Annotated in this window: 47 protein-coding genes; 22 read left to right on the forward strand and 25 right to left on the reverse strand. The window is 67.1% G+C overall.

Features of this window, described 5'->3' with window-relative positions; all coding sequences use genetic code 11:
- A partial coding sequence (locus CJZ78_RS10785) for an IS1595 family transposase (protein WP_143592912.1) occupies positions 1–423 on the forward strand: 423 nt, incomplete at its 5' end.
- On the opposite strand, the gene CJZ78_RS10790 is transcribed toward CJZ78_RS10785, so the two are convergent.
- The 3 genes from CJZ78_RS10790 to groES form a co-directional block, all read right to left on the reverse strand.
- Entirely contained in the window at positions 398–616 is a 219-nt protein-coding gene (locus CJZ78_RS10790) for a hypothetical protein (RefSeq protein ID WP_094561333.1), read from the reverse strand. The genes CJZ78_RS10785 and CJZ78_RS10790 overlap by 26 nt on opposite strands.
- A gap of 614 nt (positions 617–1,230) precedes the next feature.
- Positions 1,231–2,865, reverse strand: a complete 1,635-nt coding sequence (gene groL, locus CJZ78_RS10795) for a chaperonin GroEL (protein WP_094561334.1) — start codon at positions 2,863–2,865, stop codon at positions 1,231–1,233.
- 68 nt (positions 2,866–2,933) lie between these two features.
- Positions 2,934–3,245, reverse strand: a complete 312-nt coding sequence (groES, locus tag CJZ78_RS10800) for a co-chaperone GroES (protein WP_094561335.1) — start codon at positions 3,243–3,245, stop codon at positions 2,934–2,936.
- A 245-nt stretch (positions 3,246–3,490) separates the two neighbouring features.
- On the opposite strand from groES, the gene atpD reads away from it, so the two are divergent.
- Entirely contained in the window at positions 3,491–4,951 is a 1,461-nt protein-coding gene (gene atpD, locus CJZ78_RS10805) for a F0F1 ATP synthase subunit beta (protein ID WP_094561336.1), read from the forward strand.
- Positions 4,952–4,980: 29 nt separating this feature from the next.
- Complete coding sequence (gene atpC / locus CJZ78_RS10810) at positions 4,981–5,388, forward strand: ATP synthase F1 subunit epsilon (protein ID WP_094561337.1); 408 nt, start codon at positions 4,981–4,983, stop codon at positions 5,386–5,388.
- Positions 5,389–5,578: 190 nt separating this feature from the next.
- Here the strand turns inward: atpC and CJZ78_RS10815 are convergent, their stop codons facing one another.
- Positions 5,579–6,055 carry a 30S ribosomal protein PSRP-3 gene (locus CJZ78_RS10815; protein WP_369802055.1) on the reverse strand — a complete coding sequence of 159 codons (477 nt, stop codon included), beginning with the start codon at positions 6,053–6,055 and terminating at the stop codon, positions 5,579–5,581.
- 77 nt (positions 6,056–6,132) lie between these two features.
- Between CJZ78_RS10815 and CJZ78_RS10820 the strand changes: the two genes are divergently transcribed.
- Genes CJZ78_RS10820 through CJZ78_RS10835 form a run of 4 tightly spaced genes read left to right on the forward strand, consistent with a single transcriptional unit; the run spans position 6,133 to position 8,284 of the window.
- Positions 6,133–6,792: a transaldolase family protein gene (locus CJZ78_RS10820; RefSeq protein WP_094561339.1), complete on the forward strand. Its 660-nt coding sequence runs from the start codon at positions 6,133–6,135 to the stop codon at positions 6,790–6,792.
- Between the two features lie 17 nt (positions 6,793–6,809).
- Positions 6,810–7,598 (forward strand): TIGR01548 family HAD-type hydrolase, encoded by a 789-nt coding sequence (locus CJZ78_RS10825; protein WP_094561340.1) that lies wholly within the window; start codon positions 6,810–6,812, stop codon positions 7,596–7,598.
- Positions 7,599–7,624: 26 nt separating this feature from the next.
- Positions 7,625–7,870, forward strand: a complete 246-nt coding sequence (locus CJZ78_RS10830) for a hypothetical protein (protein WP_094561341.1) — start codon at positions 7,625–7,627, stop codon at positions 7,868–7,870.
- 3 nt (positions 7,871–7,873) lie between these two features.
- Positions 7,874–8,284 (forward strand): type II toxin-antitoxin system VapC family toxin, encoded by a 411-nt coding sequence (locus CJZ78_RS10835; RefSeq protein WP_094561342.1) that lies wholly within the window; start codon positions 7,874–7,876, stop codon positions 8,282–8,284.
- 3 nt (positions 8,285–8,287) lie between these two features.
- Here CJZ78_RS10835 and CJZ78_RS10840 read toward each other — a convergent pair whose 3' ends face one another.
- Entirely contained in the window at positions 8,288–9,607 is a 1,320-nt protein-coding gene (locus tag CJZ78_RS10840) for an aminopeptidase P N-terminal domain-containing protein (protein ID WP_094561343.1), read from the reverse strand.
- Positions 9,608–9,726: 119 nt separating this feature from the next.
- Between CJZ78_RS10840 and CJZ78_RS10845 the strand changes: the two genes are divergently transcribed.
- The 5 genes from CJZ78_RS10845 to ald are packed head-to-tail and all read left to right on the forward strand — an operon-like array spanning position 9,727 to position 15,729.
- On the forward strand, positions 9,727–10,743 hold the full coding sequence (locus CJZ78_RS10845) for a CNNM domain-containing protein (protein WP_094561344.1): 1,017 nt from the start codon (positions 9,727–9,729) through the stop codon (positions 10,741–10,743).
- Positions 10,740–12,065: a GTP-binding protein gene (locus CJZ78_RS10850; RefSeq protein WP_094561345.1), complete on the forward strand. Its 1,326-nt coding sequence runs from the start codon at positions 10,740–10,742 to the stop codon at positions 12,063–12,065. Before CJZ78_RS10845 ends, CJZ78_RS10850 begins: the two co-directional genes overlap by 4 nt.
- On the forward strand, positions 12,062–12,712 hold the full coding sequence (locus CJZ78_RS10855) for a nicotinate-nucleotide adenylyltransferase (RefSeq protein ID WP_094561346.1): 651 nt from the start codon (positions 12,062–12,064) through the stop codon (positions 12,710–12,712). The genes CJZ78_RS10850 and CJZ78_RS10855 overlap by 4 nt, the downstream gene beginning before the upstream one ends.
- Positions 12,712–14,574 (forward strand): NAD+ synthase, encoded by a 1,863-nt coding sequence (locus CJZ78_RS10860; protein WP_094561347.1) that lies wholly within the window; start codon positions 12,712–12,714, stop codon positions 14,572–14,574. The genes CJZ78_RS10855 and CJZ78_RS10860 overlap by 1 nt, the downstream gene beginning before the upstream one ends.
- A 3-nt stretch (positions 14,575–14,577) precedes the next feature.
- Complete coding sequence (gene ald / locus CJZ78_RS10865; RefSeq protein ID WP_094561348.1) at positions 14,578–15,729, forward strand: alanine dehydrogenase; 1,152 nt, start codon at positions 14,578–14,580, stop codon at positions 15,727–15,729.
- Here ald and CJZ78_RS10870 read toward each other — a convergent pair whose 3' ends face one another.
- From CJZ78_RS10870 to CJZ78_RS10930, 13 genes are all read right to left on the reverse strand, one after another.
- Positions 15,730–16,794, reverse strand: a complete 1,065-nt coding sequence (locus tag CJZ78_RS10870) for a DUF3326 domain-containing protein (protein WP_094561349.1) — start codon at positions 16,792–16,794, stop codon at positions 15,730–15,732.
- Positions 16,791–16,958: a hypothetical protein gene (locus CJZ78_RS10875; protein ID WP_198953887.1), complete on the reverse strand. Its 168-nt coding sequence runs from the start codon at positions 16,956–16,958 to the stop codon at positions 16,791–16,793. The genes CJZ78_RS10870 and CJZ78_RS10875 overlap by 4 nt, the downstream gene beginning before the upstream one ends.
- Before the next feature lie 32 nt (positions 16,959–16,990).
- Positions 16,991–17,353 (reverse strand): 2Fe-2S iron-sulfur cluster binding domain-containing protein, encoded by a 363-nt coding sequence (locus CJZ78_RS10880; protein ID WP_198953888.1) that lies wholly within the window; start codon positions 17,351–17,353, stop codon positions 16,991–16,993.
- A gap of 36 nt (positions 17,354–17,389) precedes the next feature.
- Positions 17,390–18,112: a TIGR02466 family protein gene (locus CJZ78_RS10885; protein ID WP_094561373.1), complete on the reverse strand. Its 723-nt coding sequence runs from the start codon at positions 18,110–18,112 to the stop codon at positions 17,390–17,392.
- A 131-nt stretch (positions 18,113–18,243) separates the two neighbouring features.
- Entirely contained in the window at positions 18,244–19,197 is a 954-nt protein-coding gene (locus CJZ78_RS10890) for a F0F1 ATP synthase subunit gamma (protein WP_094561351.1), read from the reverse strand.
- A gap of 15 nt (positions 19,198–19,212) precedes the next feature.
- The gene (gene atpA, locus CJZ78_RS10895) at positions 19,213–20,730 is read right to left on the reverse strand and encodes a F0F1 ATP synthase subunit alpha (RefSeq protein WP_094561352.1); all 1,518 of its coding nucleotides are present in this window, start codon (positions 20,728–20,730) and stop codon (positions 19,213–19,215) included.
- Positions 20,731–20,818: 88 nt separating this feature from the next.
- Positions 20,819–21,367, reverse strand: coding sequence for an ATP synthase F1 subunit delta (gene atpH, locus CJZ78_RS10900; protein ID WP_094561353.1), 549 nt, complete (start codon positions 21,365–21,367; stop codon positions 20,819–20,821).
- Positions 21,367–21,891 carry a F0F1 ATP synthase subunit B gene (locus CJZ78_RS10905; RefSeq protein ID WP_094561354.1) on the reverse strand — a complete coding sequence of 175 codons (525 nt, stop codon included), beginning with the start codon at positions 21,889–21,891 and terminating at the stop codon, positions 21,367–21,369. The genes atpH and CJZ78_RS10905 overlap by 1 nt, the downstream gene beginning before the upstream one ends.
- Positions 21,888–22,358: a F0F1 ATP synthase subunit B' gene (locus tag CJZ78_RS10910; RefSeq protein ID WP_094561355.1), complete on the reverse strand. Its 471-nt coding sequence runs from the start codon at positions 22,356–22,358 to the stop codon at positions 21,888–21,890. The genes CJZ78_RS10905 and CJZ78_RS10910 overlap by 4 nt, the downstream gene beginning before the upstream one ends.
- A 97-nt stretch (positions 22,359–22,455) precedes the next feature.
- Positions 22,456–22,704, reverse strand: coding sequence for an ATP synthase F0 subunit C (gene atpE / locus CJZ78_RS10915; RefSeq protein WP_010315318.1), 249 nt, complete (start codon positions 22,702–22,704; stop codon positions 22,456–22,458).
- 159 nt (positions 22,705–22,863) lie between these two features.
- Entirely contained in the window at positions 22,864–23,583 is a 720-nt protein-coding gene (gene atpB, locus CJZ78_RS10920; protein WP_094561356.1) for a F0F1 ATP synthase subunit A, read from the reverse strand.
- Between the two features lie 54 nt (positions 23,584–23,637).
- On the reverse strand, positions 23,638–24,090 hold the full coding sequence (locus CJZ78_RS10925) for an ATP synthase (RefSeq protein WP_233128706.1): 453 nt from the start codon (positions 24,088–24,090) through the stop codon (positions 23,638–23,640).
- Between the two features lie 118 nt (positions 24,091–24,208).
- Positions 24,209–25,408 carry a class I SAM-dependent methyltransferase gene (locus CJZ78_RS10930; RefSeq protein ID WP_094561375.1) on the reverse strand — a complete coding sequence of 400 codons (1,200 nt, stop codon included), beginning with the start codon at positions 25,406–25,408 and terminating at the stop codon, positions 24,209–24,211.
- Positions 25,409–25,571: 163 nt separating this feature from the next.
- Here CJZ78_RS10930 and CJZ78_RS10935 point away from each other — a divergent pair, with 163 nt between their 5' ends.
- The 7 genes from CJZ78_RS10935 (at position 25,572) to CJZ78_RS10965 (ending at position 33,656) form a co-directional block, all read left to right on the forward strand.
- Positions 25,572–28,595 (forward strand): phycobilisome rod-core linker polypeptide, encoded by a 3,024-nt coding sequence (locus tag CJZ78_RS10935; protein WP_094561357.1) that lies wholly within the window; start codon positions 25,572–25,574, stop codon positions 28,593–28,595.
- A gap of 372 nt (positions 28,596–28,967) precedes the next feature.
- Positions 28,968–29,453, forward strand: a complete 486-nt coding sequence (locus tag CJZ78_RS10940) for an allophycocyanin (RefSeq protein ID WP_094561358.1) — start codon at positions 28,968–28,970, stop codon at positions 29,451–29,453.
- Between the two features lie 42 nt (positions 29,454–29,495).
- Positions 29,496–29,984, forward strand: coding sequence for an allophycocyanin subunit beta (gene apcB / locus CJZ78_RS10945; RefSeq protein ID WP_094561359.1), 489 nt, complete (start codon positions 29,496–29,498; stop codon positions 29,982–29,984).
- A 35-nt stretch (positions 29,985–30,019) separates the two neighbouring features.
- Positions 30,020–30,220, forward strand: coding sequence for a phycobilisome linker polypeptide (locus tag CJZ78_RS10950; protein WP_094561360.1), 201 nt, complete (start codon positions 30,020–30,022; stop codon positions 30,218–30,220).
- Positions 30,221–30,441: 221 nt separating this feature from the next.
- Positions 30,442–31,593, forward strand: a complete 1,152-nt coding sequence (locus tag CJZ78_RS10955) for an FtsW/RodA/SpoVE family cell cycle protein (protein ID WP_233128712.1) — start codon at positions 30,442–30,444, stop codon at positions 31,591–31,593.
- 9 nt (positions 31,594–31,602) lie between these two features.
- A complete protein-coding gene (locus CJZ78_RS10960) occupies positions 31,603–32,349 on the forward strand; it encodes a cytochrome c biogenesis protein CcdA (protein WP_094561362.1) in 747 nt (248 codons plus the stop codon).
- Positions 32,346–33,656: a cytochrome c biogenesis protein ResB gene (locus tag CJZ78_RS10965; protein WP_094561363.1), complete on the forward strand. Its 1,311-nt coding sequence runs from the start codon at positions 32,346–32,348 to the stop codon at positions 33,654–33,656. The genes CJZ78_RS10960 and CJZ78_RS10965 overlap by 4 nt, the downstream gene beginning before the upstream one ends.
- Positions 33,657–33,665: 9 nt before the next feature.
- Here the strand turns inward: CJZ78_RS10965 and queF are convergent, their stop codons facing one another.
- Positions 33,666–34,091, reverse strand: a complete 426-nt coding sequence (gene queF, locus CJZ78_RS10970) for a preQ(1) synthase (RefSeq protein ID WP_094561364.1) — start codon at positions 34,089–34,091, stop codon at positions 33,666–33,668.
- Between the two features lie 203 nt (positions 34,092–34,294).
- On the opposite strand from queF, the gene CJZ78_RS10975 reads away from it, so the two are divergent.
- Positions 34,295–34,633: a P-II family nitrogen regulator gene (locus tag CJZ78_RS10975; RefSeq protein WP_094561365.1), complete on the forward strand. Its 339-nt coding sequence runs from the start codon at positions 34,295–34,297 to the stop codon at positions 34,631–34,633.
- A gap of 31 nt (positions 34,634–34,664) precedes the next feature.
- On the opposite strand, the gene CJZ78_RS10980 is transcribed toward CJZ78_RS10975, so the two are convergent.
- Complete coding sequence (locus CJZ78_RS10980) at positions 34,665–35,588, reverse strand: TlyA family RNA methyltransferase (RefSeq protein ID WP_094561366.1); 924 nt, start codon at positions 35,586–35,588, stop codon at positions 34,665–34,667.
- 112 nt (positions 35,589–35,700) lie between these two features.
- Between CJZ78_RS10980 and CJZ78_RS10985 the strand changes: the two genes are divergently transcribed.
- The gene (locus tag CJZ78_RS10985) at positions 35,701–35,913 is read left to right on the forward strand and encodes a hypothetical protein (RefSeq protein WP_094561367.1); all 213 of its coding nucleotides are present in this window, start codon (positions 35,701–35,703) and stop codon (positions 35,911–35,913) included.
- 69 nt (positions 35,914–35,982) lie between these two features.
- Positions 35,983–37,278 (forward strand): adenylosuccinate lyase, encoded by a 1,296-nt coding sequence (gene purB, locus CJZ78_RS10990; protein ID WP_094561368.1) that lies wholly within the window; start codon positions 35,983–35,985, stop codon positions 37,276–37,278.
- Positions 37,279–37,313: 35 nt separating this feature from the next.
- Here the strand turns inward: purB and CJZ78_RS10995 are convergent, their stop codons facing one another.
- The 5 genes from CJZ78_RS10995 to CJZ78_RS11015 form a co-directional block, all read right to left on the reverse strand.
- Positions 37,314–37,802, reverse strand: a complete 489-nt coding sequence (locus CJZ78_RS10995) for a YbhB/YbcL family Raf kinase inhibitor-like protein (protein ID WP_094561369.1) — start codon at positions 37,800–37,802, stop codon at positions 37,314–37,316.
- A gap of 129 nt (positions 37,803–37,931) precedes the next feature.
- Positions 37,932–38,366 carry a 23S rRNA (pseudouridine(1915)-N(3))-methyltransferase RlmH gene (locus CJZ78_RS11000; protein ID WP_094561376.1) on the reverse strand — a complete coding sequence of 145 codons (435 nt, stop codon included), beginning with the start codon at positions 38,364–38,366 and terminating at the stop codon, positions 37,932–37,934.
- A gap of 22 nt (positions 38,367–38,388) precedes the next feature.
- On the reverse strand, positions 38,389–41,151 hold the full coding sequence (locus CJZ78_RS11005; RefSeq protein ID WP_094561370.1) for an RNA helicase: 2,763 nt from the start codon (positions 41,149–41,151) through the stop codon (positions 38,389–38,391).
- 79 nt (positions 41,152–41,230) lie between these two features.
- Positions 41,231–41,608, reverse strand: coding sequence for a type II toxin-antitoxin system PemK/MazF family toxin (locus tag CJZ78_RS11010; RefSeq protein WP_233128708.1), 378 nt, complete (start codon positions 41,606–41,608; stop codon positions 41,231–41,233).
- Complete coding sequence (locus CJZ78_RS11015) at positions 41,605–41,874, reverse strand: ribbon-helix-helix protein, CopG family (protein ID WP_094561371.1); 270 nt, start codon at positions 41,872–41,874, stop codon at positions 41,605–41,607. The genes CJZ78_RS11010 and CJZ78_RS11015 overlap by 4 nt, the downstream gene beginning before the upstream one ends.
- Positions 41,875–41,912: the final 38 nt, after the last annotated feature.

The following is a 41,912-nucleotide window of genomic DNA, read 5'->3' on the forward strand; positions in this document are numbered from 1 at the left end:
GGCCATCCAATTCACGTCAGGATCACCGCCGTAAGTGGCTTCAGCTCAGAAGCGATCTCTGACTGGGCCAAACACCATCTGGCACCAGGCAGCCAGGTGCTCTCCGATGGCCTGGCCTGCTTCCGCGCCGTGACCACGGCCAACTGCCACCACAAGGCGGTTGTTACCGGTGGCAAGCACCCCAACGAGCTACCGCAGTTCCGTTGGATCAACACTGTGCTGGGCAACCTCAAGACCGGCTTCAACGGCACCTTCCATGCCTTCAACTTTGACAAGTACGCTCGGCGCTACCTGGGCGGCTTCTGCTTCCGCTTCAACCGACGCTTTGCAATGGCTGCGATGACAGAACGCATTGCCAATGCTGTTTGCTGCTGCAAGCCAGTCACAGAGGGGGCTCTCAGGGTTGCGGAGGCTTATGGGTAATCAGGTCGCCCGAAGCAAAGGGCAACTGCAGGGGCAAGCGACAGAGCGAGTCGCCGCTCACCGCCAAGCTGAGCGCGGTGCCATAGCCCACCACCAGCTCCTGCTCGGCCCGTCCTTCCCAGAGATCGCGGCGGTAGCGGGCCATGCGCACGCCGTCGTTCCAGAGGCCCAGGCTGCGCAAGGCCTGCTCCACCAGGGGGTAGGAGCCCTCCGGCAGAGCCAGGGAGGGAAACTCGGCAATCGCTTCGATGCTGATCAGGGTTGCGGTTGGTGGGCAGATCGGGCAATCCCGTGATCAGGGCATCAACGACGCGCTCGTCCACCAGCTGTAAGGTGCGCCGCACCCCCACGATGTTTGACGCCCCCAACAGCCATCCCTCCGGGGCTGGGCTGCTGAGCAACGGCGCCGACCAGTAGGTGGCTTCCAGGCGCAGCGGCCTGTAGCCGCGCCAACGGGCCTCCTGATGCACGTGCCGCTCCCGCAGCAACAGGCTGGTGTCACCGATCAGCTCCCATTCGCCGTGGCGACGCTCCATCGCCAGCCCAAACAACTGCAGACAGCGTTTGCGGTAACGGCTCGTGGTGGTTTCGGTGGTGCCATAGCGCCGCTCCACCTGCTCAGCCGACCGCAACCAGAGCAGAGCGTCGAGCGCCTCCAAAACATGCAGCTCAATCAAAACACCCCCACGATTCAGCGAATGCCACAAAAAAGGGAGAGGAGGGTAAACCCTCACTCTCCCCATTCCTCAGTGACAGTGATCAGAAGACAGGAGGCTGGCCTGAAGTGATCAGGCTGGCCTGCTTCGATCAATAGTCGAAGTCACCGCCGCCCATGCCGCCGCCGGCAGGAGCTGCTTCCTTCTTGTCGGGCAGGTCGGCCACGATGCACTCGGTGGTCAGCACCATGCCAGCGATCGAGGCGGCGTTCTGCAGGCCAGAGCGGGTCACCTTGGCGGGATCGACGATGCCGGCAGCCAGCATGTCGACATACTCGCCGGTGGCGGCGTTGTAGCCCTCGTTGAAGGGCTTGTTGCGCACGTTTTCAGCCACCACGGCGCCGTTGACGCCAGCGTTCTGGGCGATGCGCATCAGCGGAGCGGTGAGGGAGGACGCCACGATCGTGGCACCGATCAGCTCTTCGCCAGAGAGATTGGCCTTGGCCCATTCCTCGAGGGCGGGAGCCAGGTGGGCCAGGGTGGTGCCACCACCAGGAACGATGCCTTCCTCAACGGCCGCCTTGGTGGCGTTGATGGCGTCTTCCAGGCGCAGCTTCTTGTCTTTCATCTCGGTTTCGGTGGCAGCGCCCACCTTGACCACGGCCACACCGCCGCTCAGCTTGGCCAGACGCTCCTGCAGCTTCTCCTTGTCATAGGAGGAGTCGGTTTCGTCCATCTGCTTGCGGATCTGCTCGCAGCGGGCCTTCACGGCCACCTCGTTGCCCTCGGCCACGATGGTGGTGGTGTCCTTGTTGATGGTGATGCGGCGGGCTGTGCCCAGCATCTCCAGTTTTGCGTTTTCCAGCTTGAGGCCGGCGTCCTCGGTGATCAGCTGACCGTTGGTAAGAACGGCGATGTCCTCGAGCATGGCCTTGCGGCGATCGCCAAAACCAGGCGCCTTCACAGCCGCCACGTTCAGCACACCGCGCAGACGGTTCACCACCAGGGTGGCGAGGGCTTCCTTCTCGATGTCCTCAGCGATGATCAGCAGAGGCTTGCCGGTGCGGGCGATCTGCTCCAGCACGGGCACCAGGTCTTGCACCAGGCCGATCTTCTTGTCGGTGAGCAGGATGTAGGGCTCTTCGAGCACCGCTTCCATGCGCTCGGTGTCGGTTGCGAAGTAGGGCGAGATGTAGCCCTTGTCGAAACGCATGCCCTCGGTGACCTCCAGCTCGGTGGTCATCGACTTCCCTTCTTCCAGGGAGATCACGCCTTCCTTGCCAACCTTGTCCATGGCATCGGCGATCATGCGCCCCACCTCTTCGTCGTTGCCGGCGGAGATGGTGCCCACCTGGGCGATGGCGCTGGAGTCGGAGATCGGCTTGGCGTGCTCTTCGATCTTCTTGACGAGGAAGTCGGAAGCCTTGTCGATGCCGCGCTTGAGGCTGATGGCATTGGCGCCGGCGGCCACGTTGCGCAGGCCGGCCTTGACCATGGCGTGGGCCAGGACCGTGGCGGTGGTGGTGCCGTCACCGGCGGCGTCGTTGGTCTTGGAGGCGGCCTGACGGATCAGGGCCACACCGGTGTTCTCGATGTGGTCCTCGAGTTCAATCTCCTTGGCGATGGTGACGCCGTCGTTGACGATCTGGGGGGCGCCGAACTTCTTCTCCAGCACCACGTTGCGGCCCTTGGGGCCGAGGGTGACAGCAACGGCTTCGGCCAGGATGTCAATGCCTTTTTCGAGAGCCCGGCGGGCGTTCTCGTTATAGATGATGCGCTTAGCCATGGAAGGCGATGTCCTTATAGGGTTGAATCTGAATGGACAGGATCTAAGTCAGCCCAAGCCGTTAGGGCTCAGTTGACGATCGCGAGAATGTCCTTCTCGGAGAGCAGCACGAATTCGTCGCTGCCGAGCTTGATGTCGGTACCGGCATACTTGCTGTACAGCACCTTGTCGCCCACGCTGACTTCGGGAGCCTGACGGCTGCCGTCATCGTTGCGCTTGCCGGGGCCGATCTGCACCACCTCACCCACCTGGGGCTTTTCCTTGGCGGTGTCGGGCAACAGGATGCCGCCGGCGGTTTTCTCCTCCGATTCGGACACCTTGATGAAAATGCGATCTCCGAGGGGCTTAACCGTGGAGACGCTGAGAGAAACAGCAGCCATGGATGAATTGCGAAAGCAACGGCATGGCGCCTGAGACGCCACAGGATTGCGAGCTGAAGTGCGCCGAAAAGGCGATTTAGCACTCAAGCTCGATGAGTGCCAACCTATGCGGGCACACGGCGGGCTGGCCAGCCCCGCGCTGTGCGGGTGACCGAACCCCTGGAGGCGGGTTAGAGGCGGTGGTAAGGTTGCGCCGCTTCAGGTGGGATGGTTCCCCCTCAGCACTCCTTGCGTCTTCCTTCCCTATGGCAGCTGCTACCGCCACCGGCACCAAAGGCATCGTCCGGCAGGTGATTGGCCCGGTTCTCGACGTTGAATTCCCGGCCGGCAAGCTGCCCAAGATTTACAACGCGCTTCGGATCGAGGGCAAGAACTCGGCGGGCCAGCAAGTGGCCCTGACGGCTGAAGTGCAGCAGCTGCTGGGCGACCACCGGGTGCGCGCCGTGGCCATGAGCACCACCGACGGCCTGGTGCGGGGCATGGAAGCCCTCGACACCGGTGCCCCGATCTCCGTGCCAGTGGGTGAAGCCACCCTTGGCCGCATCTTCAACGTGCTCGGCGAGCCCGTCGACGAGCAGGGCCCCGTCACCACCAAGCTGACCGCCTCCATCCACCGGCCCGCCCCCAGCCTCACCGAGCTGGAAACCAAGCCCAAGGTGTTCGAGACCGGCATCAAGGTGATCGACCTGCTGGCCCCCTATCGCCAGGGCGGCAAGGTTGGCCTGTTCGGCGGCGCCGGCGTGGGCAAAACCGTGCTGATCCAGGAGCTGATCAACAACATCGCCAAAGAGCACGGCGGCGTATCCGTATTCGCCGGCGTGGGTGAGCGCACCCGCGAAGGCAACGACCTCTATGAGGAGTTCAAGGAGTCGGGCGTGATCAATCCCGACGATCTCTCCAAGTCGAAGGTGGCGCTCTGCTACGGCCAGATGAACGAGCCCCCCGGCGCCCGCATGCGTGTGGGCCTGTCGGCGCTCACCATGGCGGAGCACTTCCGCGATGCAAACAAGCAGGACGTGCTGCTGTTCGTCGACAACATCTTCCGCTTCGTGCAGGCCGGCTCCGAGGTGAGCGCGCTGCTGGGCCGCATGCCGTCGGCTGTGGGCTACCAGCCCACTCTCGGCACCGACGTGGGCATGCTGCAAGAGCGCATCACCTCCACCCTGGAAGGCTCGATCACCTCGATCCAGGCCGTCTATGTGCCCGCCGACGACCTGACTGACCCGGCTCCGGCCACCACCTTCGCCCACCTGGACGCCACCACCGTGCTGAGCCGCGGCCTGGCCTCCAAGGGCATCTACCCCGCTGTGGATCCGCTGGATTCCACCAGCACCATGCTGCAGCCCGCCGTAGTGGGTGATGAGCACTACCGCACCGCCCGCGCTGTGCAGTCCACCCTGCAGCGCTACAAGGAGCTCCAGGACATCATCGCGATTCTGGGTCTGGACGAACTGTCGGAAGACGACCGCCGAACCGTGGACCGGGCCCGCAAGATCGAGAAGTTCCTCTCCCAGCCCTTCTTTGTGGCTGAGATCTTCACCGGCCAGAAGGGTGAATACGTGAAGCTCGACGACACCATCAAGGGCTTCAACATGATCCTTGCCGGTGAACTCGACGACCTGCCGGAAGCCTCCTTCTATCTGGTGGGCAACATCGACCAGGTGAAGGCCAAGGCTGCCAAGATCCTCGCCGACGCCAAGGGTTGATCCCCTCTCCCTCCTGAGGACCCCTACCCATGAGTCTCACCCTGCGCGTTCTGGCCCCCGATCAGAGCGTTTTTGACGGAACCGCTGAAGAGGTGATCCTGCCCAGCACCACCGGACAGGTGGGCATCCTGCCGGGCCACGTCACCATGCTGGCCGCGCTGGACACCGGCGTGATGCGCCTGCGCTCCGGCGGTGCCTGGTCGACGATCGCCCTGATGGGTGGCTTCGCCGAAGTGGAAGCTGACGAGGTGACGGTGCTGGTTAACGGTGCTGAACTCGGCAGCAGCATTGATGCCGCCTCGGCTGAAGCAGCCTTTGAGGCCGCCCAAAGTGCTGCCGCCGCCTTCGAAGGCCAAGCCACTAGTGCCAACAAGGCGAAGGCACTGCAGGCCCTGGCCACGGCCCGTGCCCGTTTCCAGGCCACCAAGGCGGGCTAGTTCAGCCGGGAGCTCATCTCCCATCTCCACTGAGCGCCCTAACCCCGGGGCGCTTTTTGAAGGGAGCTAAGCAGGCAGGTGGGCGCGATCCACACACGACAACATCCGCACAGCAACCACAAAAAAGCGCCCCCTGAGGGGCGCAGGAATGATTAAGCGGCTTGCCAGTGTGGCTGACTAAAACGACCGATCAGGCGGTCCCGCAGAAGGTGACATCGGGGAATTTGAGCTTGGCCTCGTCGAGGCTCTTGCCCTTGCCCTCTTCCTGCCAGTAGTTGATCACCTCGGTGGCCTTGTTGAGCACCTCAACGCGCTCGTTGTCGGTGATCCAGCTCTTGCCCTCGAGTTCAGACTTAAGGGTTTCCCAGGCATCTTCCCGGGGCCAGAAGAAATAGGAGGTGAGTGGGCTGGGGCCGCCACCCACGATCTGGTCAACAGCCAAAGCCACGTTGTCGGGCAACCAGAGGATCTTGAGCAGGAAGCGACCTTCGTCGGCCTTCGGGGTGTAACCGGAAGGAACGCCGTCTTCGTCGATAGTGGCAGTGGCCAGAGCAGCACTGCCACCACGCATCACCGGACGCCCCTGGGTGGTGGTGTCTTCAGCGGCCGCCGCCACTTCGGGCGCATCGGTCACATCAGCGCCTGGAGCGCTCTCGGTGGCTGTCATGGGGTCGGCGCTCAAGGCAACACGTCAAACAACTAACCTACCAGCCGCTCCGCCGGTCACCGGCCTGCTCCCCGGCCATGGCCTTGCGCCTGTTCCTCGATTCGGCCGATCCGCAAGCCTGGCAGCAGTGGCTGCCCAGCGGCCTGTTCCACGGCGTCACCACCAATCCCACCCTGCTGCGCCGGGCCAACCAGCCCTGCAGCCTCCACGGCCTGGCTGAGCTCAGCCGCGTGGCCCTGGCCCATGGCATCGCCGAACTGCACCTGCAGGCCTGGGGCGCCAACGCAGCGGAGATGCTGCAGTGCGGCCAGGCCCTTGCGGCACTGGCCCCCGGCCGCATCGCCGTGAAACTGCCCGTGACCCTGGAGGGCGCGGCGGCGGCTCGCGACCTCACGCGCGCCGGCATCCCCATCACCTTCACCGCCTGCTACGAGCCCCACCAGGTGTTGATCGCCGCCGCCCTGGGGGTCGCCTACATCGCCCCCTACCTGGGCCGAATCAACGACCAGGGCCGCGATGGCGTGGCGGAGGTGATCGCCATGCAGCGCAGCCTTGATGGCGTTGGCTCAAGCGTTCGACTGCTGGTGGCCAGTCTGCGCCAGCCCCACGATCTCACCCGCCTGGCGGGCGCCGGTCTGAACACCTTCACGATCAGCCCGGAGCTGGCCGCAGCCCTGTTCAGCTGCGAGGCCACCACCGCCGCCAGCGCCCAGTTCGAGCGCGACGCCCAAGCCTGATGTCGCCAGCACCGCGGATGCCAAGCCCCCCCCAGGCCGTTGTGCTGTTTGACATCGACGGCGTGATCCGCGATGTGAGCGCCAGCTACCGCCGGTCGATCGTGGAAACGGTGCACCACTACGCCGGCCAGCGGCCAGAGCCGACTGCCATCGACGCGCTCAAGAGCGAAGGCCGCTGGAACAACGACTGGGAGGCGTCGCTGGAGCTGCTGCGGCGGACAGGCCACACACCTCTGCCGGCGTTGGAGGCACTGGTGGCCGTGTTCGAAGCCTTCTATTTCGGCGGCGATCCCGAGGGCGACCCCAGCCAATGGCGGGGGTTCATCGGCGACGAGCCGCTGCTGGTGCAGCCGTCCTTCTTTGCCGCCCTAACGGCGGCCGATCTGGCCTACGGCTTCGTCAGCGGTGCCGAACCGCCCTCCTGCCGCTATGTGCTGCAAACCCGCCTGGCCCTGAGCGATCCGCCCCTGATCGCCATGGGGGATGCGCCCGATAAGCCGGATCCCACCGGCCTGCTGCGGCTGGCCGCCCCGCTGGCGGGGGGAGTGCTCGGGCCCGAAGCGCCTGCGGTGGTTTACCTGGGCGACACCGTGGCCGATGTGCGCACCGTGCAGCGGGCCCGCGCCCAGTGCCCTGGTCAGCGCTTCCTCAGCCTGGCGGTGGCCCCGCCCCACCTGCACGGCCAGCCGGAAGCGCGAGCCGCCTACGAGGCGCGCCTGCGGCAGGCCGGCGCTGATGCGGTGCTTGCAAGCACCACGGAACTTCTGAGCCGCCTGAAGCGCCTGGATGCCATCAAGCTGAACTAGCTTGCAATCAGATAGTGCTATCAGCCATGCCAGCCATCAGTGTTCGCGGCCTGGATGAGGCCCAGCTGAACCAATTGAAGGAGCAGGCCCGCCAGCAAGGCATCAGCCTCAATCGCCTCGTGCTGCGGCGCTTGACAGGAGAGCCGTCCGCACCGAACAACCAGCATCAAGATCTGGACGACCTGGCTGGCACATGGTCTGAGGAAGAGAGCGATGCCTTCAGCGCGGCCATCGCCCCCCTCGAACAGATCGACCCGGAACTCTGGGCCTGAGCCATGCGGCCCATTGCCCTGGACACCAATGCCTATACCGGGTTTAAGCGGGGCCTTCTTCCCTGCGTGGAGCTGGTGCAACGTGCCGACAGGCTGCTGATCAGCAGCACCGTGATCGGAGAACTGCTGGCGGGCTTCGCCTGCGGCACGCGCGAAGCCCGCAACCGTGAGGAACTCAGCCAGTTTCTGGCCTCAGGGCGCGTCGACCACTGCCCCTGCAGCTTGGCCACCGCCGACACCTATGCGCTGATTTACCGAGACCTACGCCGCAAGGGTCGACCCATTCCCACCAATGACATCTGGATCGCCGCCAGTGCCGTTGAGATGGGATCCGTCCTGTTCAGCTTCGACGTGCATTTTCAGCAGATTGATGGGCTGCGGGTCATCCAGAGATGGGCTGATGCCCTGCCCTGATCCTCAGCGCTCCAGGGCCGCCGGCGCCTTCAGGGCTGCGGCGGTGAGGTTCTCGTGGCCATGTTCAGTCACAGCCACGTCGTCTTCGATGCGGATGCCGATCCCCTTCCAGTGCTCATCGATGGCGGGCTGGCCGTCGGGCACCGGCAGGCGATCGCTCACGTAAAGGCCTGGCTCGACGGTGAGCACCATGCCCGGCTCCAACTCCACGTGGTGCTCGCCCAGCCGATAGGCGCCCACGTCATGGACGTCGAGCCCCAGCCAGTGGCCGGTGCGGTGCATGTAGAGGTGGCGATAGGCCCCCTGCTCAATGATCCCGTCGGGATCGCCCGTCAGCAGGCCCAGCTCCAGCAACCCCTCCACCAGCACACGCACGGCCGTGTCGTGCACGCCCTCGGACGTGAACCCCGGCGCCACGGACGCCACCGCCGCTTCCTGGGCCGCCAGCACCAGCTCATACAGGGCCCGCTGCTCGCCACTGAAGCGGCCGCCCACCGGGAAAGTGCGGGTGATATCGCCGTTGTAGTAATCGCCCAGGGAGCAACCGGCGTCGATCAGCAGCAAGTCGCCGTCGCGCAGGGAGGCGTTGTTGGCGGTGTAGTGCAGCACGCAGGCGTTGTCGCCGCCGGCCACGATCGTGCCGTAGGCGGGGCCACGGGCCCCCTGCTCCATGAAGTGCTGCTCGATCACCGCCTGCACCTGGCGCTCGTTGAGGCCGGGTCGCACCACCTGACGGGCCAGCTCGTGAGCTTCAGCGGAGATGCGCGTCGCCTCCCGCATCCGCTCCAGCTCCTCGGGCCCCTTGCGCAGCCGCAGGTCGTGCAGCAGCGGGCAGGGGGCCACCAGACCAAAGGCAGCCGAGCCGCTGCGGGGGGCCCGATCGAGCTGACCGGCCCAAGCCGCCAGTACCAACGGCTCCACCTTGGGGTGCCGGCCGACGCGGAAGGCGATGCCCTCAGCACCCTTCAGGTAGTGGGGCAGCCGCTGCTCCAGTTCGCTGCGGGGATGGGCCAGATCGGCACCAAACTCAGCCACCGCCCCTTCGGTGCCCCAACGGAACCCGTTCCACACCTCGGCGCTGGGCTCCTTGGGGGCCACAAACAACACAAAGCGTTCGCCCTCGGGCCGGTGGGGCAGAAACAGCGCCACCGCATCCGGTTCATCGAAACCGGTGAGATACCAGAAGTCGCTGTTCTGGCGAAAGGGCCACTCGCAGTCAGCGTGGTGGGTGACGAGCGGCGCCGCCGGAATCACCGCAGCCGCCTCCCCCAACAGCTCGAAGAAGCGCGTGCGCCGCTGGGCAAAGATCGACAGATCGAGCATGGGTAACGGTCTGGGGGCCTGGCTGGGCGCCAGTCTGGAGCAGTCGGCGCTGCAGACGTTGGCGATAGGCGTTGGCAGGGACGATTGAATAGGTGCATGGCCTGCAGTCACGCGGCGGAATGAACGACCTGCTCGCCCTGGCGCTGCTGGTGGTGGTGGTGATCGCCGGATCGGCCCTGTGCTCGGGGGTGGAAGCGGCCCTGCTCACGGTCAACCCCGTGCGCGTGCATGAGTTGGCGGCCCGCAGCCGGCCCGTACGCGGCGCCCGGCGCCTGGAGCAGCTGCGGCAGCGACTAGGCCGCACCCTCTCGGTGCTGGTGATCGCCAACAACGGCTTCAACATCTTCGGCAGCCTGATGCTGGGCGGCTATGCCGCCACCGTGTTCAGCCGCCAGGGCATCGAAGGCATCGCCCTGCCGCTGTTTTCAGTGGGGCTCACCGTGTTGGTGATCCTGCTGGGCGAGATCCTGCCCAAGGCCCTGGGCAGCCGCCTGGCCCTGCCGGTGGCCCTGGGCAGTGCACCGGCCCTGGCGGTGGTGGCGCAGCTGATGCTGCCGCTGGTGCTGCTGCTGGAGCGGCTGCTGCCAGCGATCACCGCCGAAAACGAAATCAGCACCGACGAGGAGGAAATTCGCCTGCTGGCCCGGTTGGGCTCCCAGAAGGGCCAGATCGAAGCCGATGAGGCGGCGATGATCGCCAAGGTGTTCCAGCTCAACGACCTCACCGCCCGCGACCTGATGACGCCGCGGGTCGCGGCCCCCACCCTGGAAGGGGCCGCCAGCCTCGACCAGCTGCGCGATGCCTTGCTGGCCCAGAACGCCGAGTGGTGGGTGGTGCTCGGCGAGGAGGTGGATGAGGTGCTGGGGGTGGCCAGCCGCGAGAAGCTGCTCACGGCCCTGCTTCAGGGCGATGGGGCCCGCAGTGCTGCCTCCCTGAGCGAGCCGGTCGACTACGTGCCCGAGATGATCCGCGCCGACCGGCTGCTCACCGGCTTTCGCCGCAACAGCACCGGCGTGCGGGTGGTGGTGGATGAATTCGGCGGCTTTGTGGGGGTGATCGGCGCCGAGGCGGTGCTGGCGGTGCTGGCGGGCTGGTGGCGGCGGCCCCAACCCGCCGCCGAGGGAGCCCGGCCATGAGGCCCACCGCTGGCGCAACTGCGGTGCCCGCCACCCCTGAGCGCTGCCAACAGCTGCTGGAGCAGTGGCGCCGCCAGCTAACGCTGAGTGGCCGCGAGCAAAGCCAGCTGGACGGCCAGCGCCAGGCCCTCGATCGCCAGCTGGAGCGCCTGCGCCAACGCTGCCTGCGGGTGGCCGTGTTCGGCCGGGTGGGGGTGGGCAAGTCGAGCCTGCTCAATGCCCTGCTAGGGGAGGCGGCCTTCGCCACCGACGTGGCCCATGGCTGCACCCGCCACCAGGCCGCCCGGGCCTGGAATCAGCCGATTGCTGGCCTGCAGCGGGTGGAACTGGTGGACACCCCCGGCATCGATGAAATTGCCGCTGCAGCCCGGGCTCGGCTAGCGGCCCGGGTGGCCCTGGGCGCCGACCTAGTGCTGCTTGTACTCGATGGCGACCTCACCAGCGTCGAGCACGACGCCCTCGCGCCCCTACTGGCCAGCGGCAAGCCGCTGCTGCTGGTGCTCAACCGCTGCGACTGCTGGAGCGACGCGGAGCAAGCCGAGCTGATCGCCAGCATCCAGCGGCGCCTGCCCGCCGCCGCCCGGCACCTGGAGTTGATCCCGGTGGCCGCTGCACCGCGCCAGCCCGAGCTGCTGGCCGATGGCCGGGTGCGCAGCGTCCCCCAGCCGCCCCGGGTGGCACCGCTGCGCCAGGCGTTGGTACAGCTGCTGGAGCAGCACGGAGCGCTACTGCTGGCCCTCAATTCTCTCGGCGCCGCCGACCGCTTCCACCAGGTCCTGCAGCGCTGGCGTCTGGGGGCCAGCCGCCAGGCCGCCCAATCCCTAATCGGCCGCTTCGCCGCCCTCAAGGCCACGGGCGTGGCCGCCAACCCTCTGGTGCTGCTGGATCTGGCCGGCGGCCTGGCCTGCGACACCGCCCTGGTGCTGCAGCTCTGCCAGCTCTACGGCCTGCCCATGCACGGTGCCGGCGCCCGCCAACTGCTACGGCGGCTCTCGGGCCACAACGCCCTGCTGGGGGGCGCCCAGCTCGGCATCCAGCTGCTGCTGGGGGCGCTGCGCCAGCTGCTGCTGCTGGCGGCGCCGCTCACCGGCGGGCTCAGCCTGGCGCCGGCCGCGCCGGTGGCCCTGGCCCAGGCGGCCCTGGCTGTGCACACCACCCGGCTCACGGGCCGGCTGGCGGCCGCCGAACTGCTGCGGGGCGCCCAACGGGGAGGGCGCCCCGGGGCCCTGCTGCGCCGCCTAGCCCGCACCGATCCCCAGGCGCGCCTGTGGCTGGGCGATCGCCCCGAGCCACCGGCCAACCTGCAGGCTCTGCTGCCGTGAGCACTTGGTCCGTTGAGGCTGGGGCCGTCGAGGCTGGCGAAGGCCCGGTCGCCCTGTTCGGCACCAGCGCCGATCCGCCCACCCGCGGCCACCAGGCCCTGCTGGAGGGGCTGCTGCAGCTCTATCCCACGGTGATTACCTGGGCCAGCGACAACCCCCACAAGCAACACGGCGCGCCCCTAGAGCAGCGGGCGGCCCTGCTCGGCCAACTGGTGGCCGCCATCGGCAACCCCCGGCTCAGCCACCGGCAGGAGCTGAGCAGCCCGTGGGCGATCACCGCCCTGGATCGGGCGGCGGCGTGCTGGCCCGGCCGCGAGCTGGTGTTTGTGGTGGGCAGCGATCTGGCTCCCCAGATCCCCAGCTGGAAGCAGGCCCAGGCGGTGCTGGAGCGCTGCCTGCTGGCCATCGCCCCCCGGGCCGGCTGGCCCCTGCAGCCGGGCAGCGTCGAGGCGCTCGAGGCCCTCGGCGGCCGGGTGATCAGCCTCAACCTGGAGGTGCCCGCCACCGCCAGCTCGGCGGTGCGCCAGAACCCAGACCCCAGCCAGATCCCCGCCGCCTTGATGCCGCTGCTGCTGGAGCACAATCTCTATGGGCTGACCCGCTCGAGCCACACCCGCCGCCTCGACCGCCACCTCGAAAGCCCCTGATGCGCCTCGCCCTGGCCCAACTCAATCCGCTGGTGGGCGACCTGGCGGGCAACGGCGCGCGGATTTTGGCGGCCTGCCACCAGGTTGCTGCCCAGGGGGCCAGCCTGGTGGTCACCCCCGAGCTCTCGCTCTGGGGCTACCCGCCGCGCGACCTGCTGCTGCGGCCGAGCCTGATCACCCAGCAGGGTGTTGTGCTGCAGCAACTGGCCGACGCCCTGGCGGAGGAGCTGCCCCAGCTGGCCGTGCTGGTGGGCATCGCCGAACCCAATGGCGCGGCGGCGTTGCCCAACCTGTTCAACGCCGTGGCCCTGGTGGAAGCCGGCAGTTGGCGGGTGGTGGCCCGCAAGCGGCTGCTGCCCACCTACGACGTCTTCGACGAACAGCGCTACTTCTGCGCCGCCAGCGAGCCGAGCCTGCTCGAGCTGGAGCAGGGTGGCCGCCACTGGCGCCTCGGGCTGACGATCTGCGAAGACCTCTGGGTGGAGGAGGACCTGCAGGGCCACCGCCTGGCTGGAGCCGATCCCGTCGCCGAATTGCTCCCGCACCACATCGACCTGCTGCTCAACCTCTCGGCGTCCCCTTTTGGCCAGGCCAAAGTGGCCCTGCGCCAGAGCCTGGCCCGCCGTGCCGCCACCCGGCTGGGCTGCCCCGTGGTCTACGTCAACCAGGTGGGCGGCAACGACGAGCTGGTGTTCGACGGCGCCAGCTTCGTGGTGGATCCCGGTGGCGGTGTGGATGCCGGCAGCGCAGTGGAGGCGGGTCGTGGAGTGGTCTGCCAGCTGGCCTGTGGCCGCGAGCAGGTGTTGACCTGGGATCCCGCGTCCTGCTGCCAACCCTCCCCGGCATCCTCCAAAAAAGGACCACAACAAGAACCACATCTCCAACACCCATCCGACCGCACCGCCACCAACGCCGCCCCCAGCACCCCCCACCCGGACGCCCTCCTGCTCACCCCGGTGCCCGAGCCGCTCGAGCAACTGTTCCGCATCCTGGTGCTGGGCGTGGCCGACTACGCCCGCAAATGCGGCTTCCACGCTGCGCTGCTGGGGCTGAGCGGCGGCATCGATTCGGCCCTGGTGGCCGTGATCGCCGCCGCCGCCCTGGGGGGCGAGCGGGTGCAGGGTCTGCTGATGCCCTCCCCCTGGAGCTCGGAGGGGTCGCTGCGCGACGCCCAGGCCCTGGCCGCCCGGCTGGGGCTGACCACCCAGATCGCGCCCATCGCCCCGCTGATGGCCGGCTTCGACGCCGCCCTCACGCCGGTGCTGGCCGGCCCGCCCGCCGGCCTGGCCGCCGAAAACCTGCAGTCGCGCATCCGCGGCACCCTGCTGATGGCGGTGGCCAACCAGCAGGGCCAGCTGCTGCTCTCCACCGGCAACAAAAGTGAGCTGGCCGTGGGCTACTGCACCCTCTACGGCGACATGAACGGTGGCCTGGCGGTGATCGGCGACCTCTACAAAACCACCGTGTTTGCCCTTTGCGCCTGGCTCGACAGCCCTGCCGCCGGCCCCTGCCGCCGCGCGCTGGGGCTGCCGGCCGATGGCGAGCTGGTGGGGCAGGCCATCCGCGAGAAGCCGCCCAGCGCCGAGCTGCGGCCCGATCAGCGCGACAGCGATTCGCTGCCCGACTACGCCGTGCTCGATCCGATCCTGCGCCGCTACATCGAACACCTGCAAAGCCCGGAGGAGCTGATCGCCGACGGCACCCCGGCCGAGCTGGCCCATCGGGTGATGGCGCTGCTGCGCCGGGCCGAATTCAAGCGGCGCCAGGCCCCGCCCCTGCTCAAGATCGGCAGCCGGTCGTTTGGCAGTGGCTGGCGGATGCCGATCGCCGCCGCCAATCTGGAGGGACGTTTGCGTAGCTGATCCATGGCAGCCCCCAGCCCCGGCGCGGGCCACACGGCACCAATGGCCAGCATCGGCGTGCCAGCGGAAATCAAGCGCGATGAGCAGCGGGTGGCCCTCACACCCGACGCCGCCGGCGACCTGGTGAACCAGGGCATGGAGGTGCGCATCCAGGCCGGCGCTGGCCTGGGGGCAGGATTCACGGACGAGCAGTTTGCCGCCGCCGGCGCCCGGTTGGTGAGCGCAGAGGAGGCCTGGGCCGCCCACCTGGTGGTGAAGGTGAAGGAGCCCCAGCCGGAGGAATTTGCCTTCCTGCGCCCCGACCTGGTGCTGTTCACCTACCTGCATCTGGCGGCCTATCCCGATGTGGGCCGGGCCCTGCTGGCGGCCGGCACCACAGCGGTGGCCTACGAAACGGTGCAGCTCGACGACGGCTCCCTGCCCCTGCTGGCGCCGATGAGCGAGATCGCCGGCCGCATCGCCGCCCAGGTGGGGGCCCACCTGCTGGAAAAACCCCACGGCGGGCGCGGCATCCTGATGGGGGGCTGCACGGGGGTGCGGCCGGCCCGGGTGGTCGTGCTGGGGGCGGGCAGTGTGGGCTGGAATGCGGCCCGGATCGCCGCCGCGATGGACGCGGAGGTGTTTCTGCTGGACCGCTCGCCCCAGAAATTGCGCAGCCTGGAGGCCCACCGCCGCGGGCGCCTGGTGAGCCTGGTGAGCAACCGCAGCCTGATCGAACGCCTGGTGCCGCAGGCCGACCTGCTGATCGGCGCCGTGCTCACGGCCGGCGGCCGCGCTCCCACCCTGGTGAGTGAAGCGCTGGTGCAGCAGATGCAGCCTGGCTCGGTGATCGTCGATGTGGCGATCGATCAGGGGGGCTGCATTGCCACCAGCCGCGAGACCACCCACACCGATCCGGTGCACACCCTCCACGGCGTGCAGCACTACGCCGTCGGCAACATGCCCGGCGCCGTGCCCTACACCTCCACCGAAGCGCTGGTGAGCGTCACCCTGCCCTACATCCTGGTGATGGCTGGGCGGGGCCTGGTGGAGGCCGTCACCGATCGCCCCGAGCTGCTCTCGGGCCTCAATACCGCGGCTGGGGCCGTGTGCCACCCGGGCGTGGCCAGGGCCCTGGGGGTGACACCCCGGCACCCGATGGCCTGCCTGCAGTGACTAGCGCAGGCGGGGCAGGGGCCGCTCCAGGGCGGCGGGGCTGATCCCCTCCCGCAGGGCCACCAACAACCCCGCCGCTGCCGCATAACTGTCCGCCGTCAGCACCTCCAGCCCCAGGGCCTCGGCCGAGACCGCCAGCACACAGGGGTTGTGCACAGCGATCACGGGAATGCCGCGCTCAGCGCAGGCCAGCACGGCAGCACCGCCGAGGGCTCCTGCGGGTGCGACCACGGCCCCCACGTCACCGATCTGCAGCAGGTCTGCACCCGCTGCCCAGGGCGCGGACGCACCAGCTGCCAGCGGCACCAGATCGGGCGCCCGGCTCAAGCCCACCAGCACGCAGGCCAGAAACGTGTAGCCCAATTCCTCCCCCGCCGCCCGCGGATCGAGATCGGGATCCAGCGGCAGCGGGCTGAGGGCCGGCGCATGGGCGCAGGGGATCCCCAGCTCCCGGCTGAGCAGATGGCTGATCACCGCTTCGGCGCCGGCCAGGGCATCCACGCCAGAGCCCTGGCGATAGGCCGCCAGGGCCTCACTGCCGGGATCCTCCGGAAAGCGGGCCACCACGGCGATGGCCGTGGCCCCAGCCGCCTGCAGCTGCCGGCCAGCCCGCAGCAGGGCATCGGGGCGGCCGAGCTGCCCCCAGCTGGCGCCGCTGGCCCCCTGGCGCAAGGAAACCTCAAGGGGCGCATCGGTGCTGACCACCGGGCCGATCTCCAGGCCCAGGCTGGCGCGACAACCCTCAGCCACCTGCAGGTGGCGCCAGCGCAACTCCTCTTCGATACCAGCATCGAGCAGCAGTCCCACCCGCTGCCGGCGCACCGGCTGCAACGCCAGGGCCCCGGCGGCGAAACGATCCAACGCCGACCCCTCCACGTAGTGGATGCGCGGGTCACTCCAGTAGAGGGCCGCCCCGTTCATCACGTTGGGGTGGGTGATCAGGCAGCCGCTGGCGGCCGCCAGCAAGCGGGCGACGGGTAGGCCATCGCCCGCGTAGCCGCCGAGCTCGCAACCGATGCCGGTCGGAATCACCAGCAGCGTGGGCAGGGGCCGGGAGGCCGTCATGCCAGCACCACCGCTTCAATCGTCAGCACCGCACCCCCGGGTCCCGCCTGGGGATCGGCGGCCGGCTCCACCGCGACGATCGCCCAGCGCAACGGCTGCCCCTCAGCCGCCAGGGCGGTTTCGATCTGGACCAGCAGCGAGCCGGGGCCGCGGGGGAGACGCAAGGTGACGGGGCGCAGGCTGAGCGCCGAGCTGCTCACTTCTGGTATTGGCCGAACTGGGCTTCGTAGAGGGCGTCCTCCATCCCCGCCTGGAGCTTGAGATCCGCCAGGGGAAAGGAGACGCAGAGCAGGGCATAGCCCTGCTGCTGCAGCTCGGCCTTGACGCCCATGGCGTCGGGCTGGTGCACGCTGCCCTCGCTGATCAGCGCCGCACAGGTGGTGCACACCCCCGAACAGCAGGAGCTGGGCAGGGGCACGCCGGCCGCCTCGGCCGCGGCCAGCACGGTCTGGTCGCTGCGGCAGGGGAAAGTGTGCTGGGCGCCTTCAAATGCGGCGGTGATCGTGAAGGTCTGGGGATCGGTCACGGGAGGGGCCGGATCGGAGCTGCGATGCCCCATCTTCCCAGCCCGCCTCCACGCACCCGGCGGGCGGGCTCACAACTCCTGCCACTGGCTGGGGTGGGGGGCCAGGTATTCCGGCGGCGTAGCTCCGGCCTCAGCGGCAGGTGCGCTCAAAGCGAAATCGATGCTGAGGGAGCAGCGCAGATCGTCGGGGTCCTCGTTGGGCAGCACGGCGTGATCCAGGCAGCTGGGGAACAGCAGCAGCAGGCCGGCCTGGGGAGCCACATCCACCCAGGGAGCGGTCCAGGGCGAGGGGGCGAGGGGACCGCCGTGCCCCACGGCCATGCCCGGCACCAGCTCGTTGATCTGCCGCTTCGGCCACAGGCGCAGACAACCGCTGCGCCCGGTGCCATCGCCATTGAGGTAGTAGATGGCACTGAGATGGGCATTGGGGTGGTGGTGCCGGCCCACCACCTGCCCCGCCTCGCTGAGCACCGGCCAGCAGCGCTGAATGTGCAGGGCCGTCTTGGCGTGATCAAAGCCGAGCTGCTGCAGGTAGGCCTGCGCGTGACCAGCCAGAACGGCGATCAAGGGCGCAAAGACGCGATGGCGCTGCAGCTGCCACACGCCGTTGAGATCCCCCGTCCAGGCACAGCCGGGATCCGGATTCGAGCCAGCCTCACCTCTGAGGCTATTCATCGCCTGAATCTGAAGCGCCGTCTCGAGTGGATCGGGCAACAGCTGCACCCGTCCGAGCGCCACGGGGAACAGGGTCTCGATCGCCAGCCCGGCAGCGGCAGGCAACGGCTGGAGCATCGGCTCCTCCACAACGCACAGGGATTCCGCTCCAGCATCTCAGCCGCAGCAGCGCACAAAAATCCCCGACCTCCACGCGGTGGCGGGGAGTTCGGGGATGGAGCGCTGACGGCAGCGTGAAGAGGCTGTGCTCAGGCCATGGCCGCGGCGCCGCCCACCACTTCCAGGATCTCCTGGGTGATGGCCGCCTGACGCGCCTTGTTGTAGTCGAGGGTGAGGGTCTTGGCGAGCGCCTTGGCGTTGTCGCTGGCGTTGTTCATGGCCGTCATCCGGCTGGCGAGCTCGGAAGCAGCAGCCTCCTGGAGGGAGCGCAGCAACTGGTTTTCCAGATACAGCGGCAGTAGCGCATTGAGCAGCTGATCCGGGCTCTGATCGAACACGATGTCGGACGGCAGCTTGGGCTGCGGGTTGGCGGCCGTACCCACTTCCACACCCAGCTGACCATCCCGGGTGGTCAGACGGAAGATCTCGTCTTCAGGGATAGCAATGCCCTGGGGATCCAGGGGCAGCAGGGTCTGGATGACCGGCTTGGAGCTCACCAAGTTGATGAACTTGGTGAAGATGATCTCCACCCGGTCGGTGGTGCCGGCGAGAAACTCCGCCAGCACCTCGTTGGCGATGCCCATCGCCTCATTCGCCTTGGGAACCTGCTCGAGGCCCGTGAAGGTGGCCCGAATGGTGTATTGGCTGGCGCGATTCTGGAAATAGGTGATCGCCTTGCGGCCGATCAACACCAGATCCACGGCATAGCCCTGGCCCTTGAGCTCAGCAACGCGCTGCTCGGTGCGCTTGATGATGTTGGCGTTGTAGCCGCCGCACAAACCGCGATCGCCGGTCACCGCCATCAGGGTAATGGTGGCCACATCGCGCTGCTCCAGCAGGGGAGCATCGGCATCTTCAAAGCGCATGCGCGACTGGAGATTTTCCAGCACGCGAGCGAGGCGGTCGGCGAAGGGCCGGCTGCGCAGCACCTGCTCCTGGGCACGGCGCACCTTGGCGGCCGCCACCAGACGCATGGCCTCGGTGATCTTGCGGGTGTTCTTGACCGAACTGATCCGGTCGCGGATGTCCTTGAGGTTTGCCATCGGTACTCCCCCTCCTCAAACGGAGGCGAGCATGGTCGACTTCACCTCGTTGATCGCATCCTTAAGCATGGCCTCAGCTTCGTCGCTGAGCTGCTTCTCGGTCTGCACCTTGGAGATGTAGTCGGCCTTGTTGCTCTTGAGGTAGTCGCGCAGCTCGCGGCAGAACTGCACGACCGACTCCACGGGCACTTCATCGATCAAGCCCTTGACACCGGCATACACGACGGCGACCTGCTCGGCCAGGATCAGGGGGCTAAACTGGGGCTGCTTGAGGATCTCGCGCAGGCGCTTGCCACGCCCCAGCTGCTGCTGGGTGGCGGCGTCGAGGTCGGAGGCGAACTGGGAGAACGCGGCCAACTCGTCGAACTGGGCTAGTTCCAGCTTCAGGGTGCCGGCGATCTTCTTGATGGCCTTGGTCTGGGCGGCACCGCCCACCCGGCTCACCGAGATGCCCACGTTGATGGCGGGGCGCAGACCGGAGTTGAACAGGTCGGAGCTGAGGAACACCTGACCATCGGTGATCGAGATCACGTTGGTGGGGATGTAGGCCGACACGTCTCCGGCCTGGGTCTCGATGATTGGCAGGGCGGTCATCGAACCCTTGCCCATGGCATCGCTCAGCTTGGCGGCGCGCTCCAGCAGGCGGCTGTGGCAATAAAACACGTCGCCGGGGTAGGCCTCACGACCGGGGGGACGGCGCAGCAGCAGCGACATCTGGCGGTAGGCCTGGGCCTGCTTGGTGAGGTCGTCGTAGATCACCAGGGTGGCTTTGCCCTTGTACATGAACGACTCAGCCAGGGCTGCGCCGGTGTAAGGAGCGAGGTATTGCAGTGCGGCCGACTCGGAGGCACTGGCGGCCACCACGATGGTGTAGTCGAGGGCGCCTTTCTCGCGCAGCACTTCCACCACGTTGGCCACGGAAGCAGCCTTCTGGCCCACGGCCACATAGACGCAGACAACGTCTTCACCCTTCTGGTTGATGATCGTGTCGATCGCAATGGCGGTCTTGCCGGTCTGGCGGTCGCCGATGATCAGTTCGCGCTGGCCACGGCCGATGGGGATCATCGCGTCGATGGCGGTGATGCCCGTTTGCATGGGCTCGTGCACCGATTTGCGCTGGATGATCCCAGGCGCCATCGATTCGATCAGGCGGGTTTCGGTGGTGGCGATGTCGCCCTTGCCATCGATCGGCTGGCCGAGGGAATTCACCACCCGGCCGAGCATGGCGTCGCCCACGGGCACGGCGGCGATCTTGCCGGTGGCCTTGACGGTGCTGCCTTCCTGGATGCCGCGGCCTTCGCCCATCAGCACCACACCCACGTTGTCGTCCTCGAGGTTGAGGGCGATACCTTCGGTGCCGTCTTCAAACTGCACCAGCTCGCCGGCCATCACCTGCTGCAGGCCATACACGCGGGCGATGCCATCGCCGATCTGCAGCACGGTTCCGACGTTGCTGACCGAGACCGACTTGTCGTAGTCCTCAATCTGCTGCTTGAGGATGGCGCTGATCTCGTCGGGGCGGATGGAAACCATGGGAGGAAGTCCCCACAGGGGGAGCTGATGAAAGGGGAGGCGTTGAAGCGGAGAAGGGGTGACCGAAAGGCCGGAATTGGCAGCCGAGCTAGCTCACCTGGGCCAGCGCCAGCCCGAGGCGGCGCACCTGACCGGAAAGGCTGGCGTCGATCACCTGGGAACCCATGCTGACGATGAAGCCACCGATCAGGCTGGGGTCCACTGCGAGGTCGAATTCCACGGCCTTAGAACCGGCGATCGCCTGCACTTTTTGATTGAGCACAGCCTGTTGCTCTTCGGTGAGCACTGCGGCCGAGGTGACCTTGGCCAGGGTGATGTTGCGCAGCTCTCGGTAGAGCTCAAGGAAACGAGCCAGCACCGCATCGAGCATGGGCAGGCGCTGACGATCCGCCAGCAGCTTGAGCAGGTTCTGAAAAGATGGAGTCACCTGGTCGTTGAACAGGCTGGCCAGCGCGGCCTTCTTGGCCTCGGGCTCAAGCACTGGAGACGCGAGAGCTGCGCGCAGTTCAGGGCTGGAGTTGAGCACCGCCAACACACCCTTGGCCTGGTCAGCCACGGTGTCGGTTTCCTTGCGCGACTCAGCAACCTGCAGCAGGGCTTCGGCGTAGGGGGTGGCAATCGAGTTGAGGAGTGGCATCAGGCTTTCCCCAGGGTGGTGATGGACTGATCGATCAACCGCGCTTGCGCATCGGCATCGAGCTTCCCAGGGAGGGTGGCGAGCGCTTTGGCGATGGCGCGGTTGGCAGCCTCACGGCGCAGCTGGTCTGTAACCCGGGCCGCCTCAGAGCTGAGATCGGCCATGGCACCCTGCTTGAGGCGGGCCATCTCCTCAATGGTGCGCTTTTCACTCTCCAGGCGCAGCGCCTGGGCGCGGGCCTGACCATCCGTGCGGATCTGGTCAGCTTTCTGCTGAGCAGCCGCCAGGTCCTGCTGGGCCTGGGCCAGGGCCGTGGTGGCGGAGGCCAGACGCTCTTCAGCGTCCTGAAGGTCGCTCAGAATGGCGTTGCGACGGCGCTCCAGGATGCCGCCCAGGAAACCGGGCAGAAACTTCCAGAGGCCAAAAATGACGATCGCCAGGTTGATGATGTTGGTCTCAAACGGGTTGAGATTGAGACCAAAGCCGCCGTGACTGGCGAGCAAGGGTGGCAGCAGGTGGGTCATGAGGTGGCCAGCAAGCGGGACACGATCAGGTCACCGAGCTTGTCGGCATCCTTGTTGAGCTGGGTCATCGCCTGATCCCTCTGGGCATCGATCTCGCGGCGAGCCTGCTCCCGGGATGCATTGGCATCCGCTGTAGCGGCCGCCAGGGCATCGCGGTAGAGACGATCCATTTCCTGTTCCGCCTCCTGAATCAGCTTCTGGGACTGCTGACGCGCGTCCTTGAGCTGCTCCTTGAGGTCGGACTCCAGCCGTTCAACCTGAGCCAGCTTCTGCTTGGCGTCGGCGCGACTGGTGGAAATAAAGCTCTCGCGGTCCTCCACGGCCCGGCCAACGGGGCGGAAGAACAACGAATTCAGAATGAAGGTGAGGAGCACCACCTGCACCGCCATGAGCGGGAGTGTGGCGTCGAGGTCAAACAGACCTCCCTCCGGGACACCTGCTTCGGCGAGCAGAAGCCAGCTGGTCATTGGGGCGAGGGCGCTGGAACGATCGAGCGGGATGGGCGGTCGTGAGGCTGGGAGGGCAGGGGCTCAAGCCCCCACCTTCCTTCCACTCACGCAACGATCAACCGGCGAAGGGGTTGGCGAACAGCAGCACCAGGGCGACCACGAGGCCGTAGATGGTGAGAGCTTCCATGAAGGCCAAAGACAGCAGCAGGGTACCGCGGATCTTGCCTTCGGCTTCGGGCTGACGTGCAATGCCTTCAACGGCGCCGCCAGCTGCGGTGCCCTGACCGATGCCGGGGCCGATGGCACCGAGGCCGACAGCCAGGCCAGCGGCCACAACAGACGCAGCGGAGGTGATGGAATCCATGGTGGAGTGGGGGATGGGAGGCGCCTTGACAGCGCGTAGTGGACCGGGATTGAAACCCTGCGCCTGGGACATCCCCGAAGGAATGGGCCCGGGGTGCATCCGGACCTGCGCGAGTGAGATTTAGCAGAGCGCCTGAGCAACCCTGCTGAGTGGAAGCACCTAGTGATGCTCCTCGTGCACCGCCTCACCGATGTAGTAGGCGGCAAGGGTGGCGAAGATCAGGGCCTGAATGGCGCTGGTGAACAGTCCCAAGAACATGGCCGGCAGGGGCACGATCAGGGGCACCAAGAACGCCAGCACCGCCACCACCAACTCGTCGGCCAGGATGTTGCCGAAGAGACGGAAGGAGAGGGAGAGAGGCTTGGTGAAATCCTCGACGATCTTGAACGGCAGCATGATCGGGGTGGGTTCCACGTAGTACTCGAAGTAACGCAGACCCTTGCGGCTCAAGCCGGCATAGAAATAGGCCAGCGACACGAGCAGCGCCAGCGCAATCGTGGTGTTGATGTCGGCGGTGGGAGCACCGAGCTCGCCGCTGGGAAGGTGGATCAGCTTCCAGGGCACCAAGGCTCCGCCCCAGTTGCTCACGAAGATGAACAGAAACAGGGTGCCGATGAAGGGCATCCAGTCGCGGTAGGCCTTCTCACCGATCTGCTCGCGCGAGAGGTCGCGGATGTAATCCCACACGAACTCGAGCAGATTTTGGGTGCCGCGGGGATCACGCTCCAACTTGCGGGTGCCGACCACCACCAGGGCCAACAGGGCACCGATCACAACCCACGAGCTCAGGAACACCTGGCCATGGATCTTGAGGTTGCCAAGTTGCCAGTAGAGGTGTTGACCAACCTCCAGTTCAGCAAAGGGGAGAAGGAGAGGCATCGGAGCCAGCGAAGGGGAGTTCGGGGTCGCCGGAGCGACGGAACGGTGTGGGGATCAGGAGTCGAAGACGGCCTGAAGGATCACCGCCGGTTTGTAGAGCAGGAAGCCCAACAGGGCCGGCAGGGTGGAGAGCTGGGGGACCCTGGTGGAGACGAGCACCAGAGCGACCGGCACGAGCAGCTGGGCCCTGCTCAAGCGGCGGGAGTTTTCCCCCAGCCGGGTGACACTGCGGCTCAACAGCCACAGGTAGAGCAATCCAGCCAGGGCACCCACCAACAGGCTGAAGGCCGTGGCAAGGGAACCGACGAGGGCGGTGACGACCACTGCCGCTGCGGAGAGCAGCATGGTGGCCAGCAACAACCGCCGTTGGAGCCGGAAGTAATCGCCCATTCCATTGCTGGGATCAGCGCTGGTGCTGGGGTCGGCCGAGGCACGATCGTGCGCCGCAGGTGCCACCACCACAGGGATCGATACGGCGGTGGAGTCCACCATCTGCTCCAGGTCCACGCAGACGGAAGAGGCCGGCAGAGCGGCACTCCCGGAGTCGGGAACGGAGGAGCAGGGGAGGGAAACTGACAACCGCGTTCAACCCCTGAAAAGGCGCGCGGAATCTATCACGTGCGGGTCAAAGCACGGGCAGCAACACGCGCTGCTCCAGCAGCTGACGGGCCACCGCAAGCCGCTGAGCAAGGGGCCAATCCAGGGGCAGCTCGTCGATCGCCAGCTCTGGGGCGGCCTCCAGTGCCCGCATCAGGCTGAGGCCCTCCGCGCTGAGGCTGAGTGGCATCAGATCGGGGCCCATCAGACTGGTCGATGGCCAGCCCCAGAGGCAGCGGTTGACCTCAGCACGGGCGGCCAGGAGGGCAGCATCGGAACCCCAGTCCGGGAGGCATACCGCACCCTGGCTCAAGAAAAACTCAAAGTGACTGATGTCGGGGTCGAGCTCCTCGACCAGAGTCCACTGATCGCGAGGGCTGAGGGCCTGGGCCCGCTCCAGCAGGTCACCCTGCAGCAGCCGCGCCGGATCCCACACCTCCGGGTTGGAGAACCCGACGAACTCGAGACCAGCTGCGGCCACGAACACCATCAGGCGGTCCAGGTTGTAACTGGTCTCCTGGGGGTGGAGGTACATGTCGGCGAAGTTGGCATCGGCCGTCGTATCGAGGGCCCAGCGCTGCTCGTGGTGGCGGCGCAGCCGATTGGTTTCGGGCAGCTCCGCCAGCAGTTGCCGGCCCAGGCGCAGGCCTTCATCGCCTGTTCCTGCACCCAGCAGCGCCAGGGCCCGCTGGGTGCGGTGAATTTCCCAGCGACCACCGTCGGCGTACAGAAAAAGATGGAGCAGGCCACCGGGCCGCAGCAGCCCCGCCAAGGCCCGCAGGCCGGCTTCCGGCTGGCGCAGATGGTGCAACACCCCCACCGAATTGATGTAGTCGAACGGACCCTCCCCGGCCAGGTCGAGCAGGCTGCGCTGCTCGATGCGCAGCTCGCGCACCTGGGCTGCGGCCCCGGAGCGGCGGGTGCGCGAGCTCGCCACCTCAAGAGCGCCCGGACTGATGTCCACCGCCAGCACCGAGGAACCGGGATTCAGATGGCAGAGGTAGTCGGTGCTGACGCCGGTGCCGCAGCCGGCATCGAGGATCCGCCAGCTGCGCGGGCCGCTGCTGGGGCGGGACGGAACGGCACCGAAGGCGGCGGCCCAGGCGCTGTCAACGCACCAGCGCCAGTTGTATCCCGGTGGAGGGCCGTCCTGAAGGGGATCGCCTGGGTAGGGGAAGCGGTCGTAGAAGGCGCTCACCACTGGCGTGGCGGCATCACTGGCGGGCACGGGGGCAGGCACAGAAATCGTGAACGGCAACCGGCCGAGCTTTTCATGCCTGCGCGCCCGATCCAAACAGCGGACCCCGACGCGGCTGCAAACATTTGTTCATGGCCCGACGAAGGCCCAGAGGGCCCGCCGTAATGTGGCCCAGCCCGGTTCGCTCTCGTCAATGACCGTGACCGCCAGCAGCGGCAGCACCAGGGTTTCCCCCCAGCGCTACGACACCCTGCCGCTCTCCAGCGTCCGTCAGGCGGAGCAACAGGACCGCTTCCCCGACGGCGGGGAACTCGACACTTTGATGGCCTTCTTCCAGAGCGGTCAGCAGCGGCTGGAGGCCGCGCGCCGGATCTCGGAAAATGCCGACTTCATCGTGGCCAAGGCGGCCAACCGGATCTTTGCCGGCGGCACGCCGCTCTCCTATCTGGATGCGCCCCTAAGCATTTCCGCTAAAGCCAGCGGCAATGAAACGCCCCTCGCCGCCGACCAGGCCGCCTTCCAGCGCTCGGTGCAAACCTTCGCCCAGGGCACCGACAGCTCCGGCGGCAACCTGATCACCCGTCTGCTCGAGGGCGCCGGCGGCGATGCCGACGTGCGCGTGGTGCTGCCCACCGGCTTCAGCCCGATCGCGGTGGGCCGCTACGGCACCGACCGGATGCGCAAATCGCTGCGCGACATGGCCTGGTTCCTGCGCTACGTGGGCTATGCCCTGGTGGCTGGCGATCCCAGCATCCTGGCCGTCAACACCCGCGGCCTGCGCGACGTGCTCGAGAAGGCCTGCTCCCTGGCCGCCACCAATGTGGCGCTGCAGGAGATGCGCGCCGCCGCCGCCGGCCTCTGCAAGGACAATCCCCAGGCCCGCCAGCTGGTGATTCAGTACTTCAACGTGCTGATCGCCGAGCTGGAGGTGCCCACCCCCTCGACCCGCCAGCGCCTCGGCAGCCCTGAGAACCAGGGTCTGCAGCTGCCGGCCACCTACGCCCTCGCAGCCGATGGCAAGCAGCGCTTCATCATGCGGCCGCGCCTCAGTGGCGCTCAAAAGGCCGAGGTGATCCGCGCGGCCTATCGCCAGGTGTTTGAACGCGACATCGCCAAGGCCTACAGCCAGATGCCCTGCCCGGTGGAGGCCACCCAGGTGCGCCAGGGCCAGCTGTCGATGCGCGAGTTCATCCGCGCCCTCGGCCGTAGCAAGGAATACCGACAGCAATTCTTCGGCCGCTTCTCCAACAGCCGGGCCGTCGAGCTGGCCTTCCGCCACTTCCTCGGCCGGGGCATCAGCTCCCGCGAGGAGTTCACCCGCTACTTCGACATCGTCAGCGCCCAGGGGCTCAACGGCCTCGTGGATGCCCTGATCAACACCATCGAGTACGCCCGGGTGTTCGGGGAGGAAACCGTGCCCTACCTGCGGGATCTGGGTGAAGAAGCCCAGGAGAGCGCCGGCTGGGGGTCCAACCGCAAGCTGTTCCGCTTCAGCGCACCGTTTGAAGGCGCCCCCCAGTACGTCACCCTCTACGCCTCCTACCGCCAGCCCTTCCCCGACCAGCACGTCTACGGCGGCGGCAATGACCCGCTGGCCCTCAACTACGGCGCGATCTTCCCCTCTGGCACCGCTTCGGTGGCCACCCGCCCAGCGCCCTACGGCTACGACAGCCGTCGGATCCTGATCGGCAACGGCTTGGCCCAGCCGGGCCAGATGGACAGCGTCCAGTTCCGCAAGGCCATGCCTCGCCGCGTGGGCCCGAAGGTGGTGCGGCTGCAGCAGATCGCCACCGGCGGCAGTTCCGTGCCCCGCCGCGGCGGTCAGCCCAGCGTGCGCGGCACAGAGGCCAGCACCCAGGCGGTGATCAACGCGGTGTACGTGCAGATCCTCGGCACCGCTGGCTATGCCGGTGAACGCAACAAAGTCGAGGAAATCAAGCTCGAAAACGGCGACATCAGCCTGCGCGAATTCGTGCGTCAGGTGGCCCGCTCCACCGCCTTCCGGCGCCGCTACTGGAGTGGCCTCTACATCACCAAAGCGATCGAGGTGATGCACCGCCGCATCCTGGGCCGCCCCAGCTTCGGGCGTTGGGAAATCGACGCCTACTTCGACACCGCCGCCCGCTCGGGCTTCTACGGCGTCGTCGACAAGATGCTGAACAGCCGGGAATACAACGATTGCTTCGGCGAGGACACCGTTCCTTATGAGCGGTTCATCACCGCCGGCGATCGCAATGCCCGCCAAGTGCCAGCCCTCAACCGGCCCTTCAATGCGGCGGCCTATGCCGACATCACCCCGGGCAAACGCCCTGATGTGGCCGCTCCCCAGACCCTGCGCACCACCACTGACACGGTGTCGCGCAACCTGGCCGATCGCCCCCGCGTGGTGATGGGTGGATGGAGCGCCCAGATCGCCGGTGGGGAAACGATGGCAGCCCCGGCAACGGCCATTCCCACGGGCCCCGGCAGCATTCGCCAAGCACCAGCCCCGACCCGGCGCTGGAACCAAGCCCCAGCCACCACAACAGGGTTCTGGACCTCAACGCCCGGCGGCAGCCCACCCTCCACCCCCAGCACGCGGACCCCGATCAGCGGCAATTGGCGGGCCTCCGTGGGCAGCGGCCAGACCAGCGGACTCGCCAGCCAACCTGGCGCCGCGATGGCCAAGGCGATTCAACCGGGCCGCCCCCAGGGCTTCAGCCGTCGCCAGAGCGTTGGCAGGCCCGTGCAGGTGGGCCGCACCAGCAGCGAAACCCAAGTTCAGGAGGCCCTGGAGAGCGTCTACAAGCAACTGCTCAACCGGGTTCCATTTGCCGCCGAGCGGCTGGGCGATGCGGAATCCCAATTCCGCAACCAGCAGCTCACCGTGGCCGAACTGGTCACCCAGATCGCTGGCAGTGACCTCTTCCAACAGCGCCTCAACCGCATGGCGCTGCTTCGGGCAGCGTCAGCCGCCTACCTCGCCTTGCTCGGACGGGCCGCCCAGCCCCAGGAAGTGAGTGCATTCCTGGCCACACGAGCCAGCCTAGGCCAACAGGCGGCCGTCGATGCCCTGCTGAGCAGTGAAGAATATGGCCAAGCCTTTGGCCAGGACACCGTTCCCTATCTGCGCGGCCTGGCAACTGCCGATGGCATCCCCCTCAGCACGGTGAACCGCACCGCAGAGCTGTATGGGGGCAACGCCGGCCTCACCCCTCGGCCGAAAGCCCCCATCTGAATCGACAGGCAGGGGCCAACGGGGCCACTAACGAACCTTCCCACCTCCCGAATTTGCTTCGGGGGGGGTTTTTCATGTTCAGAAACATCAATTGCCACAACTTTTGATTCACACCGTGAAACAAGTGCGCCAATCAGCGCCACTGAATAATGAACAATTGCTGCGGTCGGTCGCTATGAACAACATCGACCAAAACCATTGCAGCCCAAGGGATCTTCGAGTCAAAAGCGCCGTGAAGAACTGTTACCGCTGCCAAGGGCTGTGCGGGGGCTTAGCGCAGAATGATTCGACGATCGGCGCGAGTCGATCCTTCCCTTACCCACCGGATATCGGTCTCCGTCAAGGCGGCCGCTTGTTTCGAGGCAGAACTGCATGAGCATCGTCTCCAACTCGATCATCAACGCGGACGCCGAAGCCCGCTACCTCAGCCCTGGCGAACTCGACCAGATCAAGTCCTTCGTGGGCGCTGGTCAACGTCGTCTTCGCGTGGCTCAGGTTCTTAGCGAGAGCCGCGAGCGCATCGTGAAAACCGCAGGCGGAGCCCTGTTCCAGCGGCGTCCCGACGTCATCTCCCCTGGCGGCAATGCCTACGGCGAGGAGATGACCGCTTCGTGCCTTCGCGACATGGACTACTACCTGCGCCTGGTGACCTACGGGATCATCGCCGGTGACGTGACGCCCATCGAAGAGATCGGCATCATCGGCGCCAAGGAGATGTATCGCTCCCTCGGCACTCCCCTGGACGCCATGGCTGAGTCCGTGCGGGAAATGAAGAACGCCGCCATGGGCCTGCTCACGGGCTCTGACGCTGAAGAAGCCGGTTTCTACTTCGACTACGTCATCGGCGCCCTCTCCTGAGGCGACGTTCCTTCCCCATTCCCCGCCACCCAAGCCGGATTCATGCAAGACGCCATCACTAACGTCATCAACCAGGCCGACGTCCAGGGCCTGTACCTCGACGGTTCGGCCATGGGCCGCCTGGAGCAGTACTTCGCCAGCGGTGAGCTGCGGGTTCGGGCTGCTGCCACCATCAGCGCCAACGGTTCAGCCATCATCAAAGAGGCCGTGGCCAAGTCGCTGCTGTATTCGGACATCACCCGTCCCGGCGGCAACATGTACACCACCCGTCGCTATGCGGCCTGCATCCGCGACCTGGATTACTACCTCCGTTACGCCACCTACGCCATGCTGGCGGGTGACACCTCAATCCTCGACGAGCGCGTGCTGAACGGCCTCAAGGAGACCTACAACTCCCTGGGCGTGCCCATCGGCGCCACCGTGCAGTCGATCCAGGCCATGAAGGAAACCACGGCTGCCCTCGTGGGTCCGGATGCTGGCCGTGAAATGGGGGTGTATTTCGACTACATCTGCTCCGGCCTGGGCAACTGATCCCCTGCCAGCGGCACACCCCGAGGATCACCACCATGCGTCTGTTCAAGATCACGGCCTGCATCCCCTGTCCGGAGAAAAGCCGCACCCAGCGCGAGCTGCAGAACACCTATTTCACGAAATGGGTGCCCTACGACAGCTGGTTCGCTGAGCAGCAGCGAATCATGAAGCAGGGCGGCAAGATCCTCAAGGTGGAACTGGCCACTGGCCGTCGCCAACAAAACGTCGGCAACTGAGTCTCGTCAAGCTCCACTGGTCTGGCCACACAACTCCCACATGCCCGGCATTCGCTGGGCTTTTTTATTGGGTACCGATTGGCTCGAAGGGGCTCGACAACCACCACCCAAACACGGCTCAATAGGGCCTCAGGATGGTGCCGCTCCGGCACTCCTTACTCCTTGTCTTGGCCCGAACCGCAACCCACACCACCAGCAGCAACGCCTCGCCAAGCCGCAGCATCGGCGGAGGCCTGTTGCCCCTGCCCTGGGACCAGTGGCCCGCAGAGGCGCGGCTGCTGCTGGGCATGGTGGCGCTCTGGAGCGTGATCGGATTGCTGGTGCTCACCTCAGCGAGCTGGTGGGTGGCGGAACGGGAAATGGGCGATGGAGCCTTCTATCTCAAGCGCCAGCTCATCTGGATGGTGGCCAGCTGGGGCCTGCTCTGGCTCGGCCTACGCACCAGCCTGCGGCGCTGGCTGCACCTCGCCCCCCTGGGGCTCTGGGTCGGCATCATCATGATTGCGGCCACCCTGGTGGTCGGCAGCACCGTCAATGGGGCGAGCCGCTGGCTGGTGGTCGGTCCCGTCCAGCTGCAACCGTCGGAATTGGTGAAGCCCTTCCTGGTGCTGCAGGGGGCTGCGCTGTTTGCCCACTGGAAGCGCATCGGCGGCGATCAGAAGCTGCTGTGGCTTGGGGTGTTCGGGGCGCTGATTCTGCTGATCCTCAAGCAGCCCAACCTCAGCACCGCCGCCCTTTCCGGCCTGCTGCTCTGGCTGATGGCGCTGGCCGGCGGCCTCTCTCTACCCCTGCTGCTGGGGGCCGCCGGTGCCGGGGGTCTGCTCGGCAGCGCCAGCATCCTGATGAACAACTATCAGCGCCTGCGGGTGGCGTCGTTTCTCGATCCGTGGCGCGATGCCCAGGGCGATGGCTACCAGCTGGTGCAGAGCCTGTTGGCCATCGGCTCGGGAGGCGTTCTGGGGGAGGGTTTTGGCCTATCCACCCAGAAACTGCAATACCTGCCGATCCAGAGCACCGATTTCATCTTCGCTGTGTTTGCCGAGGAGTTTGGCTTTGTGGGATCGGTGGTGCTGCTGCTGTTTCTGCTGCTGTTTGGTTTTGTGGGCCTGCGGGTAGCTCTGAGTTGCCGCAGCAACCAGCAGCGCCTGATCGCCATCGGCTGCACCACCCTGCTGGTGGGTCAATCGATTCTCAACATTTCGGTGGCCAGTGGCGCCATGCCCACCACCGGCCTGCCCTTGCCGCTGATCAGCTACGGCGGCAACTCGCTGATGGCCAGCCTGCTGGTGTGCGGCCTGCTGATCCGCTGCTCGCTGGAAGCAGGCGGCCTCGCCTCCACCCCCCGCCGCCGGCGCACCGCAGCCGCCCGATAGGCTGACCAGATGATCAGCCTTGGGCCCCAACTGGCCGATTGGGCCCGCACCAGCGAGGCGCTGCTGCAGCAATCCCTGGCCAGCCCCTCACCCGGCACCGTGGCCGTGGTGTTTGCAGGCGGGCTGCTCACCAGCCTGGGCCCCTGCTCGCTATCGCTGTTGCCAATCACCCTGGCCTACCTGGCCGGCTTCAGCAACGAAACCGGCAGTGCTGCATTGGCCCAGCGTCAGACCCCCTGGCTGCGCAGCCTCAGCTTCACTGCAGGGATTGTGGCGGCCCTGGTGCTGCTGGGCTTGGTGAGTGGGCTGCTAGGCCGCATCTATGGCCAGATTCCTGGCCTGATTCCGACTGTGGTGGCGGTGCTGGCCCTGCTGATGGGGCTCAACCTGCTTGGCCTGCTCAAGCTGCCCCTGCCCGCCGGCCCCGATCCGGAGGTGTGGCGTCGCCGCGTGCCGGCGCCACTGGCGCCGATGGCTGCGGGCCTGGCCTTCGGGCTGGCGGCCACCCCCTGCACCACGCCGGTGTTAGCGGTGCTGCTGGCCTGGATAGCCCAAAACGGCAAACCCCTGGTGGGGATGCTGCTGCTGACCAGCTTCGGCGCGGGCCAGGTCGTGCCGCTGCTGCTGGCGGGCACCGCGGCGGCCAGTTTGCCGCACCTACTCAGCCTTCGCCGGGTGGGTCAATGGGTGCCACCGATCAGCGGCGTGGTGCTGGTCACCACCGGTGCCCTCACCCTGGTGGCCAACTGGCGATGACCAGCTCCATCAGAGGCTTCACCCGGGTGCTGGGCTGGATCTCCGATCTGCGCCTGGCGATTGTGCTGCTGCTGGTGATTGCCGTCGCCAGCGGGGTTGGCACGGCCATCCCGCAGCAGGAAACCGCCGAGTTTTATCACCGGCTTTACGACCCCCAACCCTGGCTGGGCCTGCTGGGCGGCGATGGGGTGATGGCCCTGCAGCTCGACCATGTCTTTTCCAGCGGCTGGTTTCTAGGGCTGCTGGCCTGGCTGGCCCTGTCACTGCTGCTCTGCAGTTGGCGCCGCCAGTGGCCCGCCCTGCAGGCCGCCCTGCGCTGGATCGACTACCGCTCCCCTCGCCAGCTCAGCAAATTGAGCGTGGCCGAAACCCTGCCCACCCCTAGCCCCAGCTCCAGCCTGGACACGCTGGCCCAGCTGCTGCAGCGTCAGGGTTGGCAGATCCAGCTCCAGGAGGGGCGCCTGGCGGCCCGCAAGGGGGTGGTGGGCCGGGTGGGCCCCATGCTCGTCCATGCCGGCATGGTGGTGTTGATGCTGGGTGCCGCCTGGGGGGCCGTAGGCGGTCAGCGGGCCGAGCAATACCTGGCCCCCGGCCGCAGCCTCGAGCTGATGGACAGCCGCGGCAGCAGCCGGCTCACTCTCGCCCTCGACCGCTTCGCCATCCAACGGGATCCCGCCGGCCGACCAGAGCAATTCACGTCCCAGCTGCGCATCCTTGAGGGCGACGGCAGCGAAGGCAGCCTGCTGAAGCAGGCGCAAATCAGCGTCAACCATCCGCTGCGCTTCCAGGGAGTGACCCTCTATCAGGCCGACTGGGCCCTGGCGGCGATCACGGTGCAACTGGGCAAGAGTCCGCTGCTGCAACTGCCGCTGCAGAGCTTCCCTCAGCTGGGCGAGCAGGTGTGGGGGCTGGTGCTGCCAACCCGGCCCGATGGCAGCGAGCCGGTGCTGCTCAGCCTGAGCAGTGAGCAGGGGCCAGTGGATGTGTACGGCGCCGATGGCAGCTTGCTCAGCCAGATCGCCCCCGGTGGTGAACCCGTGGAGGTGAAGGGTCTGCCGATCCGGGTGGAGAGCGTGCTGCCCGCCAGCGGCATCCTGCTGAAGCGGGATCCGGGCGTGCCCCTCGTTTATGCCGGCTTTGCCATCGCCCTGGCCGGTGGAGGCCTCAGCCTGCTGGCCACCCGTCAGCTGTGGGCGATCGCCGAGGAGCAACCGGGCCAGCAGGGCCAATTGCACGTGGCCGGGCTGTGCAACCGCAACCTCACCGGCTTTGCCACCGAACTACCCCAGCTCCTGAGCCAGCTCTGAGGTGGCCCGTCAGCAGGGCAGCCGCGTGCCGTGGCTGACCCGCACCACGGTGTGCACGTTGCCGCGGGGATGGAAGTCGGCTTCCAGCTGCATCCACTGGGGATCGGTGGCGGCCACCAGGTCGTCGAGAATGCGGTTGGCCACCTCCTCATGGGAGATGGAGCGGTCGCGGTAGCTGTTCACGTAGAGCTTGATCGCCTTGAGCTCCACCACCCGGGGGCCAGGCTGATAGAGCAGACGCAGCACGGCGAAGTCGGGGTAGCCCGAAAACGGGCACTTGCAGGTGAACTCGGGCAGCTCGATCGAAATCTCGTAGGGGCGTCCGGGCCGGGGATTGTCGAAGCAGATCAGCTCCGCCTCGGCGATGGCCCGCTCGCCATAGAGCGGCGTTTGGGTGCGATCAGGGCTGGCGGGAGCTGCGGAGCTGGAGGACATGGAAAGGGGAAACGGCCCGGCCAGAGGCCCGGCGTGCACGGCGATCCTAGAAAGAACCGGGAAGCCACTCCGGCGCCCCGCGCGAGCGCCCCCGCCGGTAACAACCGCTACGACGACCCCCGCAAAGCTCGGGCCTAATGGGGCGATTCCCTCCCACCGGCAGGGATTTCCTGAGAGACTTCTATTCAGCCCGAGCTGTTCCTATGAAAAAAGTTGAGGCCATCATTCGTCCCTTCAAGCTCGAGGACGTCAAGATCGCGCTGGTGAACGCGGGGATCGTGGGCATGACCGTGAGCGAGGTGCGCGGATTTGGCCGTCAGAAGGGCCAGGTGGAGCGCTACCGCGGCTCGGAATTCACCGTGGAGTTCCTGCAGAAGCTGAAATTGGAAATCGTCGTCGACGACGACAAAGTCGATACCGTGGTTTCAGCGGTTCAGGACGCGGCCCGTACCGGCGAAATCGGTGACGGCAAGATCTTCGTCAGCACGATCGACTCGGTGATCCGCATCCGCACCGGCGACCGCGACAGCGGCGCCATCTGATCTGAGCTGAGCTTGTCGGCACCAGCGCCGTTCAGCCATCCCCTCGAGCCCTGGTGGTCAGCGTGCTGGCCACCAGGGCTTTGATCTGGGCGGGGCCCACGGTCGCCGTGGCTAGCGGAGCAGGGGTTGCCTGTTCGGGGTTTACCTGTTGGGGGTTTGCCTGTTGGGGGTTTGCGGTTTGTGCAACATCGTGTTGAACAACGCCCAAGCGCCGCAGCCACAACAGGTATTCGTGGTTGCCGGCGGGCCCGGTGATCGGCGACGCCACCAGGCCGCAGGCCTTCAGCCCCAACGCCCCGGCCGCCGCAATCACCCCCGCAATCGCATCGCAGTGGGCGACGGGATCGCGCACGACCCCGCCCTTGCCGACGCGGCTCTTGCCCACCTCGAACTGGGGCTTGACCAGCAGCACCAGATCGACGGGCACCTCGTTCTGGAGCAAGCCCAGCAGGGCCGGCAACACCAGGGCCAGGGAGATGAACGACACATCGGCCACCGCCAGATCGGGCAAAGGGTCCTCCGGGCCGTAGAGGTCTGCGGGGCTGAGGTGGCGCAGGTTGGTGCGCTCGCGCAGCACCACTCGGGGATCGCTGCGCAGGCTCCAGGCGGTTTGGCCGTAACCCACATCAATGCCATAGACGCGCGCGGCGCCGTGCTGAAGCAGGCAGTCGCTGAAGCCGCCGGTAGAGATGCCGCCATCGAGGCAAACGCGGCCCTCCACCTGCAGCGGAAAGCGCGCCAGCGCCTCGAGCAACTTCTCACCACCGCGGGAGACGAACCGGGGCGGCTGCTGCACCAGCAGCTCCGCCTCCGGCAACACCTCCGTGCCCGGCTTGTCGAGCACACGATCGCCCTGCCGCACCCTCCCGGCCCGAATCAGCTGTTGGGCCTGCTGGCGGCTGGCGGCCAGGCCGCGGGCCACCAGCTCCAGATCCAGGCGTTGTTTGCGGGCCATGGCACTCGCGCTTTTGTGATCAAACCACAACGCAAACGGAACACATTCCAAGCAAGCCCGTCTCCCGCTCAAAACTCAGCGGAGGATATCTCTCAACTTCGAAGCGGCAGCGATGGCCACCTTGATCCACCGCGCCCAAAAAACCAACAACGTGCTGGAGCTGCTCTACCCCGGCAGCTTCGTCAAACTGCGCAACCAACCGCATGATTTGCCTCCCTTCCAACTGATCCAGTGCCGCGGCGGACGCTGCTGGGTGCGCCAGCAGGCTTGGGGACATCAGGTGCACTGGGAAGTGGAGCACCGTCGCCTGACTGCGGCGGCCTGACAACTGCGGCCTAACCAGTCCCCAGGGGACGCACCCATACATTGGTCTGGACGTGAGCCAAACGCGGCCTTGATCGAGCGTTACACCCTGCCCGAAATGGGCAACCTCTGGAGTGAGGAAGCCAAGTTCCAGAGCTGGCTGGATGTGGAGATCGCCGCCACCGAAGCCAACTGCGAGCTGGGCCGGGTGCCCGCCGAGGCCTTGGCCACGATCAAGCAGAAGGCCAGCTTCAGCGTCGAGCGCATCCTCGAGATCGAGGCGGAAGTGCGGCACGACGTGATCGCCTTTCTCACCAACGTGAACGAGCACGTGGGTGACGCCGGGCGCCACATCCACGTGGGCATGACCAGCTCCGATGTGCTCGACACGGGCCTGGCACTGCAACTGAAGGCCTCGGTGCAGCTGCTGCGCACCGAGCTTGACGCTCTCGCAGACGCCCTTAGGGCTTTAGCCCGCGCCCACAAGGGCACGGTGATGATCGGCCGCTCCCACGCCATCCACGGCGAGCCGATCACCTTCGGCTTCAAGGTGGCGGGCTGGCTGGCGGAGGTGGAGCGCAACCGCGACCGGCTGGAGCGCCTCGAGCGGGTGGTGAGCGTGGGCCAGATCAGCGGTGCCATGGGCACCTACGCCAACACCGACCCCCAGGTGGAAGCGATCGCCTGCGCCAAGCTCGGCCTGGAGCCGGATACGGCCAGCACCCAGGTGATCTCCCGCGATCGCCACGCCGAATACGTGCAAACGCTCGCCCTGGTGGGCGCCGCCCTGGAGCGCTTCTCCACCGAGATCCGCAACCTGCAGCGCACCGATGTGCTCGAGGTGGAAGAGAACTTCGCCAAGGGGCAGAAGGGCAGCTCGGCCATGCCCCACAAACGCAACCCGATCCGCAGCGAGCGCATCAGCGGCCTGGCGCGGGTGCTGCGCAGCTACGTAGTGGCGGCCCTGGAAAACTGCGCCCTCTGGCACGAGCGCGACATCAGCCACAGCTCGGTGGAGCGGATGATGCTGCCCGACTGCTCGGCCACCCTGCACTTCATGCTGCGGGAGATGACCGACGTGGTGAAGGGCCTGGGGGTCTACCCCGACAACATGGCCCGCAACATGAACGTCTACGGCGGCGTGGTGTTCAGCCAGCGGGTGCTGCTGGCCTTAGTGGAGAGCGGCATCAACCGCGAAGATGCCTACCGGATCGTGCAGCGCAACGCCCACACCGCCTGGAACACCGAGGGGGGCAACTTCCGCGCCAACCTCGAGGCCGACGGTGAGGTGACCAGCCGCCTCAGCCTCGAGCAGCTGGCCGACTGCTTCTCCACCGACCTGCACCAGGAGAACCTGGGCGTGATCTGGGAGCGGCTGGGGGTTTGAGCGTCTCAGCGCTGGGCCCCAGAGGGGGTGCAGCACTAGCGGCTGTAAACCCCCGTGAGCTGGGCCGTAGCCAGCTGATGGCCGGCCATGGCCTGCTGGAGCTGTGCCACCGTGATGCCAGGCTCCAGATCCAGGCTGGTGTCGAGGGCAAACAGGCTGAGGATGTAGCGATGGGTCTGCCCCAGTGGCGGCTCCGGCCCCTGGTAGCCGATGCGATGGAAGTCGGCGACGCCCCAACAGGCACCGTGGCAGGCGCCACTGGGAAGCTGGGGTGCCCGATCCAGGCCGGCCGGCAGGCCCTGGTGCTCAGCCGGGAGGTTGAACAGCACCCAGTGCACCCAGGTGCCCCCCGGCGCATCGGGATCCTCCAGAACCAGCGCAAAGCTGACGGTGGAGCTCGGTGCTCCGTGCCAGCGCAGCGGCGGGGAGAGATTCAGGCCATCGGCACAGTGGATCGAAGGAATCCTGCCCCCATCGACAAACCCAGGGGAGGTGAGCTGGAAGGAGCCGTTGCTGCTCGACATCGTTCGGTCTCGGCCTCCACAGCCTGAGCCGGTGCCAACCAATCCCGAAGCGTTGCCGCGCCTTCTCGCTGGGATCACAGCAGGGTCGCCACGCATCCGCTGCCTGACGATCACGACAGAGCCGCGCGACTAAGCCTTGTGATACGGGCCACCCTGGAGGATGGACGTGGCGCGATAGAGCTGCTCCAGCAGCAGCAGTCGGGCCAGCTCGTGGGGGAATGTCATCGGTGAGAGGCTGAGGCGCCAGCTGGCTCTGGCCTTGAGCCCTGGGTCCAGCCCATCGGCGCCGCCGATCACGAAGGCGAGGCGATCCGAGCCTGAATCGCGCAGCTGCTCGGCGAAGCTGAGCGAATCGACGCTGCGGCCCTCTTCGGTAAGCACCACCAGCCGTTCATCAGCTTGGAGGGCCGCCGTGATCGCCGCAGCTTCCTTGACCATCGTGGAGTCCTTGAGCTCCGTGATCACCAGTCCTGGCAGGCGCTTGCGGTAGAGAGCGACTCCCTCCTGCACCCAACCCTTGCGCACCTTGCCCACGGCGATGATGCGGATGCGGGCGGAGTTGATCACGGGTTACTGCCCACCAACCTCAGGCCTGGGGGCGTTCGGTGGCCGGGTCGAGCTGGCCGTTGCCGCTGGCCAGCAGATCTTCGATCTCGCACACCGGGAAGCGGTTGATCGCCTTCAGGGCGGCGCGGGCTTTGGTGCGCAGCTGCTCACTGATCGCCTCGCAGTAGGGCACCTGGGCCAGCAAATCCACCGTGCGGCGCAGGATCCGCACCACATCGCCTTCGTCGAGGGAGGTGTTGGCGATCACGTCGCTCCAGCTGGCCCCCTTGGCCCAGGCGTGCACCAGGCCGGTGAGCTCGGGCTCCCACCAGAGCGGGAAAGTGACCTTGGCGCGCTCCTGCTGGCGCTCCAGCTCCCGGCGCAGACCGCGCAGATCGTGCAGGGCCTCCTCGGCAGCCGGGGGCGGCGGGTAGCCGCACCAGAGATCCGGCCGATTCACCTCGGTGGAAATCGCCTCAAACACCGCCGCCAGCTGGGGCGGATCGAGCTCATCGAGGTGGCCACTCATCAACGCCAGCCCCAGCCACAGCTCGTTGTCGCCGCGCAGGGCCGCCACGGTGCGGCCCACCTCGGTGGGCTCCAGCCCATCGGCCCCCGCCAGGGCCCCGAAGAAGCGCAGCACCTCGATCAAGGCCAGGAAGGTGTCCCAGTGGCGGTTAGAGCGGAAGTGCAGCAGCCGCTGGCGCTCGTCGATCTCCAGCTGCAGCTCCTCCATGCGCCGGCGGTGCTTCTTGAGCTGGCGGCGGTCACCCCAACGGTGGGCCGGATGCAGCTCCAGCTGCTCCTCCAGGTCATGCACCAGCTGGGCGTGGGCCTGCACCTCGCCCGCCAGGTCGTATTGGGGGGTGACCATGTCGTGGCGGCTGGCCATGTGGGCCACCGCCAGGGCGAGGCCGCCGCTGGCCTGGTCGCCGTGGCGCAGCTCGCCGGCATGGCGCAGCTCGGGCGCCTCCACCTGGCCCACCTGCAGGCAGCTGAGCTCGGCATGCAGGGCCACCACGGCGCCGCAGGGCAGCAGCAGCCACACGTTGTCGTCGGTGAGGCAGAGCAGCAGGGGGAACTGGCCCGGCCCCTTCACCTTCTCGACGATCACCGCTGGTGTCACCCGGCCGCGCAGCTGAGGGGCCTTGAGGCTCACCAGGGTGCCTTCGCTGGCGAACTGCAGGGCCAGGGTGAGCTCATGGGCGAGGGTTTCCTCGGCCTGCTGCTGCAGGATCCGCAGGATGCGGCGCTCCTCGCGCAGGTGCCCCCGCTGTTTCTCGTAGTCCTCGAAGTCGTCCCAGGGCACCTCGCCGGAGCCATCTTCGAGGCCCTCGAGCTGCTGCATCAGCTGGGCGATCCGGGCCTCGTCTTCAGCCAGATCCAAGGTGGCCAAATAGCGCCCGAAGCTACGCTCCACCAGCTCCTTGGCCTTGGCCAGGTCGTAGCGCTGCAGCAGGTTGAGCACCATGCCGTAGCTGGGCGTAAAATGGCTGACCAGCGGATCGGCAGGCGCGGTGGCCAGCTGGCCCGCTTCGCGCACCCCCTCAAAGCGGCTCTGCACCGTCACCACATAACCCTGGGAGTCGAGGCCCCGCCGGCCGGCACGGCCGGCCATCTGCAGGAATTCACTGCCCATCAGTGCCCGGTGGCCCCGCTCAGTGCGCTTGGACAGCGCCGAGATCACCGTGGTGCGGGCCGGCATGTTGATGCCGGCGGCCAGGGTTTCGGTGGCGAACACCACCTTGATCAAACCCTGCTGGAACAGCTCCTCGATCAGTTCCTTCCACGCCGGCAGCACGCCGGCATGGTGGGCGGCTATGCCCCGTAGCAGCGCCTCGGCGTGGCCGCCCTCCCGCACCGCCTCGGGGGTGGCCGCCACAAAGGCGTCGAGCCGGGCCTTGATGCGTGCCTGCTCCGCCGGGGTCACCAGATTGGCCTTGCCAAGCTCCTTGACCCCCTTGTCGCAGCCGCGGCGGCTGAAGATGAAATAGATGGCGGGCAGCATCTCGCGCTCGGCCATCTGGGCCACCACAAAGCCAAGCGGCGGCGCCTCGGGCTGGGGCGGCTTGGGCGTTTTCGGGCCCTTGCGGTGGCTGCCCTTGGGGGCCCGCCACACCTTGCAGTTGGGATGGAGCCCGGTGCCCTCCTCGTTGAGCAGGGGGTGCAGGCCCTTGGCACTGCAGAAGCTGAACGCGAGCGGCACCGGCCGGTGGTCGCTGAACACCAGGCGGGTGGGGCCGTGCACCCGCTCGATCCAATCGGTGAGCTGGCCGGCATTGGCCACCGTGGCCGAGAGGGCCACCAGCTGCACCGGCGGCGGGCAGTGAATGATCGATTCCTCCCACACGGTGCCCCGCTGGGAGTCGTTCATGTAGTGGCACTCATCGAGCACCACCGCCTCCACGCCCTCGAGCGGATCGTCTCCCCCATCCACTTCCGCATAGAGCATGTTGCGGAAGATCTCGGTGGTCATCACCACCACCTGGGCCTCACGGTTGAGGCTGAGGTCGCCGGTGAGCAAGCCCACCTTGTCGGCGCCAAACTGCGCGCGGAAATCGCGCAGCTTCTGGTTGGAGAGTGCCTTCAGCGGCGTGGTGTAAAACACCTTCTGGCCGTGGGCCAGGGCTCGGTAGATGGCGTATTCGCCCACCAGCGTCTTGCCCGAACCCGTCGGAGCGCTCACCACCACCGAGTGGCCCTGGTTGAGGGCATCGATCGCCTCCAACTGGAAGTCGTCGAGCGGAAAGGGAAAAATTGCCGCCGGATCGAGGGCTGCAGACACCGGCGCAGACTGGGGCATGGAGTGATCCTATGGGCCCCGGCTGAGGGACGCAGCCTTGCGCGTTGCGCACCGGTGGCCGGCACGGGGGTGATCCGGCTCAAGCCAACTCCAGCCACTGGCGCAGCGCCCGTTCCAACCGGGCCAGCTCCTCCCCCTGCAACAGGCCCAGCAGCGCGCGCACCTGGGGCCGCGATGCCGTGAACAGCTTGTCCACCATCAGCTGGGCTGGCCGCGGCAGGCCATTGACCGCTGAGGGCTCCAGGGACAAGCGCAGCAGCGGGGCCTCCAGCATCCGGGTGGTGAGCGGACAGCAGGTGAGGGTCGGATGATCGCTCAGCCAGCGATCGGCCTGCACCACCACGGCCAGCCGCCGCTGGGGATCACCACTCGCCACAGGATTACCCAGTCGCACCACCGCCCCACGGCGCAAGGGGATCACAGGCTGCCGTTGGGGTTGGGTCTTAGGGGCCGTCATGGGGTCCAATCACTCCAGCAGGGCAGCCGGGCCAGCTGCGCATCACAGGCCTCCCATCGGGCCACCAGGCGCGACTGGCGGCGACACTCCTCGCCATCGCGAAATGGACGCAGATACAGCCGCAAGGCACGGCGCACGCAATCGCTGACGCTGGAACCGGTCTGAGCCGCCACCAGCTGCAGACTCGCCTCCAGCTCAGGATCCAGCCGCACCCCCAGGTGCCGGCCGGCGGAGAGGGGCTTCGGGAGGGAGAGGGCTGAACGCACGGGGGGGGGGGGGGGGGGGGGGGGGGGGGGGGTGGGTT

The sequence above is a fragment of the Synechococcus sp. 8F6 genome (genome assembly GCF_002252665.1).
GTDB lineage: Bacteria > Cyanobacteriota > Cyanobacteriia > PCC-6307 > Cyanobiaceae > Cyanobium_A.

Excerpts from the sequence above, each read along its gene's own strand:
- CJZ78_RS10905 (WP_094561354.1), bottom strand. The coding sequence starts at position 21,891 with ATGACCCACCTGCTGCCACCCTTGCTCGCCAGTCACGGCGGCTTTGGT.
- groES (WP_094561335.1), bottom strand. The coding sequence starts at position 3,245 with ATGGCTGCTGTTTCTCTCAGCGTCTCCACGGTTAAGCCCCTCGGAGAT.
- CJZ78_RS10980 (WP_094561366.1), bottom strand. The coding sequence starts at position 35,588 with ATGGCCCGCAAACAACGCCTGGATCTGGAGCTGGTGGCCCGCGGCCTG.
- apcB (WP_094561359.1), top strand. The coding sequence starts at position 29,496 with ATGCAAGACGCCATCACTAACGTCATCAACCAGGCCGACGTCCAGGGC.
- CJZ78_RS10910 (WP_094561355.1), bottom strand. The coding sequence starts at position 22,358 with ATGACCAGCTGGCTTCTGCTCGCCGAAGCAGGTGTCCCGGAGGGAGGT.
- ald (WP_094561348.1), top strand. The coding sequence starts at position 14,578 with ATGGCAGCCCCCAGCCCCGGCGCGGGCCACACGGCACCAATGGCCAGC.
- CJZ78_RS10880 (WP_198953888.1), bottom strand. The coding sequence starts at position 17,353 with ATGGGGCATCGCAGCTCCGATCCGGCCCCTCCCGTGACCGATCCCCAG.
- CJZ78_RS10825 (WP_094561340.1), top strand. The coding sequence starts at position 6,810 with ATGCCAAGCCCCCCCCAGGCCGTTGTGCTGTTTGACATCGACGGCGTG.
- CJZ78_RS10950 (WP_094561360.1), top strand. The coding sequence starts at position 30,020 with ATGCGTCTGTTCAAGATCACGGCCTGCATCCCCTGTCCGGAGAAAAGC.
- CJZ78_RS10975 (WP_094561365.1), top strand. The coding sequence starts at position 34,295 with ATGAAAAAAGTTGAGGCCATCATTCGTCCCTTCAAGCTCGAGGACGTC.
- CJZ78_RS10985 (WP_094561367.1), top strand. The coding sequence starts at position 35,701 with ATGGCCACCTTGATCCACCGCGCCCAAAAAACCAACAACGTGCTGGAG.
- CJZ78_RS10965 (WP_094561363.1), top strand. The coding sequence starts at position 32,346 with ATGACCAGCTCCATCAGAGGCTTCACCCGGGTGCTGGGCTGGATCTCC.
- CJZ78_RS10940 (WP_094561358.1), top strand. The coding sequence starts at position 28,968 with ATGAGCATCGTCTCCAACTCGATCATCAACGCGGACGCCGAAGCCCGC.
- CJZ78_RS10815 (WP_369802055.1), bottom strand. The coding sequence starts at position 6,055 with ATGACAGCCACCGAGAGCGCTCCAGGCGCTGATGTGACCGATGCGCCC.
- atpB (WP_094561356.1), bottom strand. The coding sequence starts at position 23,583 with ATGCCTCTCCTTCTCCCCTTTGCTGAACTGGAGGTTGGTCAACACCTC.
- queF (WP_094561364.1), bottom strand. The coding sequence starts at position 34,091 with ATGTCCTCCAGCTCCGCAGCTCCCGCCAGCCCTGATCGCACCCAAACG.
- CJZ78_RS10820 (WP_094561339.1), top strand. The coding sequence starts at position 6,133 with ATGGCCTTGCGCCTGTTCCTCGATTCGGCCGATCCGCAAGCCTGGCAG.
- CJZ78_RS10860 (WP_094561347.1), top strand. The coding sequence starts at position 12,712 with ATGCGCCTCGCCCTGGCCCAACTCAATCCGCTGGTGGGCGACCTGGCG.
- atpE (WP_010315318.1), bottom strand. The coding sequence starts at position 22,704 with ATGGATTCCATCACCTCCGCTGCGTCTGTTGTGGCCGCTGGCCTGGCT.
- atpC (WP_094561337.1), top strand. The coding sequence starts at position 4,981 with ATGAGTCTCACCCTGCGCGTTCTGGCCCCCGATCAGAGCGTTTTTGAC.
- CJZ78_RS10830 (WP_094561341.1), top strand. The coding sequence starts at position 7,625 with ATGCCAGCCATCAGTGTTCGCGGCCTGGATGAGGCCCAGCTGAACCAA.
- atpH (WP_094561353.1), bottom strand. The coding sequence starts at position 21,367 with ATGCCACTCCTCAACTCGATTGCCACCCCCTACGCCGAAGCCCTGCTG.
- groL (WP_094561334.1), bottom strand. The coding sequence starts at position 2,865 with ATGGCTAAGCGCATCATCTATAACGAGAACGCCCGCCGGGCTCTCGAA.
- CJZ78_RS10885 (WP_094561373.1), bottom strand. The coding sequence starts at position 18,112 with ATGCTCCAGCCGTTGCCTGCCGCTGCCGGGCTGGCGATCGAGACCCTG.
- CJZ78_RS10870 (WP_094561349.1), bottom strand. The coding sequence starts at position 16,794 with ATGACGGCCTCCCGGCCCCTGCCCACGCTGCTGGTGATTCCGACCGGC.
- CJZ78_RS11010 (WP_233128708.1), bottom strand. The coding sequence starts at position 41,608 with ATGACGGCCCCTAAGACCCAACCCCAACGGCAGCCTGTGATCCCCTTG.
- CJZ78_RS10845 (WP_094561344.1), top strand. The coding sequence starts at position 9,727 with ATGAACGACCTGCTCGCCCTGGCGCTGCTGGTGGTGGTGGTGATCGCC.
- CJZ78_RS10890 (WP_094561351.1), bottom strand. The coding sequence starts at position 19,197 with ATGGCAAACCTCAAGGACATCCGCGACCGGATCAGTTCGGTCAAGAAC.
- atpA (WP_094561352.1), bottom strand. The coding sequence starts at position 20,730 with ATGGTTTCCATCCGCCCCGACGAGATCAGCGCCATCCTCAAGCAGCAG.
- CJZ78_RS10935 (WP_094561357.1), top strand. The coding sequence starts at position 25,572 with ATGACCGTGACCGCCAGCAGCGGCAGCACCAGGGTTTCCCCCCAGCGC.
- CJZ78_RS10850 (WP_094561345.1), top strand. The coding sequence starts at position 10,740 with ATGAGGCCCACCGCTGGCGCAACTGCGGTGCCCGCCACCCCTGAGCGC.
- CJZ78_RS11005 (WP_094561370.1), bottom strand. The coding sequence starts at position 41,151 with ATGCCCCAGTCTGCGCCGGTGTCTGCAGCCCTCGATCCGGCGGCAATT.
- CJZ78_RS10835 (WP_094561342.1), top strand. The coding sequence starts at position 7,874 with ATGCGGCCCATTGCCCTGGACACCAATGCCTATACCGGGTTTAAGCGG.
- CJZ78_RS10960 (WP_094561362.1), top strand. The coding sequence starts at position 31,603 with ATGATCAGCCTTGGGCCCCAACTGGCCGATTGGGCCCGCACCAGCGAG.
- CJZ78_RS10995 (WP_094561369.1), bottom strand. The coding sequence starts at position 37,802 with ATGTCGAGCAGCAACGGCTCCTTCCAGCTCACCTCCCCTGGGTTTGTC.
- atpD (WP_094561336.1), top strand. The coding sequence starts at position 3,491 with ATGGCAGCTGCTACCGCCACCGGCACCAAAGGCATCGTCCGGCAGGTG.
- CJZ78_RS10840 (WP_094561343.1), bottom strand. The coding sequence starts at position 9,607 with ATGCTCGATCTGTCGATCTTTGCCCAGCGGCGCACGCGCTTCTTCGAG.